The following is a 46013-nucleotide window of genomic DNA, read 5'->3' as shown; positions in this document are numbered from 1 at the left end:
GCCTGGATCTGGCGTTATGGTGCCCGGATCTGGCGTTACCGTGCCTGGATCTGGCGTTACGGTGCCTGGATCTGGCGTTATGGTGCCCGGATCTGGCGTTACCGTGCTTGGATCTGGCGTTACGGTGCCCGGATCTGGCGTTACGGTCCCTGGACCTGGCGTTACGGTGCCCGGACCAGGTGTTACGGTGCCGCCTCCGTTGTTACCATTGCCGCCGGTGCCGCCACCAGAACTAATCGGCTTCATTGGCACATCGTACCTGACAATGTCAAAATCGACTGAAATCGTACCACTTGTATGCGTTTCGTATCCGTCCTTCGTTACGATCAGATAGTAATCGGCTTCAGGAAACACCATGTACGCATAGAAGCCATCTGCATCACTACTCTGCTCCGGGCTCTCGTTGTCGTACGGTGGGAAATTTGGAACCTTTGGAAGCGTTACTTTCGTACCCGGAATGCGTCCGTTATCTCTATTCCGCTGCGTATCCGCATAATACAGTGTAACTTTGGCTCCATCAATTTTCTTGCCAGTGACGGCATCTCCTGTCGTTTCATCATAGACCGTACCATAAGGGTCGACTAATTCCTCTGAAATATTCAGCTCTCCGTTAGCTTTAACGTCAAGTTGCGCCACTTTGAGGAGCAATTCCTCGCCGGTCTCAGCTTGATAGCGAACTTCCATTGTGTACTTCTGCTCGCTTAGCCCTTCCACAGAGAAAGTTCCATTCGTAGCCATAGGAAATGCTTTAGGTTGGCCGTTTTCCTTAATATAAATGCCATCCTTGTCTTTCAAATAGATATGCATCTGGCTAGTCAACAAATCGTTGAATAGCACTGTTGTTCCATCCAGTTGTTTGAACAGAATGATCCCCACGGCCGTAATGTCCGCTGGAACAGTCTCGTCCGTTACACTGCTTTTCACATTTGCTTTCTGCGTAAACTCAACAGGTACATCCTTACCGCCTACCCGATACATCTTTGTATATCTGATCGTATAGTCGGTATCCGCTACGGCTGGGATTGAATATTCACCCTTCTCATTCGTCTGCGTCTGAATCTCTTCGCCTGTCTTCAGATCGGTTACCGTAATCGGTGCATTCGGAATGACTTCTCCTGTGTTATTGTTACGCAACACGCCTTCCAGATACGGTCGGGTATTGGCAAAATGTGCTTCAGACCATTTTTTCTCTGGAATAGTGCCAATGTGAATGAGACTCTCTGGATCAGTCACATAGCCATCTTCCGTATAGTCATCTTGGGTCACTTTATACTGAAGATTGGTTGGAAGCCCTTGGACAATGAGCGTCTGGCCATCTGTAAGCTCGAAGCTCTCACCGCTCTTGATCATGCCCTTGCTGCCGTCTGACTTCTCATAGACGTAGGATTCGTCCGATCCCTCGCCAGTGAAGGCAACCGTGTACTTAAACAGCTTCTTCTTGTCTTCATCTTTGACTTTAACTGTGTTGCTGATTAATAGGCCGCCCTTCAAAACTCGCACGTTCGTGAATGGGGCATCTTCATCAATGCCTTTCATGACTCCGGTATAATACCGTTCCTCAGGAGTAGTCATATATTCATCGGTTGTGTAGTCTTGTTGGGTAACGGTGTATTTCAGATTCTTAGGCAGGCCCAGAATATCCAGTTTCTCTCCATCCTTGAGGCGGAAAGTATCGCCGGACTTGATCGTACCTGTGCTACCGTCCGTCTTCACGTAAGTGTAGCTTTCCTCTTTGCCTGCATCCTCAAAGTTGACGGTGTACTCGAACTCCTTCGTCTTATCGCCGCCGTTGCCCATGACCGTATTGCTGATGGTCAGCTTGTTAACGGTCCGTTCGTTGATGAAGTCCGCCTTGTGATCACCTTTATTCACGATTGAGCCAGACAGTTCTCTCGTACCCGGTATCGTCGTATAACCGTCAACGGATGTATAATCGTCCTCGGTTACGGTATAGACCAGATCCGCAGGCAATGCTGGAAACGTCACAGATTCCCCGTGCTTGAGGGCAATCTTGTCTCCGCTCTTGATCGTGCCAATCGTATCATCTGACCTCTTATAGGTATACTCTCTGTCCTTACCTTCGCCAGTGATGGTCACGGTATACTCGAACTCTTTGTCCGGATTACTGCCGTTGCCCTCCACCTTATTGGTAATGGTCAGCTTGCCTTGGGCCGGTGTAGGCACGATCAGTGGATTATCAGAGGTTAATTTCACCCCGTCTACCCAGATGGGCTTCCCTGGCGTATTCCCTACATATACTTGGTATACTCTTGTTGTTGGCAGCCAAGTGTTGGTGTCAATATAAGTTTCTTTCAGCTCATAATACCCTGGATCAGGGAATAGCAGATTAAGTTTCCCTCCGCTATCGGTTTTTCCTTTGGTAATTATAGTTCCGCCGTCTTTCTTATAGAGTGTAAACTCTACGTCTTTTAGCGGATTGCCATTGGGATCTACCTTTTTCAGGGGCAACAGTGCATTGGAACTTGAACTGCCGGCCACGTCCGAACTGTCCAGTGTGCTTTCACTTCTGGCACTGACAGATTTCAGATTGTCATCGCCCTCCAGTTTTACCTCGTTGCCCATTGTGTCTCCAGCTTTCGCTTTAGATGGATCAACTTCTGTTTGGTACACAAACTGGTACAACTGATTAGGGTCGTCCATTTTAAATGTTAGAACCGTAGTGCCACCCGCGCCTGGTGCAGCTTCTACTTGAACTTCAGCATTCGGGTCGCTGAGGTCCAGTGCTGCGCCCTCTCGTTCCAGAGTGCCGCTTGCGGTCAATTTAGCAGGATAGACTGCCATACTAGGTGATGTCAGCACAAGCTTCCCGTTTTCTTCATAACGCAAATTCATGCCTGTACCCAGGGTATCCTGCAAATAAACACCCTGCTTCATGTTAAATGGCGGGGTATAATTCACCGTCCATTCCAGCACTCCTGGAACTGGCTTAGTTACCGACTTTCCAAGGGTCTGAATAGGTACAATAACTTTGCGCTGTTCGGTGACAACCTTCTCCACTCCACCCCATGACATATGAAGGTCGGCTTTGTTATACAGCACCTGTTTGTCCGTGCCGTTGGTGGTGTATTCCTCTAAATACTTCTGCAGAGCATCATTGGAAGGTCTTGCCTTCACCAGAATGACATAAGGACTTTCCAACTTGGAGAAGGTGAAAGTACCCTCGTTTCCAATGTGTGAAAACTGGACTACATGAGAACTAGTACCTGGTTCAATTAGAGTTCTAGCATCGTTTCTAACACCATATTCTGTGCCTGAACCATTGTCCGAAATTCCTTTCCACAGCTCAAAGTCCTTAGTTTCAGAGAAAGGAACGAATTCCCAGCCTTCGGGAAGTGTATCTACTAGCTTAATATCACTAATGACTCGATTACCGCCATCCTTAGCCATTTCTTCTGTGTTATATCCTGGCATATTAACCCCTAAACGGAATGTGACCGTTTTGGTTGTCCTGTCATAGCCAGAAATTGTCCATGCTTCACTGTTATCATTTCTAATGTAACTGCTAACGTTATTCGGCGTCACATTTTCAAAAGTACCATCTACTTTTAATGGCTTCGAAGCAAAGAGCATATCCTTGTTCAACATACGCAGGTGTAGGTTGGCACTGTTATTTGCTTGTTTTACGCTTTCGCCATCAATCAGCAAAGCCCGATTCGAGCTTGCTTTCCCTGCGTTAATTTCCTGTCTGAAGAGAATGTTCGGGTTGGTCTCAAGTGTACGGAAGCTGAAGGATGCAGCTTCTTCGGTGTATCCGGTCACCTTGATCAAATCCGCCACCACTTTACCGTCCACGGTTAATGGAATAGCTTTCATCGTCAAACCGGTTGCATTCGACTTCAGAGTTCCCGCTTTGTACTGCTTCCAAAGCTGCGCAGAAGTGATATTTGCTTTAATTTTCGCAATTGTCTCCGCACTCACCTCGCTGGTTCCATCTACAGCGTTGTCCAAGACGTTCAAGTCACCGCCATGCACAAGGACATCGTATATTGCCGCGTTAGGTAAGGCATACTGTGGTGCTAGATTAACGGTCCAAGTGATACTACCCAGGTTATAATCCTCGGGTGATACTGCGCCTGTTTTTGTAAACGTGTGTGCGCCAATGCTGACGATTGCCTCATCCGTCACGGCAATAGGTCTTTTACCCGTCATTACATCGTTGTTCTGTATACCACCTGGTGTATCCAAATTCCAGTTGGCACGAGGGTCAATTTGGAAGCTGGAACCACTTATCGCCTTGCTTTTAATCAACAATTCGACTTTTCCGTTAATATCCCCGAAGGAATAAACGCCGTTTGAATCTGGTGTAATTGGCGTTTCTTCAGATACAGCGCCATCTACCCATGTCTGCCATGCAGCCGATTCAAATTCCAGCCCAGTCGGTAATACATTTGTGATGGTAAAGTCCTTTAACCCTTTTTTGTTATATTGGTTAACCGTGACCTTCCATGTAATGGTTTCATTCGCATGGTCATACGAAGCGCTGGCTTGAATCCAGTCGGGAGCAAAGGAAATCTCCAAACCTGACTGTACCAACGTATCATTGTCTTTTCTCAGTTCCACCTTGCCATTCATATCCCGATGGCCGCGACCAAGATTGGCTGGCGGATTCCGATACTCGTAATAATAAGCTTCCTTAGAAATCCATGTTTTATATTCAATCTTTGGATCTAGACCTGTTCCCTGTGGAAAAGTGTACGTCAGCGATCCGTCTGGACCAACGACTGGAGTTACATTTTGGTCATTTACTTTAAATGAATCCTCCATATAGGTGCCGCGGGAATTTCCAGGGCTGGTATTGTACGTTGAGGGATTCGTATAAAAGGTCTTTCCGTCTAGTGGCAATTTGATTGTTTTATCAAACTGATCAAACGCAGATACGGTTGACTGCCAGGTAACAGCTCCCTCAACAAATTGTGCTGGTTGAATTCCGCGATAGCTATACTGATCCCACCTGATCATTCCAGGCGAGCTTAAAGTAATGTTATACTCTGCTGTAACATCTGGGTTCTCTAGCTGATATGCACCACCAAAGATGTTGATCGGCTTTTTATCGCCATACGCCAATCCCGTTATATCTGCATTGGCAGTAGATTCAAAGCTGAAGGCAATGCCTCGTCCAACACCATTGAAAAAATAATCATCACCGTTAAATACAATCCTGATGCTATTTGGAGTGAAATAGGCGGTACCGAGCTGTTTTGTACCTGATTCCGTCTGTGCATTCAAGGTTTTAGTAGCTGTTGGCAGCATCACTTCCTTGAAGTAATCTTCTCTTTTCAGCTCGATCCAGTCACCCTTTTGGATGTATTTCTCAGGATCTGCATTAGTTGGATTTGGGTCATCACCATTCACTGGTACCTTGAGACCTTCCGATTTGAGTGTAAAGGGCTGTCTACCCTGAATAATACCGTTCGGATTAATAACAACATTCCCCTGTGTCACTTCCAGCGGAAAGGTTGAATTAGATTCCATAAATACCGCTGTTTTGTCCGTTGGGACTGCCGCCATCGCTACGAAATTGTTCGGTGCTTCGTACACTGCCTCAGGTACCGAAAGTGGTTCATCGGCACTCGGCGAGTCAGATTCACTGACCGCTTCCATTCCGGAATCCGTTGGCACACTCTCCGCATATGCGGCGGTGGAGTATATCACTGTCTGCAAGACGAGCAACATTGCCAGAAATAAAGACAATAACGGTTTACCTATATTGCGTTTTTGTTTCAAACGAAAATCTCCTCCACTTCTAATATTTTTGCAGCAACCAGAAACTTTTTCCCTTTCCTTTGGCCATTCCATCCTTACAACAGAAACTGATAAAATTCATCAAGTTCATATGGCTTGCCTTACCATTTTACTTTAGAGCCCTTACCAAATTCTGAACACTACGCTGTAACCAGAGCATAGAGCCAATTCAGACATGGATTTCTCCATAGAATCGTGGATTTTAAGCATAAAAAAACATCCTAAATTGGGATATGGCATTCTCCTGGATAAACCCTTTTCACCAATTAAAGAACTACTTGATGAGAGGGTTTATCCGTAGAGGAATGCTCATTCGCCCGATAGGATGTGTTTCTCTGTTTTAATATAAAGTTTGAATAAGTTCTACATTATGAAGCTTTTGCTGCAACAGCTTTTTCAATTAATGCTTTTGCATCGTTAGTAGTCAGACCTAGTTTAGGTTGAAGTGATTTTTTATCTGTTCCAGCAAAAATACCTTTGTCAATCAGTTTTGCCATAGGCTTAATTGCATAAGCAGACACGGATTTACCATCTTCGAAACTAGCAATAATCGTAGCAGCGTCTTTATCAGTCGCTTGATCTTTTACCAATTTAGCAAGAATGGTAGCAGCTTCTTCACGTGTAATATCCCGATCAGGATAGAAGTTTCCACCATAACCTTGAATGAATCCAGCATGCGTAGCTTCAGCAATCGCATCTGCATATGCAGCATTAGCCGCAACATCCTTGAATGCAGGTGCTGTAGCTACTTCGTTAAGTTTCAACATGTCGACCAGAGCACTTACAAATTCAGCACGAGAAATGACTTCTGTTGTTACAGGTGTTTCTGTTGGCTCGGTAGATGCAGCCAGGTTTGTGATACGTCCTTCATTTTTAGCTACGATGCTACCACCTTTATACGTGTCTACGATGTATTGGTAGAATACATCCAGATCGATAGGACCTGCCAGGGATGATTTAGCATCCACCAGCACTTTATAGTTATCTCCACCTGCAGCCATAAAGTTGTTAACCACAGCCGTATATGTTTTTGCAGGATCAATCGTTGTTCCATCTTCAAGACTGAGACCAGTAACACGCTCTGCAACCGGCTTATTGAAATCTGCAGTGTATTTCAAACCAGAGATTTGGAGTGTTTTGGTATTAGGTGTCCCGTCAGCATTGGTGCCCCATTGCTGCTGCAACAAGGTTTTAACCTGTTCGCCAGTCAGCTCAAGTTTCACTAGAGTATTACCAAACGGTTGGATTTTGGCAAGATCAGCAAAAGTCACATCGCCTTGTGGCAGATCCGCACGAATACCACCTGGATTCATAAATGCAAAGTCAGCAGCACTGGCCTTATCCCCAAAGTCTGCTTCACGCATTGAATCTGCAATGAGGTTGCCTAGAGGGGCCTCGTTATTATAAGCATCTGTACGAGTAACAGAACCATCCGTTGTACCTACTGGCTTCGTCAGCTCAGGATGCTTGTCCAATGATTTTTTAATAATAGCTAAAGATTCAGGGTCTTCTTTTACACCCTCTTGGAAAGTCGTTGTAACAGTCGCTGATTTTTCAGTTACATCCCCGGTGGCAGGGTCAATCATCAGCTTGATATCTTCAAACGCCGTACCATAGGAATAAGCTTGCACGATCAACTTTCCATTCACTACACCGTTAGCCAAAGCATGATTGTCACCTGCAACGATAACGTCAACAGGGGAGTCCGCCGGTAAAGCTTTTGCCAGATCAGCTGCTTCTCCAGTGGTTACGCCTTCTTTGGTTGTTGCTGGATCATGTGCCAAAACAATGATCGTTTCTACGCCTTGGTCTTGCAATTCTTTGGCATATTTATTAACGGCTTCCACTTCTTCTTCTGCGCTTAAGAAACGTACGCCAGCTGTCCCAGATGGAGATACTTTGGCAGGTGTGGATTTCGTCACTAGTCCAATAAATCCAATTTTGACTCCGCCCACTTCTTTAATCACATACGGCTTAATCAATGTTTTTCCTGTGGCAGTTTCAATCACGTTTGCATTGACGTAATCAAATTTTGCACCGGCATGCGTTACTTTACCTTCTTTTGGATCGAGGCCACCAAAGATTTGTGCTTTTAATGCTGCAATTCCTTGATCGAACTCATGGTTACCCAGAGAAGCTACATCAAATCCCATCATATTCATCCATTCCATGGTAGGCTCATCACGATCCAAAGATGAGGCTGGAGCAGATGCACCAACAGAGTCTCCATTATGGAAGAGTAGGGAGTGTTCATATTTGGCTTGAGCTTCTTTGAGATAGGTTGCTAGAATTGGAGCCGTTCCTGCCTTCTTATCACCCACGATTGATGTCGTATCTAACTGACCGTGGAAATCATTGATTCCAATCAAGTGTACTTCTACATCGTTACCTGCGGCAGAGACAGAACCTGCTGCGCCCAATAGTTGCGTGAGTAATAGTGCAGCAGTAGCTACACGCAGTGTGCTTTTGCCCAAAACTTGTTTCCAAAACATGAATGAAAAAACCCCTCTCCAATTTTAGATCCTGAGATATTTTACCATAGTTCAATTCATAAAAATCATTAAATATATAAAATGGATGTAAAAAGTTGAGAGATTGATAGAACAACAACATGACATGTTACATTTCAGCCAAAACTTCACTATGGGTGCTCTGACACGCAGCTCAATTCTTCTTACGCTATCACCTACTGGGTACGTTCAACATAGTACACTGGCACTAGCTAAAAAAAGGCACCCTGCAGGGTGCCTTAGTTTCTTCATATAATATCTCAAAACACTCAGACGACGAGGTATCTATCTTTTACTCCAATTTGCTTTCCTCTTTATAGAGGTAGAGATGTTTCTCGGTTGACTACTATTCTGCTTTGGTTTTATCTATCATGTTCATTAATATAACTACAGCCTCTGCTCTGGTGGTTTGTGCTTTAGGTTTGAAATCGTTGTTACCCATGCCTTCTACAAGACCAAGTTCCTTCAGAGCTTCCACGGAGGTTTTCGCCCAAAGAGGAATAGATTTGTCATCTGCAAAAGACGTTGTAGTATTGCCTGTAATAGATACCTTTATCGCATTCGCAACCATCACTACCATCTCGGCACGTGTTATGTTGGTGTTCGGACGGAACGTGTCATCCGGATAACCGCTAATAATGCCTTCTTGCACGGCTTGCGAGACTGCCATTTTGGCCCAAGTTCCGATCTCGGTTTTATCTGAGAATACCAGTTCCACTTCTGCTTTTTGTGAATTCAACGCACCCATCAGCATGACTGAGAACTCGGCACGTGTGATGTTCTTCCCTGGATTGAACGTTCCATCCGGATAACCGTTGATGATGCCGTTGCTTGAAGCTTGGTTAATTCTTGCTTCAGCCCAGTGTCCCGAGATATCGCCAAAACCAGGTTCCGTGGTGGGTTCAACTGGATTATTCAAGACCGGCTTTCCACTCGTTTTGTCTACAACAAGGACGGCGAACTTCGTAAAGTGATTGACCTCGACTATGATTTGGTTCCCTTTTATAATGCCTTCGTCCACTTTCTCCCATGCCTTGTTCACTTCATCATAATAATATACAGCTGTCGAATGATGATTCTCAAGACCTGATGAATCAAATGTAAAGGTCATTTTTACCGGCTTGAGGAAGTTCTCCGGAAAATTCTTCAGAAGCTCAAATATTGGGCTGGCCAGAATCTCTTTATTTGTTAGCAAAGTTTCGGTATTCGACACTTTATCAATCGATAAAGTCAGTTCTTGAGGTGATCCCCCTACTGGAATTGAAATTTGAATCTCTTTGCCCAAGCTAACCAACCCTGATTTGCCCACCGGAACGGTTATTTTACCCGTTGTTGAAGTGACTGTATTGTCTATTGGAGCCATTGGTGCTGAAGGAGTACTCGGACTTGTTGTTTGTACGGGCTGTACAGTGGAAACTGAATACGGATTGGACTCAGTTATACCCTGTCCTGCATTACCGGCACCATTGGACACTCCATTATTCTGAAGGGTGATGACATTGACCGATTTGTTCACGTTAGCTTGAGGTGTTAACGTTGCGGTCCACGTCACACCCCCATCGGATGAATGAACAGCACTCAGTGTACCACTTGCAACCGTCAGATCTGCATTATCAAAACCCGACACAGCCTCAGAGAATGTGATTGTTACCGCTGATGTTTTGCCACGGGTCAGCGTTGTATCGGCTACAACAATCGTTGCCGTTGGTTGGGCGGTATAAACCGTATAATTATTCGAATCCGTCGTACCCGTTCCGGCATTGCCTGCAATATCATTGATGCCTGTGTTATCAAGCGTAATGATATTCGTTCCATCCGTGGTGTCAACAGCCGGCGTCAATATCGCGGTCCATGTAATGCCTCCATCGGAAGAGCTAGCGGCACTAAGCGTACCGTTTGAAACTGTCAGGTCGTCATTGGTAAGGCCTGTAACTCCTTCGGAAAACGTGAAGATGACCTCCGATGTCTTCCCGGCAGTCAGTTTCGTTTCGGTGACGTCGATCGTTGCTGTAGGTCTGACCGTATCAATGGCGTAGTTATTGGAATCCGTTGTACCCGTACCTGTTATGCCGCCTTGATTCTCCACACCCGTATTGTCGAGTGTAATCTTATTGGTTCCAGCAGTCATGCCGACAGTCGGGGTTAGTTCTGCTGTATAGATAATATTATCGTTAGTAGCCAGATTGTTAATGGTTCCATTCATCGCTGCAAGGTCTGCAACAGTAAATCCTGTAACTGGTTCAGAGAATGTGATGGTGACCTGTGATGTTTTACCAATGATCAGCGTTGTATCGGCTACTACAATCGTTGCCGTTGGCCGGGCGGTATAGACCTCATAATTATTCGAGATCGTTGTCCCTATGCCAGCATTGCCTACATCATTGCTAATGCCTGTATTATCAAGCGTGATGATGTTGGTTTCATCAGTGATACCATAAGCTGGCGTCAATGTCGCAGTCCATGTAATACCTCCATCGGAGGAACTAAGGTCGCTCACCGTACCGTTCTCAACTAAAAGGTCAGCGACGTCAAAACCTGTCACTGCTTCGGAAAACGTAATAGTAACCAGTGATGTCTCCCCGGCAGTAAGGACCGTACCAGCTATGATAATATTTGCTGTGGGTCCTATTGTATCAATCGCATAATTACTCGAGGTGGTTATACCTACACCTACAGTACGGTCTTGATTCATCACACCCGCGTTGTCGAGAGTAATGACGTTGGTTGCATCTGTAGTGTCGGGTTTAGGTGTAAGAGTGGCGGTCCACGTAGTGCCTCCATCTGAAGATGAAGGTGCAGTCACTGTAGCGTTTGGAACCGTTAAGTCTCTAGTATCCAACCCTTGTACCGCTTCCGAGAACGTAAAGGTTACCTGTGATGTGCTGCCAATTCTCAGCAGCGTGTTATCCATTGTGATTGTTGACGTTGGAGCCGCAGCATACACCTTATCCGATGGTTTTAAGTACAACAACCCTGTAATGAGAGATAATACCAGAACCAAGCTCCCTATCTTTTTGACAAAATACATATGACCCTCCTCGTATCTTTCCTCTGGATGAAAAAAATCATCTGAAACTCTTTTGAAATATTTCAAATTCAATCTAATCAATCATTCGACACATTCGTCCAAATTCCTATATCCACAAATAAAAATAAATCGCTTGCCTCAGCTGAACTACTAACTGTAAGTCAAGAGTGAGACTAGTTAAAAGTATTATTTATGCCTTCCACTATCGCTCGGAAAGATTTTAATAGAAAATTATGTATTTTATCTTTTTAGTTGATATAATGGGATAAAAAGTCATATTCATTTTTGTGATCACATGTACGGGCAGTTATAATAGTAAGCTTCCTCGGACCTCAAACCCCTCAACTTTAGTTAACACATATCATTTTCATACTATGTATTGTCTATTAAAGGAGGTGACCCCGAAGAGCATTGTAAATCGATTTTCCCTATAACTACCACTGGGGGATGTGCTGATTGCTCTTTCACCACTCCTAACCGAACGCTGTGCAGAAATACGCGATAACTGTAAGGGTTTGTTGTTCTATGCATTTAGCTTTAACCATTATAAAAACATAGGAGCGTGTCCAATGAACAGACAACTTTTCCCCAGATCATTTCGCATTCTGATGGCTTGCTTGTTGATTCTTGCATTTGCCGTACCAGCAACAGCTTCTGCTGGCTATCTTGGTGATAAGCTCACGATCGGCCAAAGCATGGCGAAGGGTGACTATCTCACCTCCCAAGATGGTAGATTTTCAGCCATTTGGCAGAATGACGGGAACTTCGTTATCTATCAAAACGGTTCTTCTCTCTGGAGTAGCGGAACTAGTAACAGTGGGGCTCTTTCGTTCAATTTTGAATCACAGTACGGGAAACCTGTCATCTATAAATATGGCATGAAATATCAAGACGTTTACCAATATGGTTATCGTTATGGTTTCAATCCGGCTACAGGTAAATTCGAATATTACACCGGTTGGGGATGGGATAAAGTTTTGATGATTGATACTTCTGTACAAGTAGCTGCTTGGTCTCCCAATACCACCTCATGGATTCCAGGTCATCACGGGAGCAGCTTACCGTCTGACACAACGGGTGACACACTGGTCATGCAAAGTGATGGGAATTTAGTTCTCTATAACACAACCCTGACCAATAGCAATTATCCGAACAGTTGGATTCCTGTCTGGGCTTCGAATACGGGTGGGCGTTAAAAGTAGATGGAGAGCCGCATGGTGTGCGGCTCTTTTTTGTTTATCAGGAGGATATCATTGATATTGTTCATATTGCTGTTGAATAGACAGCGAAGGCTGTAATCCAAGTTCATGAAGCAGTAATTGCGTATATTGCTCATAGTGGTTATGTAGTGATTTTCGATCTCCCATGGCTCCCAATATACTTAATAACAGTAATGTTGACTCTTCCTCAAACTCATTGCGGGATACAATTCTTCTGGCAATGCGTGCTGCTTCATTATATTGATTCCCTTCCAGCAACCAGCTTGCAAGACGCTTGGCATAGGAAACGTACACAGTTAACAATCTCTCACGTTCCCCTGTCGCCCAATCAAAAGATTTACCCTCAAACAACTCGCCTACGAACTGTTTCTCTAACGCTATGGCCGCTTCTTCATTAGTTATATTGAATTCGAATAACTCCAATATGGTCTGTTCGAATCGAATAAAGTCAACATCGGCTTGATCTAAATCTACCCGATATTGCTCTTGCGCTGATAGGATCATCTCCTTGAACCCATGCTCGGATAACACCTTTCTAAGCTGATAGACAATTGTATTCAAGTACACTTCCGCCTGCTTGAGAGGCCTCCCTGGGAAGAGATCCTCCAGGATTCGGGATTTGGCCACACTTCGACCCTGATGAACAAGCAGATAGGCAAATAGCTCCATGCTTTTCTTGGATTTCCATTTCACTGTACCCGCTTGTTTGCTGCTAGCCTCGAAGCAACTCAGTCCATGAACCGTCAGCCGATTAGGCACAAGGTCGTCAGCAAGATTAGAAGAAGATCTGCGTTTGCTGGCCGCCCTAGTGAGCGTCTGAGCCAGTCGCATTCTGGAAATCGGCTTAACCATGTAGTCCAACGGATAAACATCGTAAGCGTGAATCGCATATTCTGCATGCGAAGTGGTAAACACAATGTCAAGATCATTACAAACTGAGATCAAGCTGCGTGCAAGCTCTAATCCATTGTCCTCAGCGATCTGGATGTCCAGGAATGCGAGATCCACTTCCCTGTTCTTAGCGAAATCGAGTGCCTCTGCCGCATTCTGAAAGCTTCCGACAATCTCCACATCTTGCATATTCGACAGCATCCGCTTCATTGCCAACAGCATGGCAGGCTCATCATCAACGATGAGAACTTTCATCTCTTTGTTCCGCCTCTCAAAGTGAAGTGAAATACGCTTCCTTGTCGCACCGTGCTTTCTGCCCACATATCTCCACCACTTAGTTGTACGAACTGCCGACTTACGAGCAATCCAAGCCCTGCCCCTTTTTCCCCTAATGTACCCGCCATGGAGTTGAGTTGCTTCTCGTTAAATAGCTGACGAATTCGCTCCTCTTCCATACCTACTCCGTTATCACGAACGGACACGATAACCATGTCTCCCGACAACTGAGCATACACTTCGATTAAACCACCCAATTCGGAAAATTTGATGGCGTTGGTTAATAAGTTACGAATAATTAAACCAACTGTTTCCCGGTCTGCATATACATGGGTGCCTATGGCAATCTTATTCATCACACTGATATGTTTACTCTCACTTTTGATGTGTAACATATGACAACAGTCCTCAACAACCTCCGAAAGCTCCAGTAACTCTGGACGAAGTGTCATGTCTTCAACCTGACTGCGAAACCACTCTAACAAGTTATTAGCCATTCCAAGTGTATTACGAATCTGGTCACCCAGCTGCTCAATGATCTCTTGATGATCCGCAGCGAAGGATTGCCTGTCCACCTCCAGTAACTCCACGAGTTGAAACTGCAGCGCTAGCGGACTGCGAATATCATGCGATATAATTGTAAACAATTGATCCTTCAGCTGGTTCAACTGTGCCATCTGCTCCAGATGCCGTTGTTTCTCTGTAATATCAAAAATAAGAGAAATATTACCCTGTGCCTTACCCAGTGTATATAACGGATATACGTTTACACTATACATTTTTCTTTCTCCATCCAGCCACTGATCAATCTCTACACTGCCCGGTTGCATAGACTTGCTCAGCTTATACCATTCTGGCCAGGACGCTAGGATTTCCGATATATTCCGACCCAAAATATTGGTGTAGCCTAACTCTGAGAACCATTGTGAAGCTCGATTATTGCTATCAATAACCTTTCCCGAACCATTCACAATCACAATACTCTCCTGCAACGTATCAAGTACAATATTCCTGGCAATCGGAACGGTAGAGAAGAACTTAATCCTCAAAATAATCACCAGCATAATTGTCCCTGTAGATCCGCAGTAAACTGTTAATGGAAGTAACCATGATGACCACTCAGGATTCACAAATTTGATAATCTCCAGGACAAACGGTAATGTAGCCAGAAGGAGAACCCACATTCCCGGCTTACGATAATCACTCCTAATATTCCTCACATACTGAAATAAATAGTAGAGGCATATAACCACTGCACTATAACAAATGAGGCTGAATACTCTGGAATAGAGGGTTTTTGTTGTGACTAGGTGGCCATTATAAAGCTCAATCGTCAGATATATAATATGAAGGTTTGGGTCAAGCCACATAAGCAACGACCACGATGCGAATACAGCAAACAATAGGATCTTCCATCGGATCTTCAGCAGCTTGTCTCGACCGACTAAGTGATAAACAAATAAGATCAAGAAAGGGACCATTACATTTTGGGTCGTATTCTGAATATTGCGAAAAATGAATTTAGTCATTAATACATCGCTATGTCTCTCCAGAATGATACTGCTTGAGTACATCATCCGGCATACGATCAACCCTACGAGGTAGATTACTCCGCGCTCTCGTCTAAACCCGTACACAGTGAGTAAGATGATACCCGTCATGATCAATGAAACAATCATGAGGATAAGTTCTAGAGTGGAATTCATACATCAGGTCCCTTTATATTTAAATTAAGAAAATAGACACCTTATGCCTTTTCTATCCATAATAGTAGAGGGAATTATGGATTACAAGCCTATCTGCTATCAGGCTTCAACAAAAACTGACCCCTGATGTCATCTAATGACATCAGGGGTCAGTCCTTTATTGCTTAATGTATAGATTTCCAAAGTCGCAAGAGTACAACCGCTGCTTCGGCTCTTGTTGTTCGTCCCTCCGGAACAAATCGATTACCCACTTGCCCTTTCAGAAGTCCGTGCTCCTGAGCAGCTTCAACATATGCCTTGGCCCATGTTGGAATGCTTGTATTATCAGAGAAATAAGAGCTAGCTGTACGATCAGCATTCCACTTCATGGCCTTGGAGAGCATCGTAGCCATCTCTGCACGGCTTACCGTTTGCCTCGGCCGTAATGTTCCATCGGGATATCCTTGCAGAATTCCCTCAGCTACGGCTGTCTGAATCGCCAGGTGTGCCCATGCCGGGATGCTCTCTGCATCGCTGAAAGACACCTCACTTGATTCGTTACGTATCGGGATCTGAAGTGTCCGCATCAGCATAACAGTGAACTCTGTTCGTGTTACGTTGCCTCTTGGTACAAAGGTGTAGGCATCTATCCCCTCCACAATACCCAATTCTGCTGCCCCGCAAATTTCGGATGTTGCCCAGTGATTCTCGATATCCGTGAACCGACATACCGGAGCTGATGGCACATTATTCTCATCATCGGTAATACGGGTAACCGTTACGGTATACATGTTGATCGTTCCATCCTCGGCTTGAACCGTAAGTGTTAGCACATTGGCACCCATCGCCAAAGGGACGGTCGTCACCTCACCTATGCGTTCTCCCCTTAGCTTAACAACCGCCTTGGAATGGACTGAAGTTACTTCCAACTCCACCTGCTCAGCATCTGTCTCTACTGTATAATCCATAGTCCCGGATGTGAAATTAGGCGATAATTCCAATGCCTTTCCGGAATTATAAACATTTATTTTAGCTAAAGCTGCCTGGTTAGATGGGGATGGGGTTACTGCAGGCGGAGCAGCTGAACTACCGCCTTGATCTATTGGGCTCGGTGCTGGTATCGGCGTTGTATTATCCAGTAGAAAAGGACTCGAAACCGTATCCGTAATATTCCCCACGCTGTCTACTGCGCGAATGTGTAAGTACCAGTTGCCATCCCCGCTAGTCTGACTCAACGTATCACCGTCACTAAATGGCGACCAGCCACTTATTGGAACGGTGGTACTTTGCGTCCACAGATATTCCAGTAAAGTCTCATCTACGCCGCTTTGTAGATCGCTGACCGTTACGATACTTGCTGCAGTTTTCGCTGCCACTGCACGACCATTCGTACCAAACTGCACTTCTGGAGCCGTGGAATCAATCGCTAAAGTAATATTATACGTTTGACCGGGTAACAAGTAGGGCTCCACGCGAACTAGGATAACCGTATCCTTGGTTGCTCCCGCAAAGTTTATCGTCTTCGTGCTGCCAGACGGCAGCAGCTCATCGTTAACATACATAACTGTCTGGTTAGTACTTGCAAGTGTAGGCGTTACATCTACACTCGACAGCGATTGCCCATCGTAATAATACGTGTAAGCCGTGACTGAAGGATCGAATGATTCGATGAAGTCCCCTTCCTGTAACTTAAGATCACTCAGACGGGCATTCCCAGGTACATTCGTTTGTCCATTCTGATTGTATCCCCAAGCGACCACGGTGCCATCTGACTTCAGTGCAAGGGAATGTTGGGCACCTGCAGCGATCGCTACTACCCCGTCTAAGCCCACTGGCACATTTGCTTGTCCATTCTGATTATATCCCCAGACGACCACGGTGCCATCTGACTTTAACGCTAGTGAATGATATAATCCTACAGCGATCGCTACTACCCCGTCTAAGCCTGCTGGCACATTTGTTTGACCATAGTTATTAACATTATTGTACCCCCAGGCTGCCACGGTGCCATCTGACTTTAGCGCTAGTGAATAATCAGTTCCAGCAGCAATCCCCACTACTCCGTCTAAGCCCGCTGGCACATTTGTTTGACCATGGGTATTGTTCCCCCAGGCAACTACGGTGCCGTCTGATTTCAATGCAAGCGAGTGGATGTCTCCAGCAGCAATCCCCACTACTCCGTCTAAGTCCGCTGGTACATTTGTTTGACCATGGGCATTGTTCCCCCAGGCAACTACGGTGCCGTCTGATTTCAGTGCAAGCGAATAAACTCCTCCTGTGGCAATTGACACCACACCATTCAAGCCAACCGGCACGTTGACTTGGCCGTTATAATTATGCCCCCAGGCCACCACAGTTCCGTCCGGTTTTAATGCTAGTGTATGTAGACTCCCAACATCAATTGCTACAACTTCGCTTACGCCTACGGGCAAGTGTAGCTGACCATAACCATTGTTTCCCCAGCCAACCACGGTACCATCTGACATTAATACCATAGAAGAATGACCCCCACCGTCTATTTTCTCCGCATTAACAGGAGAAGCAGGACCTGCAGCATAAACTGATCGCACCTCGAATGGAGCGATTGTGCTGAACAACAAAATGAAGCATATAACAAGATAAACCGTCTTTCTCCAATTAAACGATAACAATATCTAATCTCTCCTTCATCCCTTTGATTCAGGCAACGCCAGAGCATACCTTTTAACCAGATCCGAAAGTCATCACCTTCTATGGATATTAACAGAGCGCTATGAAAGAATAATGAAAGAAAGTAGGATGATGGAACCAACTCGCTATATTTGTGATAAGGTTCAGCTTTAATTTTACATACTGCAAGGCGTGCTGATAGACTCACCACTTAACAAAAAGAGGTCAACCAGTAAAAATGGCTGACCTCTATACATAAATATCGTATGGGACTATCCCACTCTCTATATCTCGGGGAAATATAATAACTCTAGAGCGTCTATTACTTTGCTGTCTGAGCTTTCTTCAATTTATCAGCAACAGCTTGAGTGTTGGATTGGATAGCAGCAGTTGCTTTGTCTAATGTTTTCTTCCCGTTTACTACCTGTGTCAATTCTTTCAATACAATTGACCGAAACCTCAATTCAAAATTTGGTGACTTGTTCATGAGAACATAACTTGTTATCGATGAATCCAGATTAGGTTTTAATTTATAGAATGCATCCATCTTGTAACCAGAGTACTCCTTAATCATGCGAGATAGAGGAGCACCGATACTATTGTTCGAGTTCTTGGGTTTATAGTATTCATTAGCGTAGTCATCTCCATTGAAATATTTGATGAAATCCCAAGCGGCATCAACATGAGATGCGCCTGCTGGAATTGCAAATATCTCATTAATATACACATTCCCTGTTGACTTTCGGTCCTTAGCGGCAGGGCCGGCAGCAATACCAAGCGTGAAAGGTTTATAATTCTTCACACCTTTTTTGGCTGCTTGCAGGGATTGCAACTGACTAATAGAGGCTACTTTCATAGCTGATCGTCCCATAATGAACGAGCTGCTTTCCAAGTAACTTTTGCCGGACAGACTGATCATCTCGTCAAGTACTCCGGACTTCGTTGCCTCGCTCGACAGACGATAAGCATTTTTCCACGCAGCTGTATTTGCAGTAGCCTTTAGGGTATTTGGATCCAAGTACGTTAATCCTTCTGTTCTGGCGATATCCATTACCAAATTGCTTGATCCAGTGGAGCTTAGGCCCCAAATTCGGGAGTTCTTATCTCCCTTGGTTGGGAATTTCTTAGCAAGATTCAATATCTCTTCCCATGTCATCCCATCTGTTGGAGTTTTAACATTGTACTTTTTAAATAAATCAGCATTATACAGAAGAGCGTAGGAATCCGCTTTTGGGCTTAACCCATAGAGTTTGCCACCGCCTTGTTTCTTCAATTCATCAAGCAAGCCAGGGTATAACGCTGTCGTGTCATACGTATCTCGCTTAATTAAAGGTTCTAAATCAACCAGCTTTTTCTCTTTAGACATTTGTTGGTATTGGTAAGGGGGGAGCATCACAAGATCGGGTGAATACTTATTGATAGCCCCGTTGTAATCCCTAATCGCTTCCATACCTCCAGGTGTAACTACTTCGATATTTACATTCGGGTACTTCTGACTAAACAGATCTCCATATGTCATGTTGAAATCATTTTCGTTCCAGTACAATACTTTTAAAGTACGTGTAGAATCTGCCCCGTTGTCCGAATTTGCAGAGACTTGCTTGCCTGTGCTAAAAACTGTTGAAATACCCATTAACATAACACTTAGGCTAACAAGCATGGCCTTCTGTAATACCTTATGCTTCAAAAATAAAACCTCCACTCATGTATTGTTCAAACGATGATTCGCTTGTGTTGTACTCAGTATAGAAGTGAAAGCTTATCATCTAACTACCGAACTTCTTATCATTTCCTTAAATCGTGTTGACGTTATTCAATGCATATGAAATATCGCTTATAATTATCGTGATGCTCTTCATTTTAAGGAAGATGCTGGAATAGGGAGGATCTATGGCGGAAAGCACAATTTTAATGGTGGATGATGAAGCGGAAATTATCCAATTAATGAGTATTTATTTCAATAACGAAGGTTACAAGCTGCTGCAAGCATCGAATGGAATGGAGGCGCTGAAGATTCTGCAGACCAAGCAAGTGGATCTAATTGTACTGGATCTAATGATGCCCAAGATGGACGGTTTGCAAGCGTGTATGAAAATACGAGAGACGAATCCGATTCCTATCATTATGCTGTCCGCTAAAAGCGAAGATATCGATAAAATATCAGGCCTCAGTATCGGCGCTGACGACTACGTAACCAAACCGTTCAACCCACTCGAGTTGATCGCACGGATCAAGTCGCAGCTTCGAAGAATGAACCAGTTCAACTCCGTTTTGGGCAATGCGAACGAAATACATATCGAAAACGTCGTGATTAATAATGCATCCCACACGGTAACAGTCGATCAGCAGGAAATCAAGTTGACTCCCCGCGAGTTCGCGCTCCTTCACATGCTGGCTGTCAATAGAGGGATGGTGCTGAGTATGGACCGTATCTACGAAGAAGTCTGGAACGAGCCTTTTATGGAGTCGAAGAATAGTGTCATGGTTCATATCCGTAAGCTCCGTGAGAAGATAGAATCCAATCCACGTGAACCACGGATCATTAAAACCGTGTGGGGGATCGGATACAAAATAGAAAGCGATTTAAAAGCAAGGGGTGATTAGGATCCAACCACAGTGGCTGTATACGATTCGGTGGAGATTAATGCTGATCATGGTTGCAAGCCTGGTTTTGACAGGCATAGCTATTTTTTTGGGGTATGTCATGGCGGGAGCGCTGCAGAATATTGAATACGTAGCTGTTCCGATCAATTGGCTCATTGAGTATGCCGGGTCCGTTCGCGTGATGATCATAACCGGTATCGTTCTACTCCCCATTACTTTCTTCCTTGCCAGCCTCCGTTTGGTTCGGAATTTACGTGAAATCAACACCGGATTGCAGGAAATATCGGCAGGGCGGTTTGGGCAAGTTGTAAGGGTTAAGGGTAAGGATGAGTTAAGCGTAATCGCGGAGAGTATGAATCAATTGAGCAGTGAATGGGATCATTATCTTGCGGAAATCACTCGCGGCCTGGGGGAGATTGCGAGCGGACAGTTCGACCATCAAATCCCCGAAATTGCCGATCATCAACTGGGAGAGGTAGCACGCAACATTAACCGGATGAGCATGCAGTTGAAGCAATCAATTGCGGAGGAACGCAAGGCGGAAAAGACCAAAAATGATCTGATCACCGGTGTATCTCATGACCTGCGAACTCCACTGACCTCGATACTCGGTTTTCTCGAAGTCATCGAGAAGGATCGGTATCAGGATGAGGTGGAGATGCGCTATTACGTCAATATTGCATATGAGAAATCTTTGGCGCTTCGGCGATTGATCGACGAACTATTTGAATACACACGGGTCAACAATGGCATGCCTCTGGAACTCAGTGAGCTTAATATGACCGGGTTAATTGGCCAGCTTGCCGAAGAATTCGTGCCGATTACCGAGAGTGCAGGCATGCAAATCAGGCTGAATGTTCAAGAAGGAGACTTCAACATTCAAGCGGACGGAGCATTGTTGGTACGGGCATACGAGAATATACTCGCCAATGCCATCCAGTACGGGCGTACAGGCAAATATATCGATATCGATATTGCACAAGATGGAGATATGTTAGTTGTACGGATTCAAAACTATGGAGTCCCTATTCCCGAGCGGGATTTACCTTTTATTTTCGACCGTTTCTACCGGGTAGACAGCTCCAGGTCGAAGCAGACCGGAGGTACAGGTCTCGGTCTCGCCATAACAAAAAGTATTGTCGAGGTACACGGAGGAGGCATCACTGCGCACAGCAGCAAAAGGGCAACCTGGTTTGAAACACGGTTATCGATGTTCGGACCCAATCAGACGCAAGTGGCTGTTACGGAAGAAGTTCAAAACGAAATCAATCGGATACCGACCGTGCTTCCGGAACAACACCTTGTACCAAAACAAAGAATATTTCCTTGGCTTCGACACCTGTCTCTCTCCAGGATAGCTGCTGTACCCATTATCTTGTTGCTCGTCTGCGCGGTGGTACTATTCAGTATGAAGAATTCATTTACCTCTAATCTCGTGGTGAAGTTACCTTCCATCTTCTCTGAAAAAGAAGATTCAACGCTGATGCCAACAACCGGGAAGGACGAATTGGTTCTAATCACCGGTAAAACAGACAAAGACTACACACTGCTCATTCATAACTACCTTTTCGACGGGCATGACCTAATTATCCAATACTCCATGAAACATTCTGACCAGATATCGGAGACGCAGTGGGCGAAACAATCGGTCAAACCGACTTTTATGTTGGACCCTTCAACGATAAAGATAGTTCCCGGCATCGCCACAGATTCAGGAGTAGTGTTTGCCAAAAATGGCACCCTCCATTTTTATTTTATCGAGAATTCGCCACCTCCAGACCAGTTCCTTTTGAAAGTCAACGTAAATCAGTTAGTTCTGTCCAATGGACCGGATCAGCAGGATCTGCTCACTGGAGACTGGAGCTTCGAAATTCCTGTGAAGAAAAATTATGAGCAAAAAAACAACGGTCAAAGCGCGCCCTTGTAGAATTCAACCTAATTGAGATTCTTGAAATAAGTATTATACTTCAGAACCAATGAATTACGGTTATAATTGCCCTCCAAGCAAAAAGGATCTGGAAGCTTACTTCCAGATCCCTTTTCTATATTGAGGCTTCGAATTCTTATTTTCACATCAGGTACTAATGAATATTTCAGGGGCAACTAATTCTTATTTCGTTTGTTAACTTCAATTGCAATGAACTCTGGCAAATAATTAGGAGTACAACCCTTTGATACCATTTCACCCTTATAAAGACCTGTATTCTCACCAAGTTTAATACAACGTGCACGATACTTTTGATCATAAATGCCTATCCAGCCTGCAATGAAATTCATAGCCCACTGAACTTCTGGCTCTTCCTGCGTAATATTAGCTTCAATTGCAGATAGTAAGTCCTCGGTGTTATCAGGAGGCGTTTGTCCAGTCCATCTCAATCGCGCTTGATAATACCAGAAAGCTCGCCTTTGAAGAGCAGAAGGGCTATTTTCCCATGACTCCATCAATGCAATGGTCTTCTTGTCTTTAGTGAGCTGATTAGCCATTAACCAATCCATTAAGTTATTTCGCTCATCAAAAGTGTGAGTCTGCATATCCTTATCAAACTTATTAAGCAATTCTTGTGAAAGAAGTTTTTTATCCATAATTAAAATAGCTAATAGTCTGGGCAAAAATGCTTCGGTCGACCAAAGTTCCATAGCTAGTTCGTGATCTTTTTTAATATCCTTTGCGATTTTTCGTAATTCGCCTAGCTTAGTTTTACTATTGATCTGTTGTAGAATGTCCCCTGCTTTTGAAGAGTATTTCATTTCTATACTTTTATCCTTATTCATTGGATACCACAGCTCCTTTATGGTGAAAGTCTTTGAAGAGCGGTAGGGCTATTTCCCATGACTCCATCAACCGCAGTAAGATAAGCTTATTTTCATATATTTACAAATAAATATGTTAGACTACTAAAAGAAGAATTGCCAATCTATACTAAGGAATGCTACACAACTGGATACAGGCAGTTCTTACGATAAACGTAGTTAGAAAGGAAACCCCATGAAAAGTTCCTTGAAGCAACGAATGAAATCATTATTAGCACCAGTATTTCCCGGTGGAATCATAACCATTCTGATATTTTCCCTTGATTACTTCCAATTCGAACTTGTTGAAAAATTTCTACTTTTTGCGGCTTTTGTCATTGTACCTCTTGTGATTTTACTTTTGAACCCTGACGAAAAGAATAAACATCAACGAATGATTTATGCAGCTATGAAATGGCTTCAATTCCCCGCTGCGCTTCTTACCCTGGCCTCGGTAATGAGTAGTAAAATGTGGGGGTTAGAAAGTACGGCAATCCCAGGGATTCTGTCTCTTGGGTGGCTACTGTTCACACTGCTGCTTGGCATCTATGGCTTGACCACGATTGTAATCTCTAAAGGAAAAGCAGCTGAAATAGCGATTGGTGCGGGGCTCGTTTATTTTTTTATCGGGGGCATTTGGTTTACCTTATATCAATATCAATTAACCCTCTTTCAAGCTAATCCTTCAACGCACGCGTTAAGCTCGCTTCACTTTCATTTCTCATCTGCGATCGTTCCGATTTTTATTGGTGCACTGGGACGCATCATGACGAAGAAAAGCTGGTATCCCTGGGTTGTTGCCATCGATATCATCGGACCAATCTTGATTGCTATTGGTATGATTTTCTCCAAGCCGATTGAATACGTCGGTGTCAGTTTGTTCGCCTGCAATATTGTGGTTTACACCGCTTATCTCCTTGCTTACTTGAGGAAAAATGCTTTGGATATTAAGGCAGCCTTCTTCTTAGCCCTTTCTTGTCTAGCCTTTTACACGGTTATTGTCATTTCCATCTTCTATCCGTTACTGAAAAATATGTACTCCTTAACCATACTCGATTTTATTCCCATTTACGGATCTTTGCATGCGTTTGGTTTTGTTTTATGCGGACTGATTGGTTGGGTGTATATGGTGGACTTCATTAAGGAAAAGGCTAACCAATCGGCTTCATAGGAGTAGTTTAGTCAGGTTCGTGCTATAATAGTGATCACATAAATAACATTCATCATTCTGCCGAGATGGCGATGATTAAGGAGATTGAATTTTGACGAACAACCATGATATTGGAGCAGTTAACGAACTACCGGAGAACTTTGAAGAGCTCAAACGAGCGGCTAATCGGACGTCAAGCTGGAGAGACAGACTAGATGCGGTGAACGAATTGGGGAACTGGGATACAGCTCCTACCATTAAGTTGCTGCAGCATGTTTTGAAAAATGATCAAGTATTCCAGGTGCGCGAAGCCGCATATCACAAGCTGAAACAGTTGGATGAAGATGTACAAATGCCTGCCAAAAACAAAGGCGAGCTGTTTAAAGGTACTAACAAAATTTTGCTACGGATTAAAAAAAGCCTTCCTGAAGGTCACACATTTGAGGAATTTAAGGAAAAACTGCAAAAGACACGTTTGGATCTCTATGATACTTACGAGGGCGACAAAGATGCTGAGTTCGACTCCTGGCTCCATGGCATTTGGGAGACACTAGGTAGAAGATAATCGCCGTTCACCGTATAATAACTGAGTACAAAGCCACTTCAAAATAATGAAGTGGCTTCTTTATTTCTTCAAGCTCATCTCCATCAGATATGAGTTAATTTTTTCTAAAAAGTTGCTGCGGTCAAACTTATCTGGCAAAAAAACGCCCTGTCTACTGATCTTAAAGATCAGTAAACAAAGCGTAAAGTTAGAGCCTTTTTGAACAACCTCTATACCATTTACTCTGGAATATAAGGAAGATCCAGTGTCTTCGGAACGTTGATGACATGCTTTTCTGTATAAGTGCGGATACCTTCCGCGCCGTATTCACGGCCAATACCAGATTGCTTAACCCCACCGAAAGGGAACCGAACGTCGAGACCCTGCACAGCAGCTGTATTAATCATGGTCGTTCCAGCTTCGAGTTGACGTGCGACGGAGATAGCATCCTCTTCTTTCCCCCACACAGAACTCGTCAATCCATATATGCTCTCATTGTGTAGATGAATTACCTGCTCTTCATCGTCAAATGGCAGAATCGGAACCGTAGGACCAAACTGTTCCTCCACCACAATCGGATCATGAACATCGCAACCTAAGACAAGCGTAGGTTGTAGATAGTAACCTTGGTCAAACAACTTTTGATCAAGAATTTGCCCGAGAGGGATGACCTTAGCCCCACGCTTTTGCGCATCTTCAACCAAACCAAGCACGATATTTTTCTGCTTCAGGTTATTAACCGGACCTATTGTCGTATTTGAATCAAATGGATCACCAATTCGAATCCAGCGATTAGCCGCCTCTATATATTTTTCCACAAACTCATCATAAATAGAACGGTGTACATACACACGTTTGGCGATCATACAGATTTGACCTGCAGTCAAGAAATTAGAAATGACAATCCGGCGCATTGCTCGCTCATCATGAACATCAAAGCTTTCCAAGAAGATAGCCGCATCATTACCACCAAGCTCAAGCGTCATATCCTTAATCGTTTCAGAAGCTGCTTTGATAATATGCTTAGCTGTTGCGGTTCCACCTGTAAAGGCGATTTTAGTAACATGAGGATTACTAGTCAGTTCAACGCCCACATCCGCATCACCATGAACGACATTGATTACACCAGCCGGGAACTCACTCGCAATAATCTCTGCCACTTTCGCTGCCGCCAGTGGCGCATATGGACTTGGTTTAAGCACAATCGTGTTGCCCGCAAGTAAGGCAGGAGCGATCTTAATCGTAGATAAAGCAATGGGATAGTTCCATGGACTAATTGCTGCCACCACACCAATGGGATCATAGGAAAGAATCGTTTTACCATTCTCATGCTCTTTGATCTCTTCCTGTAGAGCCGATTTGGCTTCATTACAAGCAAACTCCATCCACATTAACGAAACATAAATTTCACCGTGTGCATCATACAGGGGCTTACCATGCTCTCTAGACAGCAAATGTACAATTTCATTCTCAGCTGCTCTAATCTTCTCGATCGCCTTACGCATCATAATAATGCGTTCATCAATGGAGGTCTGCTTCCATGTTTTAAAAGCCCCTGCCGCAGCTTCAATCGCATCAACTGCTTGTTCTTTCGTAGTGACAGGGAAATAACCTACGATCTCAGTTGGGTTTGTCGGATTCTCTTTTGCTACCTGCGAAAGGGATTTTACATTCTGACCATTAATGAACGCTTCAACGATAATTGTCTCTTGGTCTGCTTGGATCGTCATTTTGAATCCCCTCCGTTATTTAGATGGATTAATTCCAAACTTCTTCTGCAATTTCCTTCACATAACGAAGTTTACGCCATTGTTGTTCTTCCGTTAAAATATTGCCTTCTTCTGTAGATGAAAAACCACATTGTGGACTCAAACAAAGTTGCTCAAGTGGTACATAGGTTGCCGCCTCTGCAATCCGAGCTTTGATGTGTTCTTTATCCTCTAACTCGCCTGTTTTCGATGTGAGTAAACCAAGCACGATTTTCAAATCTTTTCGATTCACATATTTTAATGGCTCGAAACCACCTGAGCGCTCATCATCAAATTCTAAAAATAATCCATCTACGTTTAAACCTCCAAAGATAACTTCAGAAGCGTAATCATAACCACCCGTTGAGAAATAGTTCGATTTATAGTTACCACGACAAATATGCATCGTCACCACTAAATCTGCCGGTTTATGAGACAAGGATTCATTAATCATGCGCTGCATCGTTTTCAACTCTTCCGCCGGTTCCAGACCTTTAGTACGTAGCTTATCGTGACCAGCGTCTGAGAACAGGTCTGCCCAAGCTGTATCATCTAATTGCAGGTATCGACATCCCGCATCATAGAAAGCTTGAATGGCTTTTTGATACGCCGCAATCGTATCCTGAAGGAATTGCTCTCGGTCCGTATAGATATTGGCGTCATTCTCCAATCGATATAGAAGCATGTTCGGACTTGGAATGGTCTGTTTCGCTACTGCGTCACCTGCATGCTTTTTCAAAAACTCAAAATCCTGAACAAAGGGATGACTCGAGAAATCAACTTTACCAACAACACGAATCCCACCCTTGCGCGTTTGCATATTATGGAATTTTGGTCCGTCTATTTGCTCATACAGCTCTACGCCATCCAAGCCGCCCAGAAAATCAAAATGCCACCAGCTTCTGCGGAATTCACCATCCGTAACCGCCAATACGCCATTTTCCTTTTGCTTTTCAATAATTCGAATAATCTCTTTATCTTCCACAGCTCTTAATTGCTCATATGTGATGTTGCCTAATTTATATTGTTCACGTGCCTGACTTAAATCTGCAGGACGTAGAAAGCTACCTACATGATCATTACGAAATGGTATCATAACTATTTCTCCTTCTAACTTTTTAGTCTAATGAGTATAGCATGATGGAAAGGAATGCTTGTTATATGAAAAAAGCATGGCTAGTCATAGCTTTTAACAATAGCTAAAAGACTTTAATTCGCAAAAATCCACAACTTCATAGGGTAGTGGATGTGGTTTTACCTTATATCAATATCAATTCAGGCAAACATACACCTTCCTATCTCTGCCATTATAATTATTTTCTAGTATAATAACGGGATACAACAAACATTTTAAAATAGAAGGAGAGTTGTTATGGAATATCATGTATCCATACATGGGAATGATCAAGGAAAAGGAACAGCGGATCAACCCCTTCGTACCATATCACGCGCTGCGGCTCATGCCATGGCCGGTGATACAGTTATTGTTCATGCGGGAGTATACAGGGAATGGGTTAACCCCGCTAATGGAGGAACAGCGGAACATAGAATCGTATATCGATCCGCAGGAGACGGAGAAGTCGTGATTACAGGAGCTGAGCGGATTACCAACTGGAAGTCTGAAGGAAACCATGTCTGGAGCACAGAAGTGCTCAATTCCCTCTTTTCCATTCGCAATCCCTATGAGGTAGAGCTCAGTGGAGACTGGCTGTTTGACGGGCCCTTCCCAATTCATCTCGGCGATGTCTATTTGGATGGCAAATCATTGTATGAATGCGATAGTATTGAAAGCGTTAACAATTCTGAAGTTTGGTCCGAAGCCCAGTATCCTAAGGATTCATTGTTAAAATGGTATGCCGAGGTTGGTTCTACGACAACAAAAATCTGGGCCAACTTTGGTGGAAAAGACCCTCGTACGGAAAATGTAGAAATTAATGTACGTCCTTATTGCTTCTGGCCTGAGAAACCGGGAATTAACTACATCACCGTAAGTGGCTTCACACTTCGTCAAGCCTCTCCCCAATGGGCACCACCTACAGACTATCAGGAAGGTTTGATTGGACCTCACTGGAGCAAGGGCTGGATTATTGAAAACAATATAATCAGTGAATCCAAATGCGTTGGTATTAGCCTGGGTACCGAAATCGGCACAGGGCACACCAAGTCTTTGGAGAAGCATAGTAAAGGTGGTACTCAACGCGAGCAGGAGGTTATTTTACAAGCATTACGCTCCGGCTGGCATAAAGATAACATCGGCAGTCACACAGTTCGAGGTAATGTGATTCACGATTGTGAACAGGCAGGTATTGTGGGTCATATGGGAGCAGCCTTCAGCCACATATATCAGAACCGTATTTATAATATTCACCACAAACGACTCAGACACGGTGCCGAAGTTGCGGGAATTAAGCTTCATGCTTCCCTCGATACTCAAATTAGCGAAAATATAATGTATAACTGTTACCGTGCGCTTTGGCTGGACTGGCAGGCACAGGGCACTCGCATCAGCCGTAATGTATTTTTTGACAATCTTTCGGAGGACCTCTTCGTTGAGGTTTGCCATGGTCCGTATATGGTCGATCACAATCTATTTCTCTCTCCGATGAATTTCAGAAATATGGCTCAGGGCGGGGCATTTGCTCATAATTTGTTTGCAGGCCGATTTGTAGTTCGTTCCGAAATTACTCGTATTACGCCATATAACTTCCCTCACGAGACGGCCATGGCCGGATACTCCAATATCACTGGAGGCGATGACAGGTACTACAACAATATCTTTATAGGTGACAATGATCCTAATAAGGAGCCTGTGCCCATCACCTTTTTTGAGCATCTTCCCCTTAAATCAAGGGATGAAGTTGGAGAGGACGGGAAGACGGTCATGGATGGTGTTCCGGACAATTCCATATGTTATCTGCATGCTGTGGGACTTGGCGGCTACGATCAACATCCGGATGTGAAAGATAAGAAATGGTGGGAATACACCAAAGAGGAGCTTATGGAGCTTGGCGATGCCGCGAAGGATTTCTTTATAGGCAATGCCGTTCTTCCGGTGGCTATGGGTGGCAATATATTTCTTAACGATGCGGTTCCAAGTCGTCACGAATCGGATGCGAAGATCTATTCACAGAAGGGTATAAACGTTGAAATTGATCCTGCGCAAGGCAAAGTGCACATTCAGATCCATGATCTCGAATTGCTTCGGTCAACCTCTGCAATGTTAGTTACCACGGATCTGCTTGGAAAGACTTATCACGCCAACATGAAGTTTGAGGAGCCGGACAGCAGTCCATATCATTTTGACTCCGACTTCTTCGGAACAAAGAGACCCGATGCAGTTGTCACACCTGGTCCGTTTGAAATAACCGAAAAGAGTACGATTGATTTTGAAATTTAAGCTTATGAGTGAGGGTCCAGTCATTTCAGGTGATTGGATCAAAATATAAAAACAAAGCCACTCCGTAAGTTGAGTGGTTTCTTTGCTTTGCATAGGACTACTCAGAATATTAGTTCTTTGTATCCCAAGCAGTATGGTTTCCCCAATCAGACCATAATGACTTTAATCCTTTAACTAGCCACTCTCCACCAAAAGCTATTGTTCCTTCGTGTGAAGCATAAATAATCCAGTCCATTTTGTGTGAAGTCCAAAACCCCTCACCACCTGAAAGCTCGCCATTGTAGCCATAATAAGGATACAGATTGGAAACCTGTATATTACAAGTCTCACCTGTTTCTAGAAATTCAATCACCTGCTCAACTCCATGGTGCGTAAGCAAAGTAATAATATCATTTAGCTTTTCTTCACTCTCTATATATTCGGAATCAAAAGATATCAGGTCTTCTCTACTGCAATCGAATAATGGATACCAGTAAGGTTGTCTTATATCCCACACTCGTTCCATATCTTTTCTCAAATTGCTAGAAACCTCTTCTGGAATGTTTACTTTTTGCAAAAGAAACCCTCCTTCATGCTATCTTTTGGATTTCAATTAAACTATGGATACTACTGCAATATCCTTCCCACCCAAAAGCTAAAGCTATAACCTGTCTCAAGCAATTGCCAAGTACTTCGTCAACTATAAAAGCAACATCCGCATGTGGATTCCCATAAACTCACTTATGATACGGTTCATTTTATCACTCCAAAAGCGAAAAAAAGAGCACCTACCTGAGCCTGAGTGCCCCTTTTGAACATGAATTTGTATTCGTTCCCTGCATGGAATCTTAGCTTTGATTTGGATTTGTTGGCCCTGGTGTTGGGTCCGTTCCTTGATTTGGATTTGTTGGCCCTGGTGTTGGGTCCGTTCCTTGATTTGGATTTGTTGGCCCCGGTGTTGGTGTTAACTTGACTGGAGGTTCGGTCAACGTAACCGGGATCTTTTTACTTTCATCGTTTTTCACATCATTACCGAATTGTGTCTTCAGGCCGTTAACGGCGATGGCTGGTGTCTTGGACATATCTAACTGGAAGCCATCATGCAGCTTGATAATAATCATTTTCTTGTCTTCAGACAGAGCAAAGCTGTCCAACTTCGGATTCAGCGCAACGCTGTTGATCGTAATCTTAGACAGGTCGATAGAGTCAACATCGATCCCCACTGTCAGAGTCAGATGTAGCGTGTTCCCCGCTGCGAAGTCTGCTCCAGACACTTCAAGAGGTTTGGTCTCTTCGAACGTTCTAGCTGTTTCGAAGCCTCCAGTAACAAGCAGCCCGCGACTCGCCTCCTCCTTACCGTCGAATGTACCGTCCGGAGCGTTCTCTAGCAAGCCTAGATCGAGCGCCTTCTGGACATATCCAGCAGCCCAATTGGAGACTCCAACAATTGAAGACGATTCAACTTTCTCCTCCATACCTAATCCTCGAACTAGGAATGTGGCCAATTGCTCCTTATTCACTAAGCCCTCTGGGTTGAACTCTCCATTACCCATACCACTCGTTATTCCCGCCGCTTGAATCGCCTCAATATAAGGCAGCGTAGGATTGTCTACTTTTACGTCACTGAACGACGATTCCCTTGGAGTAGTGTCCACATTCAGGTTAAAAACAAGCGCCGCTACCTTGGCGAATTGGGCCCGATTCATCTCTTCTTTCAATCCGAAAATGTTATCGGAGACACCTTGGAAGATACCTGCTGAAATCATCGCATCGAACTTCGCCTTTGTTGCCGCATCTAAATCTTTTAGATCGATAAAAGCATTGGCATCCGTCGGCCGTTCAAAATAAGAAACATAAAGAGATTGAATAACTTCTGCTTCTGCTTCTGCTTCTGCTGCTTGAACTGGGGTTGCAGACAAACATAAGGCCAATACCATGGAGCTTAATACCACGCGTTTAAACATAACCAATCCTCCTCATCAACATCATTCTTTCTCATCTTATCAAAACACAAATGTACTTTTCTTAATGAATTCTTAATGAATGTTATACAATATATATTTCTCCATTTATTATTGTTATCATTTGATCATCACCAAGATTGGTTTCATGTCACTTACAAAGGAGGAATGATCCACCATTAATCACATTTTAATTGTAGATGATGAACCCGAAATTCGTCAGCTCATTCGGATGCATTTAGAACAAGTAGAACTGCAAGTCATTGAAGCCAGTTCAGGACGACAAGCGATACAATTATTCCAGAAGTATACGATCGAATTATTGATACTGGACCTCATGATGGATGATGGCAACGGGTTTGAGGTGCTTCAATATTTACGAGAAGCAAAGGCTGAATCGTTGGTAATTGCCCTGAGTGCAAGAAGAGAAGTGCAAGACAAAATCTTAACTCTCGGATTAGGTGCAGATGATTACGTCACTAAACCTTTTAGCCCAGTAGAATTGGTTGCTCGTGTGCAAGCACAGTTAAGAAGACATCGACCTTCTTCTTATACTGCTAAGCTTCTACGTTTAAATAAATTAGTACTAGATGTAGGTAATTATGTTTTGCAAAATGATGGAAAGTCATTTCATTTAACCCCGGTAGAATGCCGACTTCTAGAAATGTTCATGCAAAATCCAGACCGTATTTTGACTAAAAGGGAGATTTATAAGCAGGTGTGGAACCATGAGAACTTTGATGCAAACAATTTAAGTGTATTTATAAGCAGAATTCGAAGCATTCTTGAACCCACGGGGACCCCCTCTCATTACCTTCACAGCATACGTGGAGTCGGTTATAGATTCTCAGGTGATGGACAATGAAAAATCGAACAAAGCTTTGGCTACTTATGCTCATTAGTGCAAACGTTAGTATTCTTGTGTTTGCTTCTCTTAGCCTCTTTATAGGAAAAATGGGAGATAAGGGTTATAATTTGAACAGCCTGAACGCCATCTCACAAGAAGTCCTTGATCCGATTGCAATGCGTCAAGATTTTCGTATCCAAGACATAACGCAAATACTGGATAATGCTCATAGAAACCACCCTAATATTCGTTATGAATGGATTTCAGCAGATGGATTGACGATTTATGATACCTTCGGAGAAAAGAATACCTATGATTTCGGGCAGCTTGCAAATCGAATGCTCAGTATGCCTCAGAACCTATGGGGGGTCGATGAACCGATTACGCTTACTTACTCTATTAGCCAAGAGGATCAACCCTATTATCTATTGATGAGCTTATCCAGCCACGACATGAAAAATGGGCAAATTTACTTCTTCATGCGGACTTTTAAAGCCATGTCTACTTTTCTGCTACCGTTAATTGTTGCTTTATTAATTCCCTATCTGCTATCTCTAGGTTTTTTCTCTTCCATGAATAAACGAATTAGTAAGCTCAATCAGGCTATAGGACAGCTTAACCTCCAAAGTGAAATTACTGTACTAGAGGACACGAAAAAGGATGAAATTAGCCTGCTCACTGCGCATTATAATACCATGGCACGCCGTATTCAAAATCAAGGCGAACAAATCAAGCAATTTGACACCAGACGAAACCTGTTGCTGTCTAATCTTTCCCATGATCTACGCACCCCTCTAACGATGATTTTAGGCTACTCAGAAACGATTCGTGCTGGATTGTATAAGGATGAGAAGGAGTTACAAGCGAGTGCCAAAGTTCTGCTACAGCGCTCTCGTTACATCGATAAGCTTTTAGATCAATTGTTAGATATTACTCGCCACGATGAGGGGAATTTAAAGCTTCATGTTGAAGTGCATAATGTATCTGAAATGATGCGAAAAATTGCTGCCGACTACCTGATGTTTCTTGAGGGACAGAACTTCACTGTTGAAGTAAATATCCCTGATGAGGATATCCAATCCTGGATTGATACCTCCCTAATCGAACGTGCGCTGCGAAACCTATTGGACAACGCGATTCGCTACGGATCAGAAGGTCATTATCTTGAAATCGGACTTTCGGAAAAGGTTGATACCATACTCATGACGGTTATCGATAAAGGACGCGGCATCTCTCTACAGGATCAAAAGCATGTTTTTGAACGTTTCTACCGTATCGATGACAGCAGAAAAGGCGAAGGACTCGGCATTGGACTTTCGATTGTCAAGGAAATCACCTCTCTCCATAATGGGTCAATTTCCTTGACGAGTGCCCCCTTTGAAAAAACAGTATTTGAGATTCAACTGCCAAAAATTCAGCGTGAACAGTAGTAACACTGAATTTTCACCTGCATCCAACCAACGTACCTAACTCCCCGGAGAGAGAACTATCCCCGCTCAAAATTTTTGGAACTCAAATTTCAATTAGCCTTAAATAACATAAAGAAAGTAATTGCATCTAATGGATATCTGATTTATCTTTCAGGAGAAGTTACTGTTCTCTTAAAGGCTCCTAGTAATAATACTGCGTCCAAATGAAATATACTGAGGCAGTAACTATCTTACAAGAAAAGTCGATAATAGGTAGTCAAGGACGAACGACCACCATGGATAAGCTAACAAGCGTCGCCATTTATGCTAGGGTCAGTACCGAGGAGCAAGCAGAGTATGGTTACTCCATCGGCGCTCAGTTGGATACCCTGAGAAACTACTGTGCTCTTAACAATAAAAAATACTTGGGAGTACGCAGACAGAAGAATTGTCAGCGGAAAAGGCAGTAACAGACAGGATTCAGAACGTTCTAGCTAAGCCAACCCTTCTGAGAACAATAGTAAAAAGCGTAAACGTATGTAAGGCCGGACGTATCAAACTACTTCAAGACAGGCTTTCCAGTGTGAAGTCCCCAATTACCAAGTTGGAGGAGGGAAATTGAAAGTATCCTTCTCTATACAAGATGGATCAAATGGACCACGATCTGTTCGCCGAACACCTAAAAGACATAAATGGCTGAAGGGGCTCTCTCTGTTACGAGAAATCCCCTCAACTCAAGCAGAAGTTGAGCATTATTATTTTAAGCTCTGGACCGTCCATCTAAAAGCAGATTTGCCTTGTTCCTTATTTCACTTGTAATACTAAAATGATCTGACTGAATGCTTGCCTTTAGCATTTCTACTTCCCAGCTGTTTTTGTCCACTTTCCTCAAATGCTCGGACTTCTGATAGTGAGCCCAATAGTCCTAATAAAATTCAACAAAGTTAGAAAGTCCTACTGATTTCCGCTCTCTCTAAATTGACGTCTGCCATGACGCCATCTCTCCTCTACTATTTGCAATTATAGTATCGCTCTAATAATTCTTATCGTTTGATATCACCTAAGCAATGGCATTTCCTCAGGGTGACCTTCCTTACCCTATAAGCGACTAAGACAAAATATTTCGCTCTACTTGTGATACGGTTCATTCCGATTTATCTTCACAGCACGATAAATCTGCTCCACCAATACCAGCCGCATAAGCTGATGCGGCAGGGTCATGCGCCCGAAGCTCAAGCGCTGCTTCGCGCGGCGCAACACCTCATCGGAGAGCCCATGGCTTCCTCCGATGACAAACACGACATGGCTCGTCCCATACGTGCCGAGCTTGTCGATCTCCAATGCCAGCTCCTCAGAACTCCAGAGCTGGCCGTCCAGTGCGAGCGCGACCACGTGCGCCTCGCTCTTCACATGCGCGAGGATGCGTTCGCCCTCGCGCTCTTTTACCGCCCGAACCTCAGCTTCGCTCAGGGTATCGGGCGCCTTTTCGTCTGCCACCTCGATCATCTGAAACTTGATGTACGGGGCGAGCCGCTTGGCATATTCCTGAATGCCCAGCGTCAGATATTTTTCCTTCAATTTGCCTACGCCAATAATCTGAATAAACATAACAACCCATTCCTCCTAAATTGTCTTGCGAGATATTCTATAAGTAAGATGCTTCATCGCATCGTTCGTTCCAACTGTATTATACCTATACTACACACTTCTCCAAATTCTAACGAACCCCACACACCTTAATCAGCCCTATTTCGACTCTTTTAAAATCTAACGAATCTGAAACACGCTATTCGGCACCCACCGAGCGCTTCCCACCTCTTTCGAAGTCTCTTCAGTAATATAACGTGTCTACGATTCGTTAGATTTCAACCAGGCGGTATTTGCCCAAATTCGTTAGAGCTACTCGGTCAAGTCAAGCCACGCCACGCCTCCGTATCTACCCACATCGCTGTCACACAACTTCACTTTCCCCGTACCCGGGTGGCATCCATTTCTATTAACTACTTACTTTGTACTTTCGATACGACCTGGTTCACTTCCAACTCAGAACTCAGCACCTACCTACCTTAATCTTCTCATACTATCCTCTACTCCAACGCCAGCCCCTAAAGCCTCGCCCAGCTCCACACAGCCTACTAACCACACCAATTCCCCCCACAAACACAAAAAGAGCGCTCATCACGCTCTCCTTGGCTTCTTGCTGTGATGTTCATACCGGATGGAAAGTCAGCCCGAAGCGCCACCTTAAGTCACGCCTCCAGCCGTCTAAGTCCTACAGTACGCTAAACGACGAGGAATTCCGCGTGCTGTTCGCACTCGGCACATTTCGCAGGCGGGTCCCAGTCGGCAAATTCCGTCTCCTTCAGATCAACGATATCTGGAGCGTCCTCATACTCATCGACAAACATGTCGATGGCAATGTCCACGTGTTCTTTGCATACAACGTACATCCGTTAAGCATCCTTTCTGTAACCAGCTATGTTCCCGATTCACAACCGCGTATCCCATTACAGGATAGCCACTTCTCAGTTCTATCACACCTGCCACCGAAAAGAAACCCCTAGCCCTAATTTATCGTGCCCAACCTCCACCAAACCTCTCCATTCGTCGTAAAAGAACACAAAAAGCATCCCTTCCAGATACCTCCACGGTACCATGAAAAGAATGCTCCTGTAACATTAACAATCCATTTCACATAGTGAATGAATCTTGCTCCGGCGTCTGAATTAAGAAAACAGAGTTACCTGTTCCATTCCATGAATTGTCTCTAATCCACGTTCTTTACTTCAATCCCGACTGCGCCTTCGTCAACAGCTTCCCACCTTGAAAAGCAATAACAGCATTGGCACCATTGCCGGCTGTGCCTTTATAGTTATAAACCACCATATTCTCCGCTTCACTCAGCGCTTCACCTTCGCCGCCGAGGATCTCGATGACATCTCCCACCGACATGCCAACCTCAAGCTTCTCATACTGGGCAAAGGTAATCAGCACCCCATCGCCTTTCCCAGCCGATCCGTTGTTTCCCGAGGCTGCAGGCGTTTGACCACCAGCCTCACCTACCGCAATCACATTTGTACTCAACTCATTCAACTTGGTCTCAAGTGCTGCGATTTTTTGCTCCTGCTCAACGCTCTTGGCTCCCTGCTCCACCAGTTTCTTCTCAAGCCCTGCAATCTTCTCTTGCAGAGCACTTGTATCTACAGATGCTCCTGTCGTAGCTACCTCAGATCCACAGGCCGACAGCACAAACAGCGACAGCGCCAAGCTCGTTCCCCCAAGCATCTTTTTCTTCAAATGTTTCATCAAAAATACCCCTTCCATTCTGAAATAAAATCAGATCGACAAACAGATGTTATTGCATCAGCGACCGTCTCCAACATATTGACAACAGTTTACCACAGCCCTAGTCTTATGTATCTGCTCCTTTGGCTCCGGGTCTAACTGATCATGAGAACATAAAAATGGTTGATCTACTCATTTACTGTCGAACGAGCACATCCACCCATAATAACTAAAAAAGAGTGGTCAGTTGATCTGATCACTCTTCTAGCATTCCCTATTTCAATCCACGCAACAGTATGGGCTCGCTCGTTGATCTTCCCTTACTCCGGTTTATCCGTCAGCTTCACCGATACTTTCTCCGCTTTGCCATCCCGGTAGAAGGTTACTTCAATCGTATCCCCAATTTTCTTCTCATCGTACAGATACTTCCGTAGATCCAGCGTGGAGGTAATTTTTTGCCCGTCAAATTCCGTAATGACGTCATTCAGCTTCATACCTGCTTCGGATGCCGGACCGGATGCTTCCAGCACAACCACACCGCTGTCCACGTGAGATGGCAACTTCAGATCCTTACGCTGCTCGTCATCCAGTGGTGCATAAGGGTTGCTCAGATCCACCGTGTACACGCCGAGGTAAGGACGAGATACTTTGCCGTTCAGTAACAGAGAATCGACCGTTCTCATCACTTCGTTCATCGGAATAGCGAAGCCGAGACCTTCAACGCCCGTATCCGAGATCTTCATCGTGTTAATGCCGACCACTTTGCCGTTCAGATCGACCAATGCACCACCACTATTGCCTTCGTTAATCGCCGCATCCGTCTGGATCACGTTTTGCTCCCAGTCGTACACCCCGTCCTGATTAATCGATACAGGCAGAATACGATCCGTGTAACTGACAATACCGGAGGTCAGCGTACCACCCAGACCGAGCGGATTCCCAATCGCCAGCACCGTTTGACCACGCTGAAGTTTGCTGGAATCACCGATCTCTGCGACTGCACCCAGCCCTTTGTCTTCTGCGGATAGTACCGCAATGTCACTTACCCGGTCTTTACCAACCAGCTTCGCTTTGTGTGTCTCCCCATCTACGGTCACAATCTCCAGATCACTCGCACCCTCCACGACGTGGTGGTTGGTCATAATGTAGGCCTTGCCATCTTCCTTCTTGAAAATGACCCCTGAGCCCAGCGCTGAATCTTCCATCGATAGACTGCTACCCGTTTTATGGTTCACAATGCTCACCACGGAAGGACGAACGTGGGCGGCTGCCTGGATAATCCGATCGTATGGATCAGCTGCCTGTGTTGCCTGTGCACTACCTCCACCACCGTTGCCTGTAGCATTCGCCAGCGGTAACGATGTGGGCTGTGTGATGAAGCTAAACAGTGTGACGGTCACGATGGAGCTGATCACCGAGCTGATCACAGCAACTTTCACTGTGGAACTGATTCCCGTACGCGATCTGCGCGGATTACTCCAGCGGTCACGTCCACGTGCTCTGCCTCCAGGGCGGATGATCTGAAGTTTGCCTTTCTGTTCAGGTTCGGCGCGTCTTGATACTTTGGTTGAATAAAAATCGTCTCCAAACAATCCCATCGTGATCCTCTCCCCTTCGTTGTCACGCATCAAGACCCTGACTGCCGCCTAAGTTGTCGCATGGATCAACGATGGAGTTCTCACATACACCACTCCGCCAACAGACGAACCTTCCGATCGCTGTTACTCACAAATTTTTTTGATCCCCTCTTCCAAGGTGAAAATTTGTTCCTAAAGGCGAACACTCTGTTTCTTCAGGTTTCTTCTGTCGTCTTCGTTACGTGAAGACCCCAACGGTTTCCCATGCTTTTTTGCAATTTTATAAAATGGTCTTGCATATCGCCGCATCCCGGCATCAAATCAAGATACAGCGTCTATGTACAACAGAACGGACACGCCATTCTGTCAGTGACTCTATCAATCATGCTCTCGCATTCTATGACATGCCATTTCACACGCAAAACAGCCAAAATCACAATGCTCCTCATATACTAAACACGTCAAATCACAAAAAGTTGCATATTTACGAAAATTAAAGCAAATTTCCGCTATAACGCGCTTAACAATAAAGGTCCATAGTATCTATCACCACAAAATCCGGTCCGCTAAGCGCCATTTTGGCAAATTTGAAGAACTTTTTCACCCCTGCATAGTCACAGGTTCAGCATACACGTCTCATCACACAAATGTTAGCGGCAAAAAGAGGAATGTTTTCCACCCAGCCTGACTACAATAATAGTAAAAGACAATTCGAAGCTTCATAGAGGAGGATATATATGGATCGCACACGTACACTCACAGCCATGGAAGAAGTTCATATGGCGGCCAAGCTGGCCGATCTCAAGGAAGAACACTATCGCAATACCCTTGCACTCAGCACCATCATTGAACTGCTTATTGATAAAGGCATTCTGACCCGCGAGGAAGTCGAACGCAAAGCCGCCGAACTCGACAGCTTTATGGCTCACCCACCCTATCCCATGGCGTAGGACGGTCGTAATACGTATCACAGAGTTTGAACTCATGATCCCGATAAAAGCATCCACGGCTCTCCATCGCGTCGCGCACCGACATTTTCGCCAAGTCCATCATATTATGATCTCGGCTGAGATGTGCCAGATACGTGCGCTTGATGCGTCCGTTCATCAGTTCACTAAGCGCTGCGCCTGCTGCTTCGTTCGACAAATGCCCGATGTCGCTCAAAATCCGGCGCTTGGTGTTCCATGGATAACGCCCCATACGCAGCAATTCGACATCATGATTCGCCTCCAGCACCAGTACGTCAGAATCTGCGATTGCATCGCGCACCTTGTCGCTCATGTACCCAAGATCGGTTGCAACAGACAGCTTCTCCGTGCCATCATCGAAAGTGTACCCTACCGGCTCAGCTGCATCATGTGAGATCCCAAAGGATTCCACGCGCAGTGACCCAAAATCATGCTTTTCACCTGTCTCAAACACCCTCCGGTTTTCCTCTGGAATCGCCCCAACTGACTTCTCCAGTGCCGCCCACGTATTCAGATTCGCATAGATTGGTAAATTATATTTCCGAGACATCGCGCCTAGTCCTTTAATGTGATCAGAATGTTCATGTGTAACCAGAATTCCGTCCAGTTCTGCCCCAGAAATCTCCCTTTCCTGAAACAGTGCATCCAATCGCTTCGCACTAAGACCCGCGTCAATCATGAGAGAAGTGCCCCCATGCTGTATGACTGTGGCATTGCCTGTCGAACCGCTGGATAACACGGTAAAATATATCCCCATAACGCATTACTCCCCTGGTTTGTCTGTCTTGGGACTGAATACATCCCCACTGATGCCCTGCACGTACAACACTTCGCCACTTTCCAGCACGAACCGCCATGCCGGCATCGCTACCTGTATATCTGAATTGAACAACTGGCCGTAATAGCCCAGCTGAATATCTTTGACAATTGCATCATTTGGCAAAAAGTTCTCGATCAGCGTTCCCAGCGCCTTCGACGCCGGAAGTACCTGCTGATCGCTCTCCTCTGCGGTCGTAATCCGCACCGGAGTCTGACGGTAACCCGTTATTTTCTGGTCGCTGTAGAATAGCTCCAGACTCACATTGAAGAGCGGCCATTTGCCATCCACCAGTGGGTGAAGCACAAAAGCCCCATCCTCGGCCATCAGCTGATCCAGCCTATACGTGCCAATCTGTGGAATCTCACGCTGTAATGCATCTTCCAGCTCGCTCTGCGAGAAGATCAACTTGCTATCTACAGGCTGTTCCAGTTCCATATCAACGCCAGCCTTGTCCTCTTCAATGAACTCATAAGACAACTTTGGCAGCTTCGGCGTTTCATTCGGAATCGGAGCCAGTACCTGAATGCCCTTCTCTTCCATCGCCTGCTGTGTGTTATCTGCCAGTGAGGTGAAGTCCAGATTGGCTCCGGCCGTCTCCCGCGCATCCATCCAGATCTGGTATCCCAGCACCAGATTGAGCAGCAGAAAGGCATAGATCAACACATTTTTCGCCCGTCCCCAATCCAAAACGTCCCCCCCCTAACTTAGCTGCTTGCAATACTTTCTCAAGTTGCCTACACCTTCCACCGTAACTAGCCGTTTACTAGCCTTTGAACTTAAAGCTATACGACAACGGAGAGGGCAGAAATAACCTGAAGAAGCGGAGCGTTCGCCTTTACCAACAGATTTCCCCCTTATTAAAGGGAGTTCAAGAAATCTGGGGGTAACAGCGATCGGAAGGTTATTCTGCACGCGTAGTGATAAAGTACAGCTACTCTTTGGTTCAAAGACTATAACCTATCAAGATACGGTAGTTTCCTCACCATTTCCAAAGCGGATCACCCATACCGGAATCAGCTTTAGTCCGTCCTCAATTGAAGAAGGACGATACGCCGGGTAGACATCCACCACCTGGCGATTCTCACCTGCTACCTTTTTAATAAGAGCCTTCAGCTTGTCTCCACCAGGCAACTTTACCGATTTCTTCGTCTCTGCACCTTCGTTCAGGTATTCCAGCGATCGTTCATAACTAGATACCGTCTCCTGCTGCATCTCCATGCTGATCGTGCCAAAGCGGAACTGCATGGAATCCATAATCGGATAGCTGCCATAATACTGCTGGAATTCAAGCTGTGTCTTGCTATCGGCGGTCTCCAGCATCATGCGTGACCGGCCTTTCCAGCCACCATGCTGATTCACAAAATCAACCGCAGACAGCGCATCCTTCGCAGGATCAATCTGTCCCGCAGGCGGTGCCGCCGGATCGGTGTAACTGATCCAGCGCTGTTCCTGTTTTACCTGCAGACTACGTTTACTATCCGTGTAGATTTCCGATCCATCTTTTTCCCGGATGTTCCGGGTCATACTTGGATCGAAGAAAAGACTACGCTGCATCTGCTCAACCGTGAACTGACCTGTTGGTACATCCGCCTCAATCGTCTCCAGAGCTTCCGCCGGGATATAATACCCGCCATCCATCAAGGTATATGGCGTCCAGTTCGTACCAAAATCAACATGCTGCTGCACGTCTTGCACTGTCAGGTCTGCCTGCGTTGCTTCGTATACCACGTCTCCCTTGGCGCTGAAGAACAGCGCATGGGCCTTCGTTTCATTTTTGGACGTATAGATAGAAATTCGGTTAATGGTCTCCCCTTGGAACAAGGAATCCGTCCCAAGCCTCATCACCCGCTGTAACAATGCTACGGGAATACCTTCTTTGAACGATAGCTCAAACCCAGGGTTCTCCTTGCGAATCTGATCCCAGTTCACCGATTGCACACTGCGGCGCTGAAAATCATCGAACGCACGCCCCTGTAACCTTGAATAGATCAACTGATAGAACGTATTGCCAGGGTAAAACACCGTATGTTTATCCTCACCCAGATGAATAACCATCTGATCGGGGAAGATCAATTCTTCAATATTACGTTCCTGACCCATATTTTCCGTCTTCACATAGTTCGTCTCTGACGTCACAATGGAATCTCCGCCTCCGGGCAAACGGTAGATCAGAAAATAACTCTGAACCAGACTGGCCACAACAAGGGCAGCAAGCACCAAGGATTTAATCCGTTCCTTCACGGTGCTCACCCCCTTTCTCACGCATCGGCAGTGTGAACGTTACTGTCGTTCCCACATCTACTTCAGACTCCAAAGAGATGCTTCCATCATGTGCTTTCACAATTTCCCGGGCAATGGACAGTCCTAGCCCTGTGCCTCCCATACTGCGAGAACGAGCCTTGTCCACCCGATAAAACCGCTCAAAAATGCGATCCAAATCGCGCTGTGGGATACCCATTCCGGTATCCGATACCGAGATGGCAAGTGTGTGTTCATCACTGCGTCTAGCCGCAATCGTAATGGTGCCGCCTTCCAATGTATATTTCAGCGCATTGGACACGACATTATCCAGCACCTGATCAATCTGGTCGCGATCCAGCGGAACAGCCGGAATATCATTCTCTACAGACAGCACAGGCTGAATATCCTTCTGATGCATCTGGAACGAGAATCGATCCGTCACTTCCTCCAGCATTTCCAGGATGTCTGTTGGCTGTTTACGTAGCAAAGCCTCTTTGGAATCCAGCCGAGATAGATGCAGCAGATCCGTAACCAGTCGTATCATTCGCTCCGTCTCGTTCTGAATAACACCAACGAAACGACCGGCAAGTTGCGGATCTTCCAGTGCGCCGTCATCCAGTGCTTCCGCGTAACTCTTGATCGTGGTCAGTGGTGTACGCAGTTCATGGGATACATTGGCTACGAATTCACGCCGGGATGCCTCAAGCTCTTCCTGCTCCGTAACATCCTGAAGTACGGCAATTGTTCCCGTGATCCCCCGTTCACGTCGATGAACTGGTGTAAACGTCATCCGAATGACCACAGGTTCTTCTTGTCCTGCGGGTGCAATCTGCAGCAACGTTGAACCTGTGAAACCACTCGCGAGAGCTTCCGCATCCTCCGGATCAATACCGAGTAATATAGCGAAGTGTCTTCCTTCAATATCCGCAGGATGCATACCCAGAATGCTGCTGGCACGACGGTTTACGAGAATGACTTTACCGTACTCATCCGTAGCCACCACACCATCACTCATATTCGTCAGAATGGAAGTCAACTTCTCCTTCTCCTCTTCATTCAGTGAAAGTGCGTCCCGAAGCCTACTGGTCATATAGTTAAAAGCCCGACTGAGCTGACCAATCTCATCCGTGCCAAATACAGGTGTCTGCTGATCGAAGTTACCTTCTGCGACCGCTGTCGCTCTCCGAGTCACTTCCTTAATCGGCTGCGTTATCGTATGAGACAAGATCACGCCAAGTACCGCCGTTAGCACCAAGGCAATCAAAATGCCGGAGATAAAGATTTTGTTGATTCCCTCCATCGTGGAATACAGCTCGTTCATGGATGCCGCGATGTAGACCGCACCAATGATCTTGCCGCCGGACAGCACCGGCTTGGCGACGACCTTTTTGCGAACATTATCCTCGTCCACGATATATTCCTCATTGTCCCGAATGCCTTGCAGCGCACGGCTGACGACGGTCTGGGTGTTTTTGCGACCCACATAGTCCGAATGTGAACTTAGCGAGGTCGTGAGTACCTTGCCGCTGGCATCCAGCACCTGAATCTCGGCACCGTTAATGTTGAACAGGTTGTTCACCAGCACACGCAGATTTTCCGTTTTGTCCTCGCCTGCCTCTGCTTCTCCACCCGCCATCGTCTCCCCCACGAGAACCGACAGCATTTCTGCACGTGCCTGCAAGTCTTCCGTAAAGTTGCTCGTTAGTGAGTTCTTCATCGCGCTCACAAAATAAACCCCGATCAATTGCATCGCAATCAGAATCAGAAGTACATAGATAATTATCAATTTCGCCTGAATCGTTCGGAAGAACGAGAATCGCGCGAATCGGCCCATTATATCCCCACGCTTTTGGCACTGCGCACGAGATAACCGAGCCCGCGGCGTGTCAGAATCGTTTCTGGTTTGCTTGGATTCTCCTCAATCTTCTCACGCAGACGACGGATCGTGACATCCACGGTACGTACATCGCCGAAATATTCATATCCCCATACCGCTTGCAGCAGATGCTCCCGTGTCATAACCTTGCCGGAGTGCTTCGCCATATAATAGAGAAGTTCGTACTCACGGTGGGTCAGATCGAGCGGTTCCCCGCCTTTGTAAGCCGTATACATGTCCATATCAAACGCCAGATCAAACAGCCGCATGACCTGCTTCTCTTCGTCTTCGTGCGCTTCTGCCGTAATCGCAAGTTTTTGCCGTCTGCGCATCTGTGCCTTCACCCTTGCAAGCAACTCACGCGTACTGAATGGCTTCGTCACGTAATCATCCGCACCCAATTCCAGTCCAAGCACCTTGTCGATCTCGCCATCTTTGGCGGTAAGCATAATGATTGGCATCTCCAGATGAGCACGAACCTCACGACATACATCCATACCGTCCTTGCCCGGGAGCATCAGATCCAGCAGCATCAGATCCGGTTTCTCGGATAACGCCAGTTCAACCGCACGAATGCCATCAAATGCACAGATGACCTCGTACCCCTCTTTTTCCAAATTAAACTTCAGAATGTCCGCGATGGGCTGTTCATCGTCCACCACCAAAATCTTCCCCTGCATCGGCTAAGTTCACCCCTATATCCTGCTTAATCCGCGTTAGCGTTTATATCTCTCTTCTATGTTTAGCTTGTACGAAGCCTGCTTGATTGGTTTCTCTAGTTTGTTGTTTATATTC

General features: G+C 45.1%; 31 protein-coding genes and 2 pseudogenes. 12 read left to right on the top strand and 21 right to left on the bottom strand.

Translation table 11 applies throughout. The annotated features are described in order from the left end of the window. The 3 genes from ACE04G_RS24020 to ACE04G_RS24010 form a co-directional block, all read right to left on the bottom strand. Nucleotides 1-5745: DUF7601 domain-containing protein (locus ACE04G_RS24020; RefSeq protein ID WP_486094956.1), on the bottom strand; the 5745-nt coding region annotated here is incomplete at its 3' end. A 386-nt stretch (nt 5746-6131) separates the two neighbouring features. Further along, nucleotides 6132-8255, bottom strand: a complete 2124-nt coding sequence (locus tag ACE04G_RS24015) for a 5'-nucleotidase C-terminal domain-containing protein (RefSeq protein ID WP_449004943.1) — start codon at nt 8253-8255, stop codon at nt 6132-6134. Nucleotides 8256-8619: 364 nt separating this feature from the next. Then, nucleotides 8620-11301, bottom strand: coding sequence for an Ig-like domain-containing protein (locus ACE04G_RS24010; RefSeq protein WP_449004944.1), 2682 nt, complete (start codon nt 11299-11301; stop codon nt 8620-8622). A gap of 569 nt (nt 11302-11870) precedes the next feature. Between ACE04G_RS24010 and ACE04G_RS24005 the strand changes: the two genes are divergently transcribed. After that, entirely contained in the window at nt 11871-12497 is a 627-nt protein-coding gene (locus tag ACE04G_RS24005; protein WP_449004945.1) for a hypothetical protein, read from the top strand. A gap of 54 nt (nt 12498-12551) precedes the next feature. Here ACE04G_RS24005 and ACE04G_RS24000 read toward each other — a convergent pair whose 3' ends face one another. The 4 genes from ACE04G_RS24000 to ACE04G_RS23985 form a co-directional block, all read right to left on the bottom strand. Beyond that, nucleotides 12552-13667 carry a response regulator gene (locus tag ACE04G_RS24000; protein WP_449004946.1) on the bottom strand — a complete coding sequence of 372 codons (1116 nt, stop codon included), beginning with the start codon at nt 13665-13667 and terminating at the stop codon, nt 12552-12554. After that, nucleotides 13664-15367: a sensor histidine kinase gene (locus ACE04G_RS23995; RefSeq protein ID WP_486094959.1), complete on the bottom strand. Its 1704-nt coding sequence runs from the start codon at nt 15365-15367 to the stop codon at nt 13664-13666. The genes ACE04G_RS24000 and ACE04G_RS23995 overlap by 4 nt, the downstream gene beginning before the upstream one ends. A gap of 191 nt (nt 15368-15558) precedes the next feature. Further along, nucleotides 15559-17943 carry an S-layer homology domain-containing protein gene (locus tag ACE04G_RS23990; RefSeq protein WP_449004948.1) on the bottom strand — a complete coding sequence of 795 codons (2385 nt, stop codon included), beginning with the start codon at nt 17941-17943 and terminating at the stop codon, nt 15559-15561. Nucleotides 17944-18344: 401 nt separating this feature from the next. Beyond that, complete coding sequence (locus ACE04G_RS23985; RefSeq protein ID WP_449004949.1) at nt 18345-19709, bottom strand: ABC transporter substrate-binding protein; 1365 nt, start codon at nt 19707-19709, stop codon at nt 18345-18347. A gap of 203 nt (nt 19710-19912) precedes the next feature. On the opposite strand from ACE04G_RS23985, the gene ACE04G_RS23980 reads away from it, so the two are divergent. Both ACE04G_RS23980 and ACE04G_RS23975 read left to right on the top strand, forming a co-directional pair. Beyond that, nucleotides 19913-20626, top strand: a complete 714-nt coding sequence (locus ACE04G_RS23980) for a response regulator transcription factor (protein ID WP_449004950.1) — start codon at nt 19913-19915, stop codon at nt 20624-20626. 40 nt (nt 20627-20666) lie between these two features. After that, complete coding sequence (locus ACE04G_RS23975; RefSeq protein ID WP_486094952.1) at nt 20667-22553, top strand: ATP-binding protein; 1887 nt, start codon at nt 20667-20669, stop codon at nt 22551-22553. Nucleotides 22554-22729: 176 nt separating this feature from the next. On the opposite strand, the gene ACE04G_RS23970 is transcribed toward ACE04G_RS23975, so the two are convergent. Continuing rightward, nucleotides 22730-23398, bottom strand: coding sequence for a DNA alkylation repair protein (locus ACE04G_RS23970; protein WP_449004952.1), 669 nt, complete (start codon nt 23396-23398; stop codon nt 22730-22732). Nucleotides 23399-23612: 214 nt separating this feature from the next. Here ACE04G_RS23970 and ACE04G_RS23965 point away from each other — a divergent pair, with 214 nt between their 5' ends. Together ACE04G_RS23965 and ACE04G_RS23960 are read left to right on the top strand one after the other, a co-directional pair. Then, complete coding sequence (locus tag ACE04G_RS23965; protein ID WP_449004953.1) at nt 23613-24587, top strand: YndJ family transporter; 975 nt, start codon at nt 23613-23615, stop codon at nt 24585-24587. Between the two features lie 91 nt (nt 24588-24678). Next, nucleotides 24679-25131, top strand: a complete 453-nt coding sequence (locus ACE04G_RS23960; RefSeq protein ID WP_449004954.1) for a HEAT repeat domain-containing protein — start codon at nt 24679-24681, stop codon at nt 25129-25131. Nucleotides 25132-25349: 218 nt separating this feature from the next. Here the strand turns inward: ACE04G_RS23960 and ACE04G_RS23955 are convergent, their stop codons facing one another. After that, the gene (locus ACE04G_RS23955) at nt 25350-26840 is read right to left on the bottom strand and encodes an aldehyde dehydrogenase family protein (RefSeq protein WP_449004955.1); all 1491 of its coding nucleotides are present in this window, start codon (nt 26838-26840) and stop codon (nt 25350-25352) included. A 28-nt stretch (nt 26841-26868) separates the two neighbouring features. Next, on the bottom strand, nt 26869-27954 hold the full coding sequence (locus ACE04G_RS23950) for a 5-methyltetrahydropteroyltriglutamate--homocysteine S-methyltransferase (protein ID WP_449004956.1): 1086 nt from the start codon (nt 27952-27954) through the stop codon (nt 26869-26871). Between the two features lie 276 nt (nt 27955-28230). Here ACE04G_RS23950 and ACE04G_RS23945 point away from each other — a divergent pair, with 276 nt between their 5' ends. After that, entirely contained in the window at nt 28231-30255 is a 2025-nt protein-coding gene (locus tag ACE04G_RS23945; protein WP_449004957.1) for a right-handed parallel beta-helix repeat-containing protein, read from the top strand. Between the two features lie 109 nt (nt 30256-30364). On the opposite strand, the gene ACE04G_RS23940 is transcribed toward ACE04G_RS23945, so the two are convergent. After that, nucleotides 30365-30811, bottom strand: coding sequence for a hypothetical protein (locus ACE04G_RS23940; RefSeq protein WP_449004958.1), 447 nt, complete (start codon nt 30809-30811; stop codon nt 30365-30367). 271 nt (nt 30812-31082) lie between these two features. Next, on the bottom strand, nt 31083-32198 hold the full coding sequence (locus tag ACE04G_RS23935; RefSeq protein ID WP_486094948.1) for an S-layer homology domain-containing protein: 1116 nt from the start codon (nt 32196-32198) through the stop codon (nt 31083-31085). A 229-nt stretch (nt 32199-32427) separates the two neighbouring features. Between ACE04G_RS23935 and ACE04G_RS23930 the strand changes: the two are divergent. From ACE04G_RS23930 to ACE04G_RS23910, 5 genes and pseudogenes are all read left to right on the top strand, one after another. Further along, a pseudogene (locus ACE04G_RS23930) lies at nt 32428-32655 on the top strand (response regulator); the annotation flags it as partial. Beyond that, nucleotides 32632-32737: pseudogene (locus ACE04G_RS23925) on the top strand (DNA-binding response regulator); the annotation flags it as partial. The pseudogenes ACE04G_RS23930 and ACE04G_RS23925, both read left to right, overlap by 24 nt. Next, a complete protein-coding gene (locus ACE04G_RS23920) occupies nt 32710-33060 on the top strand; it encodes a winged helix-turn-helix domain-containing protein (RefSeq protein WP_405132492.1) in 351 nt (116 codons plus the stop codon). The pseudogene ACE04G_RS23925 and the gene ACE04G_RS23920, both read left to right, overlap by 28 nt. Next, nucleotides 33057-34472: a sensor histidine kinase gene (locus ACE04G_RS23915; protein WP_449004960.1), complete on the top strand. Its 1416-nt coding sequence runs from the start codon at nt 33057-33059 to the stop codon at nt 34470-34472. The genes ACE04G_RS23920 and ACE04G_RS23915 overlap by 4 nt, the downstream gene beginning before the upstream one ends. 275 nt (nt 34473-34747) lie before the next feature. Beyond that, the gene (locus tag ACE04G_RS23910) at nt 34748-34921 is read left to right on the top strand and encodes a recombinase family protein (protein ID WP_339180867.1); all 174 of its coding nucleotides are present in this window, start codon (nt 34748-34750) and stop codon (nt 34919-34921) included. 658 nt (nt 34922-35579) lie between these two features. On the opposite strand, the gene rlmH is transcribed toward ACE04G_RS23910, so the two are convergent. The 4 genes from rlmH to ACE04G_RS23890 all read right to left on the bottom strand — a co-directional run bounded on the left by rlmH (nt 35580) and on the right by ACE04G_RS23890 (nt 39334). Continuing rightward, on the bottom strand, nt 35580-36059 hold the full coding sequence (gene rlmH / locus ACE04G_RS23905; RefSeq protein WP_076252167.1) for a 23S rRNA (pseudouridine(1915)-N(3))-methyltransferase RlmH: 480 nt from the start codon (nt 36057-36059) through the stop codon (nt 35580-35582). A gap of 674 nt (nt 36060-36733) precedes the next feature. Then, the gene (locus ACE04G_RS23900) at nt 36734-36901 is read right to left on the bottom strand and encodes a CxxH/CxxC protein (protein WP_017691462.1); all 168 of its coding nucleotides are present in this window, start codon (nt 36899-36901) and stop codon (nt 36734-36736) included. A gap of 331 nt (nt 36902-37232) precedes the next feature. Further along, nucleotides 37233-37757: a hypothetical protein gene (locus ACE04G_RS23895; protein ID WP_449004961.1), complete on the bottom strand. Its 525-nt coding sequence runs from the start codon at nt 37755-37757 to the stop codon at nt 37233-37235. A gap of 299 nt (nt 37758-38056) precedes the next feature. Continuing rightward, a complete protein-coding gene (locus tag ACE04G_RS23890) occupies nt 38057-39334 on the bottom strand; it encodes a S1C family serine protease (protein WP_221820213.1) in 1278 nt (425 codons plus the stop codon). 716 nt (nt 39335-40050) lie between these two features. Between ACE04G_RS23890 and ACE04G_RS23885 the strand changes: the two genes are divergently transcribed. Beyond that, nucleotides 40051-40263 carry a hypothetical protein gene (locus tag ACE04G_RS23885; protein ID WP_221820215.1) on the top strand — a complete coding sequence of 71 codons (213 nt, stop codon included), beginning with the start codon at nt 40051-40053 and terminating at the stop codon, nt 40261-40263. Here the strand turns inward: ACE04G_RS23885 and ACE04G_RS23880 are convergent. The 5 genes from ACE04G_RS23880 to yycF all read right to left on the bottom strand — a co-directional run bounded on the left by ACE04G_RS23880 (nt 40232) and on the right by yycF (nt 45898). Continuing rightward, nucleotides 40232-41038: an MBL fold metallo-hydrolase gene (locus ACE04G_RS23880; protein WP_091035273.1), complete on the bottom strand. Its 807-nt coding sequence runs from the start codon at nt 41036-41038 to the stop codon at nt 40232-40234. The genes ACE04G_RS23885 and ACE04G_RS23880 overlap by 32 nt on opposite strands. Before the next feature lie 6 nt (nt 41039-41044). Beyond that, on the bottom strand, nt 41045-41788 hold the full coding sequence (gene yycI / locus ACE04G_RS23875; protein WP_017691456.1) for a two-component system regulatory protein YycI: 744 nt from the start codon (nt 41786-41788) through the stop codon (nt 41045-41047). Nucleotides 41789-42061: 273 nt separating this feature from the next. Beyond that, entirely contained in the window at nt 42062-43342 is a 1281-nt protein-coding gene (locus ACE04G_RS23870; protein ID WP_221820217.1) for a YycH family regulatory protein, read from the bottom strand. Further along, nucleotides 43326-45176, bottom strand: coding sequence for a cell wall metabolism sensor histidine kinase WalK (gene walK / locus ACE04G_RS23865; RefSeq protein WP_076216658.1), 1851 nt, complete (start codon nt 45174-45176; stop codon nt 43326-43328). The genes ACE04G_RS23870 and walK overlap by 17 nt, the downstream gene beginning before the upstream one ends. Continuing rightward, nucleotides 45176-45898, bottom strand: coding sequence for a response regulator YycF (yycF, locus tag ACE04G_RS23860; RefSeq protein WP_017691453.1), 723 nt, complete (start codon nt 45896-45898; stop codon nt 45176-45178). Before yycF ends, walK begins: the two co-directional genes overlap by 1 nt. Between the last annotated feature and the right edge of the window lie 115 nt (nt 45899-46013).

This window comes from Paenibacillus sp. AGC31 (genome assembly GCF_057334655.1).
Note: the sequence above shows the minus strand (reverse complement) of the source record. Positions and strands in the feature narration are given on the sequence as shown.

Excerpts from the sequence above, each read along its gene's own strand:
- ACE04G_RS24015 (WP_449004943.1), bottom strand. The coding sequence starts at position 8,255 with ATGTTTTGGAAACAAGTTTTGGGCAAAAGCACACTGCGTGTAGCTACT.
- ACE04G_RS24010 (WP_449004944.1), bottom strand. The coding sequence starts at position 11,301 with ATGTATTTTGTCAAAAAGATAGGGAGCTTGGTTCTGGTATTATCTCTC.
- ACE04G_RS24005 (WP_449004945.1), top strand. The coding sequence starts at position 11,871 with ATGAACAGACAACTTTTCCCCAGATCATTTCGCATTCTGATGGCTTGC.
- ACE04G_RS24000 (WP_449004946.1), bottom strand. The coding sequence starts at position 13,667 with ATGAAAGTTCTCATCGTTGATGATGAGCCTGCCATGCTGTTGGCAATG.
- ACE04G_RS23995 (WP_486094959.1), bottom strand. The coding sequence starts at position 15,367 with ATGATTGTTTCATTGATCATGACGGGTATCATCTTACTCACTGTGTAC.
- ACE04G_RS23980 (WP_449004950.1), top strand. The coding sequence starts at position 19,913 with ATGGCGGAAAGCACAATTTTAATGGTGGATGATGAAGCGGAAATTATC.
- ACE04G_RS23975 (WP_486094952.1), top strand. The coding sequence starts at position 20,667 with ATGCTGATCATGGTTGCAAGCCTGGTTTTGACAGGCATAGCTATTTTT.
- ACE04G_RS23970 (WP_449004952.1), bottom strand. The coding sequence starts at position 23,398 with ATGAATAAGGATAAAAGTATAGAAATGAAATACTCTTCAAAAGCAGGG.
- ACE04G_RS23965 (WP_449004953.1), top strand. The coding sequence starts at position 23,613 with ATGAAAAGTTCCTTGAAGCAACGAATGAAATCATTATTAGCACCAGTA.
- ACE04G_RS23955 (WP_449004955.1), bottom strand. The coding sequence starts at position 26,840 with ATGACGATCCAAGCAGACCAAGAGACAATTATCGTTGAAGCGTTCATT.
- ACE04G_RS23950 (WP_449004956.1), bottom strand. The coding sequence starts at position 27,954 with ATGATACCATTTCGTAATGATCATGTAGGTAGCTTTCTACGTCCTGCA.
- ACE04G_RS23945 (WP_449004957.1), top strand. The coding sequence starts at position 28,231 with ATGGAATATCATGTATCCATACATGGGAATGATCAAGGAAAAGGAACA.
- ACE04G_RS23935 (WP_486094948.1), bottom strand. The coding sequence starts at position 32,198 with ATGTTTAAACGCGTGGTATTAAGCTCCATGGTATTGGCCTTATGTTTG.
- ACE04G_RS23915 (WP_449004960.1), top strand. The coding sequence starts at position 33,057 with ATGAAAAATCGAACAAAGCTTTGGCTACTTATGCTCATTAGTGCAAAC.
- ACE04G_RS23910 (WP_339180867.1), top strand. The coding sequence starts at position 34,748 with ATGGATAAGCTAACAAGCGTCGCCATTTATGCTAGGGTCAGTACCGAG.
- rlmH (WP_076252167.1), bottom strand. The coding sequence starts at position 36,059 with ATGTTTATTCAGATTATTGGCGTAGGCAAATTGAAGGAAAAATATCTG.
- ACE04G_RS23900 (WP_017691462.1), bottom strand. The coding sequence starts at position 36,901 with ATGTACGTTGTATGCAAAGAACACGTGGACATTGCCATCGACATGTTT.
- ACE04G_RS23895 (WP_449004961.1), bottom strand. The coding sequence starts at position 37,757 with ATGAAACATTTGAAGAAAAAGATGCTTGGGGGAACGAGCTTGGCGCTG.
- ACE04G_RS23890 (WP_221820213.1), bottom strand. The coding sequence starts at position 39,334 with ATGGGATTGTTTGGAGACGATTTTTATTCAACCAAAGTATCAAGACGC.
- ACE04G_RS23885 (WP_221820215.1), top strand. The coding sequence starts at position 40,051 with ATGGATCGCACACGTACACTCACAGCCATGGAAGAAGTTCATATGGCG.
- ACE04G_RS23880 (WP_091035273.1), bottom strand. The coding sequence starts at position 41,038 with ATGGGGATATATTTTACCGTGTTATCCAGCGGTTCGACAGGCAATGCC.
- walK (WP_076216658.1), bottom strand. The coding sequence starts at position 45,176 with ATGGGCCGATTCGCGCGATTCTCGTTCTTCCGAACGATTCAGGCGAAA.
- yycF (WP_017691453.1), bottom strand. The coding sequence starts at position 45,898 with ATGCAGGGGAAGATTTTGGTGGTGGACGATGAACAGCCCATCGCGGAC.